This is a genomic window from Arthrobacter sp. KKT183 (assembly GCF_055657625.1).
In genome coordinates, this window is the sequence record NZ_CM145770.1 from 1,306,782 (window position 1) to 1,364,452 (window position 57,671).

Here is a 57,671-nt window from a genome sequence, read left to right on the forward strand (position 1 = left end):
CACGGCACACCGCCGGAAGCCTTCGCCCGGCTTACCGTGCTGGTCGATGACGTTCCGGGGCAGATCGCGCGGTTGCTCACCGACATCGGGGAAACCGGAATCAACCTTGAGGACCTCCGCCTGGAACATTCACCTGAGCGGCAGGTGGGCATGGCCGAGGTCTCCGTACTGCCCGGCAAGCGGCACGAGCTCACCGATTTCCTGACGAACCGCGGTTGGAAGGTGGTCCAGTGACTGTATCTCTCGCCCACTTCCGATTGGGCAAATCACTTGTCGTGGCCATCGACGGGCCGTCCGGTTCGGGCAAGTCCAGCGTCAGCCGGGAAACTGCCCGACGGCTTCACGCGGCCTACCTCGACACCGGCGCAATGTACCGTGCGGTGACACTTCACTGCCTCGAGAAGGGCGTCGATTTCTCCGACGCCGGCGCGGTGGAACGAGCCTCCCGTGAACTCGATCTGTCCATCAGTACCCGGCCGGATACCGAGTCAGTATTGATCAGCGGAATCGACGTCACGGACGCCATCCGCGAACCGCAGGTTTCGCAGGCCGTCAGCGCCGTCGCGACCACCCTCGGTGCGCGCAGCGAACTGATCCGCCGGCAGCGCCAGATCATTGCCGACTCCCACCACCGCATCGTGGCAGAAGGCAGGGACATCACCACCGTCGTCGCCCCTGACGCGGAAGTACGCATCCTGCTGACCGCCAGCGAGGAGGCGCGGCTTCGGCGACGCGGGGATCAGCTCGGCGGTACCCAGACAGTCGAGCAACTGAAGCAGCAGGTCCTTGCGCGTGACGCAAAGGACTCCTCAGTGGTGAATTTTCAGCAGGCCGCAAACGGTGTAGTTACCGTTGACTCATCGGACCTGGATTTTGAGCAGACAGTGGCGGCGGTGCTCGACGTCGTTCGCACTGTCGCCCACCAATAAAACGAAGGATCGCGAAATATGAGCGAGAACCAGACCGGACTTGAGGAAGAGTACGAGCCCACGGGCGAGGACTCCGTATCCGAACACATCCACGCCCTGGATGACGCAGAGGCTGAGCGCCGCGCTGAATCGCTGCGCGCCGGTCTGGAGGACTATGAGCTGGACGAGGAGGACGCAGCCCTCCTCGCGCAGGAGTTGGGCGATTACGACGACGACGCCCCGGTCCGGCTGGATCCGGTCCTTGCGATCGTCGGGCGTCCCAACGTCGGCAAGTCGACGCTCGTTAACCGCATCCTCGGACGCCGCGAGGCAGTCGTGGAGGACACTCCGGGTGTCACGCGTGACCGCGTGATGTACTCGGCCACCTGGAACGGCAACGACTTCACGCTGGTGGACACCGGCGGTTGGGAACATGATGCGCGCGGTATTCACGCTCGCGTCGCCGACCAGGCTGAGGCCGCCGTCGACCTCGCCGATGCCGTGCTGCTTGTTGTGGATGCAACGGTCGGGGCTACCGCCACCGACGAGGCGATCGTGCGGATGCTGCGGCGCAAGAAGAGGCCGGTCATCCTGGTCGCCAATAAGGTCGACGACATCCAGAATGAGGCCGATGCCGCAGCGCTCTGGTCGCTTGGCTTCGGCGAGCCGATGCCGGTGTCCGCGTTGCACGGCCGCGGTACGGCGGACATGCTGGACAGGGCTGTTGAGCTCATGCCGGAGTTTTCCGAGCACGGCGGACTGGAGCGTTCCGGCGGCCCGCGCCGGGTTGCGCTGATCGGGCGTCCGAACGTCGGCAAGTCCTCACTGCTGAACAAGTTGGCAGGTACCGAGCGGGTTGTCGTTGACCCGTTGGCCGGCACCACGCGCGATCCCGTGGACGAGATGATCGAGCTCGGTGGCCGTGTGTGGCGCTTCGTCGATACTGCGGGCATCCGCCGACGCCAGCATATGGCGCAGGGCGCCGATTTCTATGCGTCGCTGCGCACTCAGTCCGCGCTGGAGAAGGCGGAGGTCGCCGTCGTCCTCCTCGCGGTTGATGAGGTGCTCAGTGAGCAGGATGTGCGGATCCTCAATCTGACCATTGAATCCGGCCGTGCGCTGGTGCTCGCGTTCAACAAGTGGGACCTGCTCGACGACGAACGCCGCCGCTACCTGGAGCGCGAGATCGAGCAGGACCTGGCGCACGTGGAGTGGGCGCCACGCGTCAATCTTTCCGCGATGACCGGCTGGCACAAGGACCGTCTTGTACCTGCACTTGATCGGGCGCTCGAGTCCTGGGACAAGCGCATCCCCACCGGCAAACTGAACGCGTTCCTTGGTGAGCTCGTTGCAGCCCATCCGCACCCGGTGCGCGGTGGAAAGCAGCCGCGCATCCTGTTTGGGACGCAGGCCTCATCGCGTCCTCCGCGTTTTGTCCTCTTCACCACCGGATTCCTCGACCCGGGATACCGCCGGTTCATCACGCGCCGCCTGCGTGAGACGTTCGGTTTCGAGGGGACGCCGATCGAGGTTTCGATGCGCGTTCGGGAGAAGCGCGGACGCAAGAAGTAGATGCATCGTCGCCCTGCACCGGTTCGCTGGTCAGGGCAGCGATAGGATAGGATTCTTGAGGTGGTTCGGACCGTATGTCCGCGCCAATCGGGATGTGGCGCAGCTTGGTAGCGCACCTGACTGGGGGTCAGGGGGTCGCAGGTTCAAATCCTGTCATCCCGACAGCGAGGTCCCGGAAACTTACGGTTTCCGGGACCTTTTTCCTTCCCCGGGCGTCCTTCGGGGCGGAGTTTCCGCTCCCCGCTACCTGGACATGGCGCCGGTGATTTCCTGCGCTGAGAGCCTGCGTTCGCCTACATAATAGAGAACTGAGCCGGCAGGCAGCGGCGAGTCCCATCCGGGATTGATGACGGCTCCTTCGTGTTGAACTGCAAGCACCGTCGTAGTGAACTTTCGCCCCAATGCTTCCTGCACCTGGCCGAAGTTCATGGTCGACAGCGTGTTCGGCAGCGTTGTGCTGTAGGTATTCCTGCCCCCATGGGACATCAGGTCCGCGTAGACAATTGCAATACCCGGGTCTTGGAGTTCTTCGATAGCGAGACGCGGTGAGTGCCACTGGACGCAGCGGACGTCGTCGTCCACGTAGGAGAAGTTGCGGGCGCGGCTCATATCCCGCAACGTGACAACGATGTGCGCGTCGGGGTTTACGTGCGTGGCAGCCACAGTGATGGTCAGCGCTTCATTATCATCCCGAGCGTCGATGAGGATCCGCGTTGCGCGATGGACCCCGGCACGCTTCAGCACGCCTTCTTCGGCGAGGTCACCGCGGACAAAGCCGAGGTTGGCGTGGTCCGACGTGGGGTTTTCGGCGACGTCTTCCCAGGTGCATAGCGCCACTGGGTCAGCGCTGTCTGCCAGGATCTCCTGCACCAGCCGTTCGGTGCGGCCGGGCGTGTAGCCGACAATCACCAGGTGGTCCGACATATCGAGGTCTGACTGACCCTTCATGCGCCGTCCTTTCGCGTTTTCGATCGCGGTTGCGATGCGGGTGAATAGCGTGGTCAGGGTAACGATGCCGCCGATGATGACGTAGACGCCAACAAGGTGCCCGCCGACTGTAGTGGGAAAGAAATCGCCGTAACCGACAGTGGAAGCCGTAACCATGAACCACCACCAGTAGTTCTCTGGTGACGTGATGGTGTTGCTGGATGGCTCTGCCCATGCCATGAGCGGCCAACTGGTCAGGAACACTGTAAGGATAATGAGACCCGGCGCCACCCAGATGCGGGAGCGGCCAAGTCGGCGAATCAAGCGGGAGAGTACAAACGGCACCCGGCGTTCCTTCCTGGGGATGGGCGATCACTCTCTGACCCTATGCCCTTGGGCCCGGCACGCTTCGAGCCCGTGAAGATTCAGTGGAACGTGTCCGGGCGTGAGAAGTTGGATGTGTGAATAATGTCCCGAAGAAGGCAAAGCCGGCGCGGCCGCAGCTTATTTTTGATGTCGTGAGTGCTTCCTGGCTGACCCCTCACATGGTGCGGGTGACACTTGGTGGACCTGCATTCGACCAGTTTCAGCGCAAGGACGTCACTGACAGCTATGTGAAGCTCTTGTTCGCGAAGCCGGAACTCGGACTTGAGCCGCCCTACGATCTCGCTGCGCTTCGTGAACAGCTGCCGCCCGAGGACGTTCCGGTCACCCGTACCTACACGGTTCGGCAGGTCAATTCGATTGACCGGACCATCGACATCGATTTTGTCGTTCACGGTGATGAGGGCTTGGCCGGTCCCTGGGCGGCCCAAGCAAAGCAAGGAGACCGGATCGCATTGATGGGCCCGGGTGGAGCCTACGCTCCTGACGCGAATGCCGACTGGCACTTATTTGCCGGTGATGAGTCAGCGCTGCCTGCCATTGCCGCGGCCCTTGAGTACCTGCCGGAGGAGGCTGTGGGCGTTGCTTTCCTTGAGTGCGGCGGAAACGACGACGTCCTCGAGCTCTCGAAACCGTCCGGTGTAGAGATCGTTTGGGTTCACCGTGACGCGCGTGATGACAGGACGAAGTCGCTACTCGCCGCTGCGGTCACCGGATATCAGTGGCCGACTGGACGCGTACAAGTCTTCGCGCACGGCGAGCGGGAATCCATGAAGGCGCTGCGGGACGTCTTCCTCAAGGATCGCGGATTGTCCAAAGACCAGCTCTCATTGTCCGGATATTGGGCTGCTGGGCGTACCGAAGACAAGTTCCAGGCCGAGAAGCGCGAGCCGATTGGTGTGGTCCTCCCTACGTGACCCTTTCGACATGCTCGATCTGCGGCATGCTCGATCTGCGGCGTGCCGCGTCGGGTGCGTTCGTGGTCCTGCAGAGTATGTTGGACGCATGGCATCCGAGGCGACAGTCTTATCCGTTGATGGGCCGCACGGCACCCGCGAAGTACGCATCTCGAGTCCCAGCCGTGTCATGTGGCCGGCACTCGGACTGACGAAGCTTGATCTGGCGACGTACCTCATCGATGTAGGCGACGCCTTCATTGCGGCCAATGGAGACCGTCCGCTCGCGCTGCAGCGTTTTGGGGACAACATCGATGGTGACCAGTTCTTCTCGAAGAACCCGCCGAAGGGTGCACCGGACTATATCCGCTCCGTGAAGGTCGAGTATCCGAGTGCGCGGTCCCACCCGCAGCTGGTGATAGATGAGCCGGCGGCAGCGGTGTGGGCAGCCCAGATGAATACCGTCGTATTTCACCCGTGGCCATCCCGTGCCGAGAACTCGGACAACCCTGACCAGTTACGCATTGACCTCGATCCTCAACCCGGCACCGATTTCGACGACGCCGTGCCGGCTGCGATGGAGCTGCGGAAAGTGCTGCAGGAGGCCGGGCTCAACGCATTTTTGAAGACGTCGGGTAACAGGGGTATCCACGTGTACGCGCCGATTGAGCCCGTGCGGGAGTTCCTTGATGTACGGCATGCGGTGATTGCTGCTGCCCGTGAACTTGAGCGGCGTATGCCTGAGCAGGTGACCACCTCCTGGTGGAAGGAGGAGCGGGGCGAGCGGATCTTCGTCGACTTCAATCAAGCGAACCGGGACCGCACTATCGCAGGTGCATATAGCCCGCGGGCGCTCTCACACGCTCCGGTTTCCTGTCCCATCACGTGGGAAGAGCTTGAGAGGATTCACCCCAAAGACTTCACGATCCTGACGGTGCCGGATCGGCTGCGTACGGTCGGTGACCCGTGGGCCGACTTCCACGAGAAGCCAGGGACTATCGACACGCTGCTCGAATGGTGGCAACGCGACTTGGATTCCGGTCTCGGGGAGCTGCCGTTTCCGCCCGATTACCCCAAGATGCCGGGGGAGCCGCCCAGGGTTCAACCGAGCCGGGCGAAGAAAGACAAGTAGGTCCCGCTAGCATCCCCACGCTGACGGGTTCTCTGAGCAGGTACCGTCCACAAGCCGGTTATCGGAGCGCCAGATACTGATGAGGTGCGGCTCTGATTGGACCGCAGCTTGGCCCGCGATGGGAATCCAGGGTCCGCCATTGACCGAATAGTCCCCATTGAAGCGGGTAGTGAGGACCAGGTTGTAGTCCCCGGTCTCGCCGTAGACATGACTGGTGGGCGTTTCCACCAAGAGCCAGTCCGACTCGGGGACGGCGTTGCCCGCGGTTTGAGTAGTCCGGGTAGTGCCGTCGCCATAGTTCCAGTCGTAGGCCACCGGCCAGGCACGGATGCGCACCTCGTCACCGAGGGTCTCGAAGGCAAACTCTTGTTCTTCAACGTCCGCCCAGAAGTTGTTGTGTCCGCCCAGCAGTCCGAAGTTGTTCGGCTCCGAGATGACGGCAGCGGCGATAATCGGCTGACTCTGGAAGTCCTCCAGGGTGATCACAACTGCGGGTTCCGCAACCTCTCCGCCGTTCGGCGGCTCTGGCGCAGGCGAGCCTGGATAGAGGCAGGTTGTGTTCCCGGTTGGAGTCTCCGTCGGGGGAGTCGTGGAGCTGTCGATAGCGATCCACTCGACCATGGCGCCGTCGGGTTCGGAATCACAGGCAGCGTCTATGATCACGCAATCTGCAGGGCTAAGGAAACTTTCTACACCCTGCAGACACACACGCTCGTATGTATAAGTCACATAGGGGTCGGGCAGCGCTACTGGTGCTTCGCTTCTTGGCGCTTCTGCACTGCCAGTGTCATTGCCAGATGCATCTTCATTCCCTTGCGAGAAGTTTCCTATGCCGACGCCAGTATCAGGGAGGAAACCGACGTCGGGACCAGCGTCCAGAGTTGACCACGCATTCGGTGAAAATAGAAGACTCGAAGCGGTGAGTATAAGGACGCTCGAAACGGTAGCTGCGATTCGTCTCATCGCTATGCGCCCGGCGTGCCAAGATCGAGCATCAGCCAGGAACCCTCAGCGAACACTGCCACCGTTTGCCGTGCCGTTGGCTCGCTGTAAGGGTCTCCCTCCCGAATCACCTCACCTGAAGAGTCGTAGTAAGTGGCAGAGTCCTGTGTTACGAAGGCGAACGAGGAGATGGAACCTGAGGTGTTAGGCACGAATTCGGATTTGAAGGTCTCCAGATTGACGTCACCTCCTCGTAGCCAACCGCCGTCCACGTACACACTCGCAATGGACTCCTCGATGTTGTCGCAAGAAGTGCAACCTTCATCCGTCACCGCATTCAGCGGCTCGAGATCGTTCGTCGCGTATGCGTAGTTCAGCAGCTCAAACCACCACTCCGTGAACGCCTCCAGCCCCTCCACCGTATTCTCGTCCGCAAGGGCCGGCTTTTCCGGAACCGGAATGTTTACGGCGGGCCCTGCTGCGGAAGCGGGAGACGGCGTCGGCGTGGGCGTAGCTGAGGGTGCCTCAGACGCCGAAGGTACTGCTGACGCCGACGGAGATTCCGACGGCGTCTGAGCTGCGCCGGGATCACCACCTGAGCACCCGGCGAGAACAAGAACTGAAAGGGCGGCGCCGGCAAGGGCACACGCCAGGCGAGACTGATTCATGAATTCCCCGAACCTGTGATGAAGTAAGCTGCCAACCATCCTAACCAGAGTCGGTTGACACGCCAGCAGTTATCCACACGCAGGGGTAACAACGCCTAGGCGAGCACCTCGCTGAGGTCGTATGCCGCCGGAATTTCCAGCTGCTCGAACGTACAGGACCGCGCTTCCCTGTCCGGGCGCCACCGATCAAATTGCACCGTGTGCCGGAACCGGTCGCCCTCCATCTGGTCGTACCGCACCTCCATGACCCGTCGCGGATGCAAGCGGACATACGAAACATCCTTCGCGGAAGCGAACCGGCTCCGGTCCGTCTCACCGAGAACAATCTCGCCGTCCTCATCCCGGATGACATCGGGCTCAAGCTCGTCAATCAGTTCCAACCGTCGCTTGTCGGAGAATGCGGAGGCGCCGCCGACATTACGCAACCCACCGCCGTCGTCGTACAGACCCAGAAGAAGCGAACCAACACCCTGACCGCTCTTGTGTACGCGGTAGCCAAGTACAACGACGTCGGCAGTGCGCTTGTGCTTGACCTTGAGCATGCGGCGTTTATTCGGCTCGTAGGCAGCCGCCAGCGGCTTGGCGACCACACCGTCCAGCCCGGCACCCTCGAACTCGACCAGCCAACGCCGAGCGAGCTCGACGTCGTCGGTCACCTGTGAGAGGTGCACCGGTTCGGAAAACATTTCAGCAATTCCCTCCAACGCCTTTCGGCGATCTGAGAAAGGGACATCCAACAGATTGTGTTCGTCAAGACCGAGCAGATCAAAGGCAATGAACGACGCCGGTGTCTCCTTGGCGAGCAGGCGGACCCTGCTGTCGGCTGGGTGGATCCGCTGCGACAGAGCTTCCCAGTCGAGGCGCTCAGCTCCAGGTTCACCGCGGCGGACAACAATCTCTCCGTCGACCACGCACCGCTCAGGTAGGTTCTCAAGGAGTGCCTCTACGAGCTCGGGAAAGTACCGGGTGAGCGTCTTGGACCCGCGGCTGCCGATTTCACACTTCCCGTCCTCCACATGGATAACCGCGCGGAAGCCGTCCCACTTCGGTTCGTAGCTGAGTCCGCCGGGAACGCTGTCTGGCTCCGGGACAGCGTCCACGGCTTTAGCGAGCATCGGCTGAATCGGGAAGGGCAGGTCAGTCATGGATCGATCCTGTCTCATCGAGATCTGAATTTCCATGGACACGGCATATGTGCAGCGCGGTGACGCTGGAATTGAACGTTCCGAAAGAGGTGACGCACGGCATGGGCACTGTGCCTATACTCGTTCCTAAGGCCCCCGATCGGAAGAGAAGGGGCCGCCGCTTATTTACCGCATGCCAGGAATCATCCGTCCGGTGCCCACGAAAGGCCGACAATGAGCAACATTCCCGAAGACCTTTACTACACGGCTGAACACGAATGGGTCACAGCCCCCGACAACAATGGCGTTGTTCGTGTCGGCATCACCGACTTCGCCCAGGATGCGCTCGGCGACGTCGTTTATGTCCAGATGCCGGAGGCCGGCTCCAAAGTAGGTTCATCCGATGTCATCGGTGAAGTTGAATCCACCAAGAGTGTCAGCGACATTTACGCCCCGCTCACCGGCGAGGTCGTCAACCGTAACGAAGCGCTTGACGGCGAGCCTGCCCTGATCAACACCGATCCATACGGCGACGGTTGGCTGCTTGAAATCAAGGTGGAGGATAGCTCGGTGGTCAAGGAGCTTCTCAGTTCGTCGGAATACTCACAGCAGGTAGGCTAGGGTTACCGGCTCAGGCAAACAGATGGTGGCCAGCCGGGTAACCGGTTGGCCACGAGTTTTGGGGAAGGAAATTTTCAATGGTAGGCGAGAACAACGCAGCCGCACAGGACGCTTCGGGATCGCATGTGCCTTCACCTGAAACCACCACAATAGGACTGCCGCCGCAGACCTCCACGTCGGTGGAACCGCGGCTCACTCGCGAGGAACTCGCGGCCGTTGCCGCCCTCCCGGCCGGATCGGCACTGCTGATAGCACACACCGGACCGAATGCCGGTGCTCGTTTCCTTTTGGACGAAGATGTCACGACGGCCGGACGCCACCCGAACGCTGATATTTTCCTCGATGACGTCACGGTTTCTCGCAAGCATGCTGAATTTCGCCGTGAAGCAGAGGGCTTCCGGGTTGTTGACTCCCGCAGCCTCAACGGCACCTATGTCAACAATGATCGCGTAGACAGCGTGGTGCTGCGCAACGGTCACGAAGTGCAGATCGGCAAGTTCCGCCTCACTTTCTATGCTGCCGGGAGCGTGTCGCAGCCGCAGGGTCAGGTCTAGGGACTTTCATGCCCTCCTCCCAGCCGTCCCGGCGACCCGTGGGTGTAGCCCCGGAGCGTGTCAGCGGGAACGTACTGAATATCGGGGAGGTCCTCACTGAGCTGGCCGGGGACTTCCCGCACATCAGTGCCTCCAAGATTCGGTTCCTGGAGGAAAAAGGCCTAATCACTCCTCAGCGCACCCGTGCGGGCTATCGGAAATATACGCCTGTCGACGTCGAGCGGTTGCGTTTTGTCCTGGCCCTCCAACGCGATCAGTACCTGCCGCTTAAAGTCATCAAGGACTACCTCGACGCGGTGGACCGGGGAGAGCGCCCCGAGAACCTGCCCGGCGGTCTCACTCTCGCGCCGCGGATGGTCTCGGAGCAGCTAGGCCGCGAGCTCGGATCGCACGCTCGCCGGCTCACGCGGGAAACCCTGGCCGCGGAGGCAGGTGCACGCCCGGAACTGGTTCGGGACCTCATGGCGTTCGGTCTCATCGCCGAGGTGGAGGGCCGTTTCGATGAACACGCGCTGAAGATCACTCGTGCGTGCGTCCAGTTGGAGTCCCACGGAATCGAGCCGCGGCACCTTCGTCCTTTCCGTGCTGCAGCGGACCGTGAACTCGGTCTTGTTGAGAGCGTCGTCGCCCCGGTCGCCTCCCGCCGGGACGTTGCATCCAAGGCCCGGGCTGCAGAAACCGCTCGCGAAATCAGTGAGCTGTGTCTGAACCTCCACAGCGCCCTCGTCCAGGGCCAGATTGCGCGGATGGAAAATTAGGAGGCAGACATGATCGAGATGGATGTTGTGGGCGTTCGCATCGAGCTGCCGTCCAATCAGCCCCTCGTGCTGCTCAAGGAATCCGCAGGCACGCGCCACATCCCCATCTGGATCGGTGCGCCTGAGGCCAGTGCAATCGCCTTCGTCCAGCAGGGCATTGTTCCGCCGCGGCCCATGACTCATGATCTCCTGGTCAGCATGGTGGCAGCACTGAACCACACCGTAACTGAGGTCCGGATCGTTCGGGTTGAGGATACGGTGTTCCACGCTGAGGTGGTGTTTGAGGACGGAACCACTGTCAGTTCCCGTGCGTCAGATGCCATAGCAATCGCACTGCGTGTGCCATGCCCGATCTACTGTGCCCCACAGGTCATGGAGGACACCGGGGTGGAGATCGCAGAAGCTGACGACGACGACGGCGAGGCGGCTTCCCCCGAAGGCCAGGCTAACGCTGAGCGTGAATTGAAACAGTTCCGCGAGTTCCTGGCCGACGTCGAACCCGAAGACTTTGAGAAGTAAGCAAAAACGACACGGTTGGATTGTTATGTACGGCATCTTTGACCTCGGGCAGCCGGAGATCTAACGTCGAAGCATACAGTTCCCATTGCACTAGCTGTAAACTCAGGGCAACACTCAATAAACCCCTGTGGACCTCGGCTTGCGCCACTTCCCCCCGGGAACCAGAACGAGGAGGCAACACGTGAGTCCGAAAGGCGACGCCGGTACGGGTGCCAACGCGGCCGCTACGGGTACTGCGATACCTGCCAGCGCACAGGGCCTGCTCTTCACCGAAGACCTCCCTGTGTTGGATGAAGACGCGGGTTACCGCGGCCCCACAGCCTGCAAAGCCGCAGGCATCACTTATCGCCAGCTCGATTACTGGGCGCGCACCGGCCTGGTTGAACCGGCGGTCCGGGGCGCCAAGGGATCTGGATCCCAGCGGCTCTACGGTTTCCGGGACATCCTGGTGCTCAAGGTTGTTAAACGTCTGTTGGACACCGGAGTTTCACTTCAGCAAATTCGCAGCGCCGTTGAGCACCTGCGGGAGCGCGGCGTCGAGGATCTTGCGCAGATCACATTGATGAGTGACGGCGCGAGCGTATATGAGTGCACGTCTGCAGACGAAGTGATTGATCTTGTCCAGGGCGGGCAGGGAGTCTTCGGCATCGCCGTCGGGCGTGTATGGCGGGAAGTTGAAGGCAGTCTCGCAGCGCTACCCAGCGAGCACGCAGCCGACCAGAACTTCCCGGATGACGAGTTGAGCAAGCGACGGGAAGCCCGCAAAATCAGCTGACCGGAAGTGTGCATTGTGCCCCGCCCCGAGCGGGGCATTTTTGTGTCCTGCGTCAGGATTGAATAGATCGCAGGCCGTGCTTTAGCGGCGCGCCACGCGATTGCGCATACGGCCGGAATCGAGCAGCGCACGGAGCAAATCATCGAAGTACCCGGCGGCCTGCTTGGCCGATTCACCCGGCCAGTGGTGCACCGCGTGCGCCGCGCCCTGGATCTGCTGCCAGTTGGCCTGTTCTGCGATGGTTGGGCTGAGCAGGAGGTCGCCGAACATCTGCTTCATCTCGTTCAACCGGAAGGTGTGCTCATTGGAACCGGTGCGCACCCGGTTGGCCACTATCCCTGCGGGTGTGAGGTTCGGTGCAAACTCGTTCTTGAAAAGTTCAATGGCCCGCATGGTCCGTTCAGTGCCGGCAACGGAGAACAGTCCGGGCTCGGCAACAAGCAGAACCCTGTTGCTCGCAGTCCAGGCCATGCGCGTGAGGCCGTTCAGCGAAGGTGGGCAGTCAATCAGGACAAGGCGGTAATCCTCGACCCGTTCCAGCAGCATCGACAGGCGGCGTAAGTCGCGCTTTCCCAAATCGGGGCGGTCGTAAATGCCAGAGTACGCAGAGCCGATCGCGACATCGAGGACGGGAGCCGTGCCGTTCGAGCCGCGCTTGACGGCGTTACTCACCCAACCGCTTGGCGCCACATTGGCTGCAAGATCTCCCCGACGTGCATTCTTCAGCAGGCGGCCGATGTCAGTCTGGTCGCCGGCTTGAACACCCAGTCCGGTGGTGGCGTCCGCGTGGGGATCGAGATCAACAACAAGTGTGGGGATTCCAGCGGAGATCGCCGCCGATGCGAGTCCAAGGGTGACCGAGGTCTTGCCGACCCCACCTTTGAGGCTGCTGATGCTCACTACTTGCACTTGTTGAACCAATACCTAACGTTGAGATGCCCGGATCGCAGGATCTATGGTGCCCGCACACCTATTCATCATAGGTGGACCGATAGTTCCGACGAACTCGGCTCTACGGTGGGGCGCGACAAGAAGTTACCGGCTCGTGAACGCAGATTACTGTGACCAGAAAGACCAAATGTAGGCTGGGGACGCTAAGTTGTCGTTCCATCGAACCCGCAAGAGCACAGGAGAGCAATGTTCTCGAAGATTCTGGTAGCCAACCGAGGCGAAATCGCCATTCGTGCGTTCCGGGCGGGTTTTGAAACCGGCGCCAAGACGGTAGCGGTTTTCCCGCAGGAGGACCGCAACTCGATCCACCGGCAGAAGGCCGATGAGGCGTACCTGATCGGTGAGGAAGGCCATCCGGTCCGCGCGTATCTGGACGTCGATGAGATCGTTCGGGTAGCCAAGGAGGCGGGCTGCGACGCAATCTATCCTGGCTATGGTTTCCTTTCGGAGAACCCGAACCTTGCACGCGCAGCGGCCGACGCCGGGATCACCTTCGTGGGCCCGCCGGCTGATGTGCTGGAGCTGGCCGGCAACAAGGTCCGTGCGCTGGAAGCAGCCCGTCAGGCTGGTATCCCGGTTTTGAAGTCTTCACAGCCGAGTGCCGATCTTGAGGAGCTGGTATCGGCGGCGGATGAGATTGGTTTCCCGATTTTCGCAAAGGCGGTCGCCGGTGGCGGCGGCCGCGGTATGCGCCGGGTGGACAAACGGGAGGACCTGCGTGAAGCCCTTGAGGCGGCGATGCGCGAGGCAGACTCCGCGTTCGGTGACCCGACCATGTTCCTTGAGCAGGCGGTCCTGCGCCCGCGGCATATTGAGGTTCAGATCCTCGCCGACGCCGAGGGCAACGTGATGCACCTGTTTGAGCGGGATTGTTCCCTGCAGCGCCGTCACCAGAAGGTGATTGAGATCGCTCCGGCACCGAACCTTGATGAGAACATCCGTCAGGCGCTGTACCGTGACGCGGTCGCGTTCGCGAAGGCTTTGAATTACGTGAACGCGGGAACGGTGGAGTTCCTCGTGGACACGGTCGGTGAGCGCGCCGGGCAGCACGTCTTCATTGAGATGAACCCGCGTATCCAGGTGGAGCACACGGTGACGGAGGAAGTCACCGACGTCGACCTCGTCCAGTCACAGCTACGCATAGCAGCGGGGGAGACGCTGGCGGATCTTGGCCTGTCGCAGGATTCAGTGCGGCTTCGGGGTGCTGCCCTGCAGTCCCGGATCACCACGGAGGACCCGGCGAACGGGTTCCGCCCGGATGTCGGGAAGATCACCGCGTACCGGTCGGCCGGCGGCGCGGGTGTGCGCCTGGACGGTGGCACGGTCTATGCGGGCGCTGAGATCAGCCCGCACTTCGACTCGATGTTGGTGAAGCTCACCTGCCGCGGCCGGGACTATGAATCCGCGGTCCGCAGGGCACGCCGCGCGCTGGCGGAGTTCAGGGTGCGTGGGGTGTCGACGAACATCTCATTCCTTCAGGCGGTACTGGAGGATCCGGACTTCATCGCCGGTAACGTCGCCACCTCGTTCATCGATGAGCGCCCCGAACTGCTCACGGCCCGGGTCTCCGCTGACCGTGGCACGAAACTGCTGAACTGGCTCGCTGATGTCACCGTGAATAAGCCCAACGGGGAACTCACGGTTGAGCTTGACCCAGCCGAGAAGCTACCGGAAATCACCGAGCCGGAGCAGGACACGGCGAAGCGTCCGGGAAGCCGGCAGCGGCTGCAGGAATTGGGTCCGGAGGGTTTCGCTGCGGAGTTGCGCGCGCAGACGGCGTTGGCGGTCACTGACACCACGTTCCGGGATGCTCACCAATCGCTGTTGGCGACCCGGGTCCGTACCCGTGACCTTGCCGCGGCAGGTGCGGCGGTCTCGGCGAAGATGCCGGAACTGCTCTCTGTCGAGGCGTGGGGCGGGGCTACCTATGATGTCGCGCTGCGCTTCCTGGGCGAGGACCCGTGGGAGCGGCTCGCTGTGCTGCGCGCCGAGATGCCCAACGTGTGTCTGCAGATGCTGTTGCGTGGCCGCAACACGGTCGGCTATACCCCGTACCCGGAAGCGGTCACCGAAGCGTTCGTGCAGGAAGCCGCAGCGACGGGTATCGATATCTTCCGGATCTTCGATGCCCTGAACGATGTTTCGCAGATGGAACCGGCGATCCGCGCCGTCCGGGACACCGGAACCGCCGTCGCCGAAGTGGCCCTGTGCTACACCTCGGACATGCTCGATCCGGAGGAAAAGCTCTATACCCTGGATTACTACCTCGAGCTTGCGCAGCGCATCGTCGACGCCGGTGCGCACATCCTTGCAATCAAGGACATGGCGGGGCTGCTGCGCCCGGCGGCGGCGGCGAAGCTTGTCACCGCGCTGCGTGAGCGGTTCGACCTGCCGGTCCACCTGCACACCCATGACACCGCGGGTGGTCAGTTGGCCACCCTGCTGGCGGCTTCCAACGCCGGGGTCGACGCCGTCGATGTCGCCAGCGCTTCATTGGCCGGAACCACCAGCCAGCCCTCTGCCTCCGCTCTGGTCGCAGCCCTCGCGCACACCGAACGTGACACCGGCATGTCGCTGGAGGCTGTGAGCTCCCTGGAGCCGTACTGGGAAGCAGTGCGGCGGGTGTACGCCCCGTTCGAGTCCGGGCTGCCCGGGCCGACGGGCCGTGTCTACCGGCACGAGATTCCTGGCGGTCAGCTCTCCAACCTCCGCCAGCAGGCCATTGCCCTGGGTCTGGGTGAGCGGTTCGAAGCCGTCGAGGACATGTACACGGCGGCGGACCGGATGCTCGGCCGGCTGGTGAAGGTCACCCCGTCCTCCAAGGTCGTCGGGGACCTCGCCCTGCAGCTCGTGGGCTCGAACGTGGACCCTGCCGCGTTCGAGGAGAACCCGCAAAGCTACGACATCCCGGATTCCGTGATCGGGTTCCTCAGCGGTGAACTCGGCGACCCGCCCGGAGGCTGGCCTGAACCGTTCCGCACCAAGGCCCTGCAGGGACGCACCATCAAGGTCCGCGACGCGGACCTGGCCGCCGAAGACCAGCAGGCACTGGCGGGCGACTCGGCGACCCGCCGCGCCACGTTGAACCGGTTGTTGTTCGCAGGGCCCACGAAGGACTTCCAGACCACTCGGGATACCTTTGGAGACGTGTCCGTCCTGGACACCCGCGATTACCTCTTTGGGTTGCAGCAGGGCAGCGAGCACGTCATCGAACTCGAGAAGGGTGTCCGCCTCATCGCCACCCTCGAGGCAGTCTCTGAACCGGACGAGAAGGGCATGCGGACCGTGATGTGCACCCTCAACGGGCAGATGCGCCCCGTCGTCGTACGCGACCGCAGTGTCCACAGTGACGTCAAGGCCGCCGAGAAAGCCGACCCTGCCCAGCCCGGTCACGTCGCCGCACCGTTCGCGGGCGCCGTCACAGTCAGCGTGGCTGAAGGTGACACCGTCCAGGCAGGTGACACTGTCGCAACCATTGAAGCAATGAAGATGGAAGCAGGCATCACCACCACCGTCGGCGGAACCGTCAAACGGCTCGCTATCGGCGCCATCGAACAGGTACAAGGCGGCGACCTCCTCCTGGTCATCGATCCCTCCTGAAAGGTGCCTGCGCTAAGGTGATGCAGAATCCACCTGCGGTGTCCCGCTGCGGGTGTTATGCGAGCGTGAGGAATTATGGCGAACGAGAAGAAGCCGGCAGAGCGGTCCAAGGACGGGGTCGGCGTGCCGCAGGAGTCGGATGAGGCCGTAATGACTGGAGACCAGTCCGCTGGCGAGACGGCCCCTGGCGGCGCCGGCACGGCACAGTCAGACGAGCAGGCGGGCTCGGATGAGGCGCAACACCCAGCACCGGAAGCGGCCGGGGAGTACACGCTGAGCTCTGAGGACGACGCCGCTTCACCGGATGGCGCTGATCTGGGCGGTCCTGCGGTGGTCCAGGCGCCGCTGCCGGACCGGCTGCCGCACATCGGGATCACCCCCGCCACGGATGGGCAGCGCCCGGGACAACATCCGACCGATTCTTCCGAGCTCACCCTGGCCGACAGCGACATCCGGCTCTCCGAGGATGAGGAGTTGACCGGTTGGCAGCCGTCAGGCGGACGTGGCAGCGAACTACCTGCTGTCCCTCAGGCTGTTACCCCCGCATCCCCTGACCGCAGCGCGCGGCGGAACAGGGAAGAGGGTCCGGAGCCGGCGTCGTCGCTCACGGCAGACAGACTGTTGGCGTCACAGCAGCGTGCTCCCATCAGCGGATGGCGGTACTGGCTGTACAAGGCGACCTTCGGCTACCTGAACCTCGGCGATTCGGACGCCGTGCGCATCCGCCGTGCGCTTGAGCACCGGGTGAGCGTCCGATTGGGAGAGCGGACCCGGTACGTCCCGGTGCTTTCCCGCAAGGGCGGCGTCGGGAAGACAACGGTGACTACCCTGCTCGGAATGGCTCTGGCAGACATCCGCGAGGACCGGATCATTGCCATGGACGCCAACCCGGACCGCGGCACGCTCTCCGACCGGTCGCCGGGCAAAGCCGACTTCACCGCGCGCCAACTGGTGCAGAACCGGTTCATGGTCGATTCCTTCGCACAGCTGTCCAGTTATGTTGCACGGGACGGCTCGCGCCTTCACGTGCTCGCCTCCGACACCGATCCCGCTGTTGCCCAGGCGTTCGATGACGCTGATTACCGCGCGGTGACGGACATCCTCGGACGGTACTACTCGATCGTCCTCACTGACTCCGGCACCGGTATGGTGCACTCGGTTATGAAGGGGACCCTCGAGAAAGCCGACGCCGTCGTCCTCGTTTCAGGCGGCAGCGTCGACGAGGCGCGCCTTGCGTCCGAAACGCTGTCCTGGCTTGAAGCGCACGGCCGGCATGATTTGGTGGCCAAGGCAATCGTGGTGGTCAACATGTCCTCCGGGAACCGCACGGAGGTCAACGTCAACGAGATCGAGGAACACTTCCGTTCCCGTGTCGGCACTGTTGTGCGCATCCCGTATGACCGCCATCTCGCCGAGGGCTCCCGCGTGGAGCTTTCCAAACTGCAGACCCGCACCAGGGATGCAGTGGTTGAGCTCGCCGCGCTTGTTGTAGATCAGCTGCACTGACCCGTGACCCACTACGACCTCGCGATTATCGGGTCCGGCTCCGGCAACACCATCATCACGCCTGAGTGGGATGACAAAAGAATCGCGATCATCGAAGGCGGGACTTTCGGCGGAACCTGCCTGAACGTGGGCTGCATCCCGACCAAGATGTTCGTCTACCCGGCGGAGCTGGCCCGTGCAGCTGACGAGGCCGGCCGCCTCGGAGTGGACCTGCAGCACGCCGGAACACGCTGGACAGACCTGCGGGACCGGATTTTCACCCGCATCGACAGCATCTCCGACGCAGGGCGTGTCTACCGGGCCGATGAACTGCAGCATGTTGACCTGTACGAGGAAGACGTACGTTTCACCGGCGACCACTCTCTGAGAACGAACGCCGGCACCGAGATCACTGCTGATCAGGTGGTCGTCGCGGCAGGCTCGCGGGCAGTGATTCCGGACATTCCAGGACTGGACCTGCCACAGGTCCACACCTCGGACACCGTCATGCGGCTGGAGGAACAGCCACGAAGGATGCTGATTATCGGTGGCGGGTACATTGCAGCCGAGTTCGCGCACATCTTCTCTGCCCTCGGTACTGATGTCACCCTCGCGGTGCGGTCGGGACACATGCTGCGCTCCCTCGACGACACCATTTCCGAACGTTTCACGGAGAAGGCACTGGCGCAGTGGAAGGTTCTTACCCGACACCAGGTCAACAGAGTGGACGCCAACGCCGACGGATCGGTCACCGCTAACGTCACTGGACCTGACGGAACCGCTCTGTCTGTGGAAGCCGACGTCGTGCTTGTCGCGACCGGACGCACGCCGAACAGCGACCGGGTGGGTGCAGCGGCGGTCGGTTTCGACGAAACCGAAGACGGCCGGATTGCGGTTGACCCGTTCCAGCGAGTGCTGAGGGACGGCAAGCCCGTACCCGGAGTCTGGGCACTCGGGGACATCTCAAGCCCCTTCCAGCTCAAGCACGTCGCTAACCATGAGGCGCGGGTGGTATCCCACAACCTGCTTCATCCGGAGGCCCTGCATACCAGCGATCACCGTTATGTGCCCGCAGCCGTCTTCACCAGGCCACAGATCGCGACCGTGGGTCTTACCGAAGAGCAGGCACTGGAACGCGCGGAGCGAACTGGTTCACGCGTTGCGGTGGCCGTCCAGCAGTACGGGTCAACCGCCTACGGGTGGGCGATGGAAGACACCACGGGCATCGTGAAGGTGCTCGCGGAGGAAGACAGCGGCATCATCCTCGGCGCACACATCATGGGACATGAAGCCTCGAACCTGATCCAGCCGATCATTCAGGCAATGCACTTCGGCCTGGACGCGTTCACCATGGCCCGCGGCCAGTACTGGATTCACCCTGCGCTGACCGAGGTGGTGGAGAACGCCCTGCTTTCGCTGAAGGCGCCCTCCACCTGAGAACCTACGCCTGCTGCATGCGCTGCTGCGCGTAGATTTCCTCAACCACCGTGGAGTAGTCCTTGAGCACCTGCGCGCGCTTGATCTTCATCGACGGCGTGAGATGACCGCTTGCCTCTGTGAAGTCCTGCTCAACGATGCGGAATACCTTGATCGCCTCCGCCTGGCTGACCGACTCATTGGCGGAATCCACGAGCGCCTGGATTTCTGCGCGGACCGCGGGATGATTCGCCGCTTCAGCCATCGTGGTTCCGGCAGGAAGGTCGTGACGCTCAAGCCATCCGGGCAAAGCTTCCTCATCGAGGGTTATCAAAGCGGAGATGAACGGCCTCTGATCTCCCACAACAACACACTGGGACACGAGCGCGTTGGCGCGGATGGTGTCCTCCAGCTGTGCCGGGACGACGTTCTTGCCGCTGGCCGTCACAATAATTTCCTTCTTGCGCCCCGTGATGCTCAGGAAACCGTCCTCGTCGAGTTGCCCAATGTCGCCGGTGTGGAACCAGCCGTCGGTGAAGGCTTCCTCCGTGAGATCGGGACGCTTGAAATAGCCTTTCAGGACGCAGACGCCCTTGGTGAGGATTTCACCGTCGTCCGCGATCCTGACTGCGTTGCCCGGCAGCGGCGCACCCACCGTGCCGATCTTGATCTTCTGCGGCGTGCTGACTGAGATGGGCGCCGTGGTTTCAGTCAGCCCGTACCCCTCGAGCACCATCAGCCCGATGCCATGGAAGAAGTGGCCGAGCCGGTCGCCCAGCGGCGCGCCGCCTGACACAGCATGCTGGACCCTGCCGCCCATAGCGGTCCGGATTTTGCCATAGAGCAGCTTGTCGAAGATGGCGTGCTTGACCTTCAGGCCGAGGCCCACCTTGCCCGCCTGGTCGGCTTTCGACCAGGCGATCGCGACATCGACGCCGGCATGGAAAATCTTGCCCTTGCCGTTGTCCTCGGCCTTCAGCATGGAGTTGTTGTAGACCTTCTCGAACACGCGCGGTACAGCCAGAATGAAGGTCGGCTTGTAGCTTTGCAGGTCCGGAAGCAGGTTCTTGATGTCCGGTGTGTGCGCAACGGTGGCGCCGGCGGCAACGCAGAGCACCGAGATGAACCGGGCGAAGACGTGCGCGAGGGGCAGAAACATGATGGTCTGCGCGCCCTCGTGTGCAACTTCGGGCAGTGCCGCCGCCGCGTTCTCCGACAACTCAACGAAGTTGCCGTGCGTCAGTTCGCACCCCTTGGGCTTTCCGGTTGTCCCGGACGTGTAGATGATGGTCGCTACATCGTCGAGACCCGCGATCAGGCGCCGCTCCTCAAGCGCTGCATCATCAATGGCCGCCCCGGCTTCCCTGAGGGTATCGAGCCCGCCGCCGTCAAACTGCCACACATCGCGGAACCCCTCCAGGTTCTCCGAGGCAACTGCCTGACGCACCACGTTCTCGTGGCGGCCAGACTCCACGAAAGCAGCGACTGCACCGGAATCACCAAGGATCCAAGCGACCTGCGACGGCGACGACGTTTCATACACAGGCACGGAGACAGCCCCCGCGAACCAGACGGCAAAATCAACCAGAGCCCACTCATACCGGGTACGCGCCATGATCGCGACGCGGTCGCCCGCTTCCACACCTGACGCCATCAGGCCCTTGGCGATCCTGCGAACATCGGAAAGGAAGTCCGTTGCGCGGATATCGGACCATTGCCCTGAGGCGTCCTTCGTGGCAAAAAGGGCAGGATTGCTCTGTTTCTCCGCCTGCTTCACCACGAGGTGCGTAGTGTTGTTGTCCCGAGGGACCTTCACCTTGACCGGAACGCTGAATTCGCGCACGGGAATCTCCTTTGATCTTCATCACATCCTGTGAGTGGCCCTAGCCTATAGCTTTTCCCGGGAGCTCTTACTCTCCAGTAATGTACAAAACGGTAACGGTGAACCGCAGTCAGCAACGCGGTGCAGTCCCAGAACGACGGCGGGAGGCCGGTACCCATGCAGACGGAACGAGAAGAGCGTCCCACGGCAGGCGGAAACCGTTTCGGCGGCGGAAGCCGCCAACCCCTTGGATCGCCGCTGGCCGCCGGCTCCCGTTACGCGGCGCGCCCGTTGCGTGCACGGGGTCTTGCCATCGGCATCGACATCGGCGGGACCAAGGTTGCAGCCGGGGTCGTGGATCCGGACGGCACCATCGTGGCCTCTGCCCGCAGGGAAACTCCCGGCCAGGATCCGCGTGCAGTGGAAAGAGTCATCGCTGACCTGGTGCGGGAGCTTGGAAGCGGTCGCCGCATCCGGTCAGTCGGGATCGGCGCCGCCGGGTGGATGGACCTCGACAACGGGACGGTCCTGTTCAGCCCGCACCTTGCCTGGCGCAACGAACCATTGAGAGCCAACCTGGAGAAGGCGCTGCGGCGGCGCGTCACCGTGCTCAATGATGCCGACGCCGCCGCCTGGGCCGAATGGCGTTTCGGTGCAGGGCGTGGGGAACCGCGGCTCGTCCTCATCACGCTGGGCACCGGAATAGGCGGCGCAATGATCATGGGCGGTGTGCTTGAGCGCGGACGCCACGGCGTGGCGGGGGAGTTCGGCCACCAAATCATCGTGCCGAACGGGCATCGCTGCGAGTGTGGAAACCGTGGTTGCTGGGAGCAGTACGCCTCGGGCAACGCCCTGGGCAGGGAAGCCCGCGAGCTGGCGTCCGCCAATTCACCGGTGGCGCAAACGCTGCTGCGGGAGGTGAATGGCAACATCGACGCCATCACCGGAGCAGTGGTCACACGCCTGGCGCTTCGTGGCGACCCGGTGTGCCGGGAGTTGATTGACGACGTCGGTCAGTGGCTTGGCCTTGGCCTCGCGAATCTCGGTGCCGCCCTGGACCCGGGGACCTTTGTCATCGGTGGCGGACTCGGCGCCGCCGGGCAGCTCCTCATTGACCCGGCGCGGCGAATCTTCGAACGTAATCTGACCGGACGCGGCTTCCGTCCCGCCGCCATGATCATCTCAGCAGCGCTGGGTCCGGATGCCGGCCTCGTCGGCGCCGCGGACCTCTCACGGATCAGATACCGCCCATTGTTGGGCAGGGCTTACGGAAATGCGCCGTCGGGACGTTTCCGTGAGCGGCGCTAAGCCGCCGGCGGCAAGTTAGACCTCCGCGCCGTCGTCGTCGTAATCACGGGTTTTCGGAAGGCGGAAAATCAGGAACGTCACGCTCGCAATGAAGATCCCGACGATTCCCAGCATCACGGTGGTGGAGACTGACCGCCAGAACATTGCAATCAGCATGAGCGCTACTGGGCCGCCCACCGCGCACAGCCAGGCCAGCACCACGAGGGGATCTCCCACGCCGAGGGCCGGAGGTTCGGGCGGCTGGTAGGTGCCGTCATCCTCATGTTCGGATGCCGAGTAATCCCGGGGGCCGGGCGGCGCCGGTGCAGGCTGGTTGTCGAAGATCGCCCGAACGCGCTCCTCGGCGGTGGGTGCAGGTCCTGATGCCTGACGTTCGGGAAAGTCACTGCTGGGGCTTTCTTCCAACCGCGCGACGAGGTCCTGCCAGACGGCGTCGTCAGTGGATTCGTTAGGGTCCTGTGCTCGGGGACTCATGCGGTGGTACCTGCTGTCACGTGCTCGATGAATGCTGCGGAGCGCTCGAAGATGAGCTCCTGGTCGTGGTCCATGGTGGCCACGTGGTAGCTGTTCTCCAACCGTATTACTTCCAAGTGTGCGCTCCCAATGCGCCTTTGTAGAACTTCCAGGCTGCTTTCCGGCACAATCCTGTCCACATTGGACCGGAAGACCAGCGTGGGTGCGGTGACCTGGGGGAGCCGGTCGGTGGTGTCGCGAAAAAGCTGCGCAAGCTGGTGGACTGCAGCGACCGGCGTACGGGGATACGCCCGCTCGTCCATGCCCTCCTTCCGGATGTCATTGCCGATCGAGGGGACCGACCGGAGCAGGTACTTCAGTACGCCGGCGTAACGGGCGCGCGGATCGCCCATGGTGAGGCCGGGATTTACGACGACGACGCCGGCCACCGGTTCCAGCGCCGCCAACCGCAGAGCGAGGGCACCACCCATCGACAGTCCTGCCACGACCACCGCGTCAGTATTTCGAGCCAGATCCTGATACGCCGTGTCGATCCCCTCGTACCAGCGCTCCCAGGGTGTCCTTGCGAGCTCCTGCCAGGTGGTGCCGTGCCCGGCCAGCAACGGGAGCCGCACGGCAAAGCCGTAATCAGCCAGGTACCGGGCCCAGCCAGCCACGCTCGCCGGCGAGCCGGTGAAGCCATGGCTCAGAAGAACCCCAATACGTGCGTTATTTCCTGAACCGTTCGAGGAGAACGCTGCGAGAGTGGGGTCGGCCGTCATGATTCCAATGGTGTCATCGCGTTCCGCGGACTGCCAGTGACGTCCCGCACACTGTCCGCCCGTAGAGTAGTGTTCCAAGAACCCGTTTGCGGAAGGCATGGTTTTGCCTGTTCCCAGGTAATCGGAACATCCACGCAGGAAGGCTGGCAGAGTGTTCTACTGGATCATGAAGAGGATCTTTATTGGTCCACTTGTGAATCTCTTGTTCAGGCCATGGGTCAAGGGACTGGATAACATTCCGGCAACCGGTGCAGCTGTCATCGTGAGCAACCACCTATCTTTCTCGGATTCGATCTTCCTTCCACTTGCAGTGCCGCGTCCTGTGGTGTTTCTGGCTAAATCCGAGTACTTCACAGGCAAGGGCCTGAAAGGAAAGCTGACCGCTGCGTTTTTTCGGCTGACAAACCAGCTGCCGATGGATCGTTCCGGGGGCGCCGCGTCCGCCACGTCGCTGTCGGCAGGAGAAGAAATCCTGAAGTCCGGTGCGTTGCTGGGTATCTATCCCGAGGGAACGCGTAGCCCGGACGGCAGGCTTTACCGCGGAAAGACCGGCGTTGCCAAGCTGATCCTCGCAACCGGGGTACCGGTCATTCCGGTTGCCATGATCGGTACGGACAAGGTGCAGCCCATCGGAAGACGGATCCCGAATATTCGCCGTGTGGGCATCATCGTCGGGGAGCCGATGGACTTCCGGCGCTATGCAGGGATGGGCGAGGACCGCTTCATTCAACGTTCCGTGACCGATGAAATCATGTATGCGCTCATGCGGCTCTCCGGTCAGGAGTATGTCGACGTCTACGCCAGCAGCGTCAAGGAGCGTCTCGCCAGCGCGAAGACGGCAGGCAGGAAGACCAGCAAGAAGGCGGAGCGGATCGCGGATCCGTCCCGTCAGGCCGCCGTCCGGCTGGAAGGCTCTGCTCCGGCAGACGTATTTCAGCCGTCGTCGGACACCTCCTTGCCGCCAAGTACCGAAGGTCCGTTGCCCGGTGAAGTACGAACCATCGGACATGACCCTGGCGAGGCCTCTGATGAGACGCCGGACCCTCCTGCCGCACCCCGGCGAACACGGAAAAGGCACGAGGGCGATTCCAGCAGCCGGGCTATGTGACGGGACGGGCGCTGCCGCATGACAGGGGAGTCCGCCGGCATCGGGTATAGCCATTAGGCTTAAGTAGTGACCGAAACAACCGTTACCTCCGCTTCCCGTTCAGCAGCACCCGATCATGGGCTGGATATCTGGCGGGAGCTGGCAATCTCCCAGCAGCCCAGCTGGCAGGACTCCACGGTTCACCGGTCTTCTCTCGACGAGCTCTCCACGCTGCCGCCGCTTGTTTTCGCAGGTGAGGTGGATGTGTTGCGTGAGCGGCTCGCCGCCGCTGCCCAGGGTAAGGCGTTCCTCCTGCAGGGGGGCGATTGCGCGGAGACTTTCGAGGGCGCCACCGCAGACAGAATCAGCGCTCGTGTAAAGACCATCCTCCAGATGGCCGTAGTCCTCACGTACGGTGCCTCGCTTCCTGTCATCAAGATGGGACGCATGGCCGGCCAGTTCGCGAAGCCGCGTTCATCGAACGATGAAACCCGCGAAGGCGTGACCCTACCGGCATACCGCGGGGACATGGTGAACGGGTATGACTTCACGCCGGAGAGCCGTGGTCATGACGCCTCCCGGATGGTGCGGGCGTACCACACCTCCGCATCGACGCTCAATCTGATTCGCGCCTTCACCCAGGGCGGATTTGCAGACCTCCGTCTCGTCCACCACTGGAATAAGGGCTTCACTGCCAATCCGGCCCACTCGCGGTACGAATCGCTGGCGCGCGAAATTGACCGCGCCGTCCGCTTCATGGAAGCCTGCGGCGCCGATTTTGATGCCTTGACCCGCGTCGAGTTCTTCGCCAGCCATGAGGCCCTGCTGCTTGAGTATGAGCGCGCATTGACCCGCACCGACTCACGCACAGGCCTGCCTTATGACACGTCGGCACACTTCCTGTGGATCGGCGAGCGAACGAGGGATATCGACGGCGCTCACATTGATTTCCTGTCACGCGTACGCAACCCGATTGGGGTGAAGCTTGGCCCCGGTACGTCGCCGGATGATGCGTTGGCACTCATTGACAAGCTGGACCCCAACAGGGAGCCGGGCCGCCTCACGTTTATCACCCGGATGGGCGCCAAGAATATCCGCGAGAAGCTGCCCAACCTCGTGTCAAAGGTGACTGATTCCGGCGCCAAGGTCCTCTGGGTAACTGATCCAATGCACGGCAACACGGTCACTTCCCCCAACGGGTACAAGACCCGCAATTTCGACGATGTCATGGATGAGGTGCGCGGTTTCTTTGAGGTACACAACGAACTCGGCACCTTCCCGGGCGGCCTTCACGTTGAGATGACCGGTGATGACGTCGCGGAGTGCCTCGGCGGAGCGGACCCGATCGATCAGGAAGCGTTCCTCGACCGCTATGAGTCCGTGTGTGATCCACGCCTGAATCACATGCAGTCCCTCGAGATGGCTTTCCTTGTGGCCGGGGCGCTGTCCCGACGCTAACCGGCGCAGCTACCTTCGCCGGTGCTTCGATCTCACGTCACGGTAATGGTGACCGTTGATCCTTCGGGATGCTCGCCCGTGAGGTCCTGGCCGGCAACGAGGCCCAGCACCGGGCGGCCGAAGGCGTAGTTCACCTTGACCGTGAACCCGGCCTCCTCCAGTGCGGCGATGGCTTCCGCCTCACGTTCGGAGAATACGTCGGGAACAGCAATGATGCGCGGGCCGTCGGAGAGAGTCAGCGTCACTGACCCGCCCGGAGGCAGCTGCCCCTCTGCCGGTGTCTGTACCAGGACGGATCCGGCCGGTACTTTGATGTCATTGACCGGCGCGGGCTCGATTAGCGGGGTCAGCCCGGCGCCCGCCAGGATGCTGACCGCTTCTTCCTCCGGCAGGCCCACAACGGAAGGAACCGAGACCGGCTCCGGTCCCCGTGAAACCGTCAGGCTCACGGGGGTGCCCGCGGGAACCTGTTCACCTGCTGCTGGAGTAGTCGCGATCACCGCGCCGTCGGCAACGGTGTCACTGAACTGCGGCGTCACTTCTCCTACTTCGAAACCGGCGGCGACCAGTGTGGCCGCCGCTGTTGCCTCAGCGAGACCGACGACCTCCGGAATCGCGAAAAGTTCCGGTCCCAGCGACACCAGGAGCTGAATCTCCTCCCAGGGCCTCACCGTAGCGGTTGCCTCCGGCTCGCTGGCGATCACAAGGCCCTCCGCGACGGAATCAGAATAGGACGGCTCCGCGCTCGAGGATAGGCCGGCCTGGGCCAGCAATGCCTGCGCTGCGCTTACTGAGCGGCTGGAAACATCGGGAACGGCCACCAGCGCGCCCGGACCCACACCGAAGAACCAGCCGGCTATTGCCGCCAGCGCTGCGAGCAGTGCGAGCAAGAGAATGAGAAAGGCATTCCTGCGCCGTGCATTGCCTGGCCGCAGGGTCTTTTCCGGGCGCTGTACGGCCCGTGCCTGCTCTTTGCGGTAGGTCTTGAAGTCCCTCGCAGCGAGCTTCTCTCGTGCGGCTGAATCCAGCTGCCGCTGCGGCATGGATCCTGCAACCGGCGTGGAGCCCAGGACTGTGGTGTGGTGGGAACTGTTTCCCAGCACAGTTGTCGGAGAGCCCGGGGCGCCGATGACCTCCGTTGGATATGGATGCGATCCCGCTACGTCTGTGGACGAGTGCGCTGCGCCGATGATCTCCGTACGTTCGGCGCCGTCGGAGGCCGCTGCTTCTTCGCCGCCTGGTGCCGAACCGGCGCGGTGGTCGCTGCCGTGGTCGAGCTCGTCATCGCTCAGGGTGGTTCGAATGTGCCGCAACTCGCCGAGGAGGGCATTGCCGTCGATAGGGCGTTCTTCGGGATCAACCGCGGTGCACCAAAGCACCAGTTCGTCGAGGTCCTCTGCCAGTCCCGGAACGATCGTGGAGGGCGCGGGAACCCGCGAGTTCACGTGCTGGAACGCAACCTGGATGGGCGCTTCACCGGAGTATGGCTGCCTGCCCGTGAGGAGCTCGAACAGGACGATGCCAGCCGAATAGATGTCGCTGCGCGCGTCCGCGGCTCCGCCTGTCACCAGCTCCGGTGGGAAGTAGGCCGCCGTGCCCACCAGCGTTCCGGTATGGGTTGCGGCCGAGACCGCACGGGCAAGACCAAAATCGGCAATCTTGATTCCACCGCGTTCGGACAGCAGGACGTTCTCCGGCTTGACATCCCTGTGAATGAGCCCGGCATCATGTGCCGCTCCCAGTCCCTCAACCACTGGATCAAGAATCGCGAGAGCTTGGCGGGGCGTCAGCCGTCCCCGTTCGGTGAGGAGGTCCCGGAGGGTCTTGCCCGGTACATACTCCATTACGAGGTAGGCGACGCTTTGCCCTGGTCCGTCTTCCACGCCCTGGTCCAGTACCCCGACCACGTGCGGGTGCGAAAGCCTGGCCGCTGACTTCGCTTCGCGCTCGAAACGCTCGAGGAAGCGCTCGTCTTCTGCGAGGTGCGGATAGAGAACCTTCAGCGCGACGTCGCGTTCCAGCCGTTCGTCGGTGGCAAGGTAGACGGTCGACATGCCGCCGCTCGCCAGCCGTGAACGAACGTGGTAGCGCCCGTCTACAACGGTGTCTACCAGTGAGTCCTTCGGCCGCTCCCGCACTCTTCGATACTAAGTGAAGCAGCGGCCGGCGCCCGCACCAACACAGGTCGGTCGGGCGCCGGCCGCTGAACCCGCAGGGGGCGGTGGTCGCCTACCGGAAGTTTTTCTGGTGCGCCTTGATCGCTGCCACATAATTCTTGGTGTCTGCGAACATGCCGTGGGTTTTCACCGAATACTGGCCCTGGTAGTAGGACGCGATCGCTGTATCCAGGTTGGGGCTGGTCCGGATCAGCGCCTTGATGATCGCCACACCGGCGGTTGCATTGTCATAGGGATCCAGCAGATTCAGCTTCCGGCCAACGAGATCGGAAGCCCATTCGCCGGACATCGGGATGACCTGCATGGCACCGATGGCGTTCGCCGGTGAGACAGCCCGCTGATTGAACCCCGACTCCTGGTAGGAGAAGGCGAGCGCAAGGCTTGGGTCTACGCCCATTTTGCGGGCAGTGTCAGCGACAATCGCTTTCATCTGGGCCTGCGAGGGAACCGGAAGGCCGTTCAGCGTGTGCTTGTTCTTATTGGCTTCCGCAACCACTGCATCCGGGTAGGTGTAGTGGAGGAAGGTCGATGGAACGAGGTCCGCCGGCTTCTGTTCCGGGGCAGCCTTGGACCCACCGGGGATCGTGAGCTTCTTTCCGGGGTAGATGATGGTGGTGGCGCTCAACTTGTTGGCGGAGAGCAGCGCGCTGAGGCTGACTCCATGCCTGCCGGCGATGCCGCCGAGCGTATCGCCGGCCTTGATCGTGTACGAGCCGCCGGCCGTTGGGGCGGACGGCTTCGGTGCTGCGGGCTTCGGACTTGTCTGAACAGCAACGCTCGACCCGCCGGTCAGCTTGATTTTCTGGCCAGGATGAATGATCGAGCTCATGGAGAGCCCGTTCGCCGAAAGGATGGATCCCAGACTCACATTGTGGCGGGCAGCGATCGCACCCAGCGTGTCACCTGGTTTCACCACATAAGTTGCGCCGGATGCCGATGCGGCGGGCTTTGGAGCTGACGGCTTGGGGGTTGTCGCCTTGGGCGCCGGCGCCGGCGCCGGCGCCGGCGTTGCGGATGAACCCGAGAGCTTGATCTTCTGGCCCGGGTGGATGATGGACGTCATCGACAGCCCATTTGCCGTCAGAACCGACGAGAGGCTGACACCGTGGCGGGCAGCGATTGCTCCCAGAGTATCGCCGGACTTCACTGTGTACGTTGCGGAGGACTGCTGCTTGGGCGGAGCAGTCTGCTTCACCGGAGCCTCAGATGCCGACGAACCCGCCAGCTTGATCTTCTGGCCGGGGTGGATGATGGAGTTGACCTTCAACCCGTTCGCTTTCAGGACCGCGTGCATGCTCAGCCCGTGACGGACTGCGATGCCGCTGATGGTGTCTCCCGCACGGACCACGTACGTTGTGGCGCTGCTCTGCATGGGAACAATCCGCGGTACCTGCGTTGCCACCAGGGCCGCGGGAATCATGGCGCCGGTCGCACTGGCAGCGGCCGGCATGGTCTTCAATGGCTGGTACGCGCTATGGCCTGCGGCCGACGCGGCGGCTGCCGGTGCTGCAAGTGCAAGCGACGAAAGAACGACGGCGGGTATCGCTGCGGAAGACACTGCGATACCGATTCCACGGTTTCGGAAAGGCGTGGTGCAGGCGGCTGGCACGTTCAGCGGCGATGACGGGCGCTGGGCGGTCATGGTCTGTCCTCATCTGTAATGGCGGGCTGGGCCGCATGGCAGGGCAGGGAGCAACAGTCGATGCCGCCGTAATCCCCGAACCCCATGGTGCAGTTGATACACAAGTTGTTACTGTTACCTGTGTGACTTATGTGAATCTACACCATGGGTCGTTTACCACAACAGCTCAAAAAGTCTCAGTATTTGCGCAGTTTCGGCGCGTCGGTGATTCCATCCTGACTGCAGCTGCTGAGTGGAGTTAGGGCAGCAAGGCATGGCACGCTTAAGGGCGTGAATACACTGGAGAACCTCGTGGGCAGCTGGCTCACCCTTCCCGATGTCGCGGAAGCGCTTGATCTGTCCATCACCAAGGTTCATGGACTCATCAATGAGCGGGCGTTGGTGTCGGTTCGCGTTACTGATCGTGGAATCCGCTCAGTGCCTGCGGAATTTATCGATGACGGGCACGTCCTGGAAAGCCTCAAGGGGACGGTCGTTGTACTCGGCGACTCAGGGTTCTCGGATGAAGAGATCATTCGCTGGCTCTTCACGGAAGACGAGTCTCTGCCGGGCCGGCCGGTCGATGCGCTGAAAGCGGGGCGCAAAACCGAGATCCGTCGCCGTGCGCAATCCTCGGCGTGGTAGCCGCCCTGTTCAGGCCACTCGCGTAACGGCAGCTTCCGCAAGAACGGAGAGCGCGTCTCTGCAGGGCGGATCGAGGGGGAGTGCCTCCAGCGATTTGTAGCTGGCGCGGGCACGTTCGGCTATCAACGCCTCCACCTCGTCGCGGGCACCTGTTGCGTCAATGATGCGCTGCAGTTCCAGCACTTCGTCCTGGCTCAGGCCTTCTCGGCCAAGGCCGGCATTGAGGGTCCTGGCCTGGTCTGCGCTGCAAGCCTGCAGCGCCTTGGCAATCAGCACCGTTCGCTTTCCCTCCCGCAGGTCATCGCCGGCGGGCTTGCCGGTGAGCGCCGGGTTGCCATACACGCCCAGGAGATCGTCCCGCAGTTGGAAAGCTTCCCCGAGGGGGAGTGCAAAGCCGGAGTAGCCGGCGAGCAACGACGGCGATGCTCCCGCGAGAGCGCCCCCAATGCACAGCGGATGCTCCGTGGAGTATTTGGCGGATTTGAAGCGCACGATGCTCAGTGCCTGCTGAACTGCAACATCCGGGTGCCGATCAGGCCCGACTGCCTCTTCCAGGAGATCCAGATACTGGCCGGCCATGACTTCCGTGCGCATCCTGTTGAATATTGCGCGGGCTTCAGCGGTTCGCTTAGGTGCGGCGGTGATCGAAGCGAATGCTTCTTCGCTGAGAGACAGGCACAGGTCACCCGCGAGGATCGCAGCGCCGGTTCCGAAATGTCCGGCATCCAGATGCCAGCCGCCGTCGTCATGAAGGGTCTCGAACTGTTTGTGCACACTGGGGGCTCCGCGCCTGAGATCCGAGCGGTCAATGATGTCGTCATGAATGAGCGCAGCTGCCTGAAACAGTTCCAGGGACATGCCCGCCAGAACGACGCCGTCGTCATCCGCTGCGCCTCCGGCGCCTCGCCAGCCCCAGTAGCACAGCAGCGGACGCATCTTCTTGCCACCGGAGGCCAACCGTTCTATCGCATCGACAAGCACTGCACTGTCGGACGACACCGTTTCGAGGATGGACCGCTGCGCTGAGAGGAAGCGGGAGGTAGCTTCGGTAAGCGACTTCCTGAAGCGATCCTGCTCATCCTGCACGGGAGTGGAAAGAGCAGCGATACCGTCAGTCATAGGCTCAGTCTAGGTGCTGCCCTCCCAGGCGAAGCTGCTTCAGGTGCATCCCGCCCACCGATTCCGTGGGCGCGCAGCAGTAGGATGGTTCGCATGCCCGTCCGTTCCGACCTCGCGGGAATCGAGGACGCGGATTGCACAATCCTCCATGTGGACATGGACGCCTTCTATGTCTCAGTGGAGTTGCTTTCCCGCCCAGACCTGCAGGGCAAGGCTGTTATCGCCGGCTCGCCGTCAGGTCGGTCGGTGGTGCTGTCGGCCTCCTACGAAGCACGGCGGTTCGGGGTGCGCTCCGCGATGCCCATGGTCAACGCCCTGCGGCTCTGCCCCCATGCCGTCGTCCTCGAACCGCACCACCACCTTTATGCCGAGGTGTCGGCGTCCGTCATGGAAATCTTCGGCTCAGTCACGCCTATGGTGGAACAGCTGAGCGTCGACGAGGCTTTCCTCGACGTCGCCGGGTCGATCCGGCGACTGGGTTCACCCAGGACAATCGGCGAGTTGATCCGAACAATGATCCACCGGGAACTTGGAATAACGGCGAGCGTGGGTATTGCCTCCACAAAGTTTGTCGCGAAAATTGCTTCCACCCGCGCGAAGCCGGACGGGCTGCTGCTGATTCCAGCGGCGCGAACCGTGGAATATCTCCACACCCTTCCGGTGTCGGCGCTCTGGGGTGTCGGCGCCAAAACCCAGGAGGTTCTTGCACGGTTGGGGATCAGGACCGTGGAGGACGTCGCGCGCACTCCCGTGTCGGTCCTCCAGCGGACTCTCGGCGCCACCGGTGCCCATGTCCACCGGCTTGCCTGGGGGCAGGACCCCCGTCCGGTAACCGTCAGCAGGCAGGAGAAAAGTATCGGTGCCGAGGAAACGTTTGCATCCGATGTCGATGACGATGATCTCCTTCGGGCAGAACTGCTTCGCCTGTCGCACCGCACAGCCACGCGCCTTCGTTCCGCAGGGCTGCAGACAGGAGGGGTGTCACTGAAGGTTCGCTACGCTGACTTCTCCACCCTGACCCGGTCACGGCGCCTCCCCGAACCTGCCGACAGCGCGCATGCCTTATATGCGGCAGCGTGTCAGCTCCTGGAATCGCTGGGTGAGCGCCCGCTGAGCGTTCGGCTCATCGGAATCCGGGCGGAGCGGCTCGAAGGCGCTGCGGGCACTTCACATCAGCTGACGATCGACCGCCAGGATGACAATTGGCGCCTCGCAGAGCAGGTACTCGACAAGGTGAACGGCAAATTCGGTGCGTCGATGGTCTTGCCTGCGCGGCTGCTCAAACCGCCGTCCGGCGCGAGGGGCGGGCACCCTGCCGACGGGCAGCCAAAACGCCGGGATACCGGCGGGCAGGGGCCGGCCGGCGGGTGACTGTGGCTTTCCCTTCGGGTGATTGCAAACTATCCTTAGCAGTAGGGATCAATTAGGCGTTGACCCACTCAGATCAGCATGCTGAAGCGCATCGCGGCGGCAGCAGCCGGGAACCAGTTCACGGCTGAACTCGTTGTTGGGTTTGAGGGATTCGGTATTAGTAGCAAGGAGGCAGTGATGGCACTCTCGGAACACGAGCAGCGGCTGCTTGACCAGTTGGAACAACAGCTTCATGCCGACGATCCCAAGTTCGCCCACTCCATGGCATCAAACACCGGTCGCTCGATGTCCACGCGCCGCATCGTGCTCGGATCGCTTGTGACCGTCGCTGGCTTGGCGGTCCTGCTTTTGGGCATCTGGAATCAGTTCATCCCGGTAGGAGTGGCGGGTTTCCTCATCATGGGTGCCGGCGTGTACTACGCCACCACAAGGTCGAAGGTGGACGGCGCGGCCCCTGGTGCCGGTAAAGTCGCAAAGGCCTCCAGTTCTCCGCGTGGCAGTTTCCTCAGCAGTCTCGAAGAAAAGTGGGACGAGCGTAAACGGGACCAACCCTAAACCACCCACTTCCTCCACTTTCCCCCACAGGGCCGGCCGAAAGGCTGGTCCTGCGGCATTTAATGCGGTTCGACCCGGAACTGATCAATCGCTGACCCTGTTGCCCCCCAACTACCCTCCACTCTCCACCACACGCCAGATACCGCACAGCTACGCGGATTTCCCGGGCGAACGAATCGAGAAACGCTCGGAGGGACATTGACTGTGGAGGATTGTGGAGTAAAGTGGAGGCTATAAGAGCGTAGTGGCAGCGCTTGGCTCTCATGACGGACGGGCGGTGGCGAATGTTCCTCGGAACACACTCGCCGCGGTTGGACGAGAAGGGACGGTTGATCCTTCCGGCCAAGTTCCGCGACGAGCTGAGCGAGGGTTTGGTTCTGACCCGGGGGCAGGAGCGCTGCATCTACGTTTTTAGCCAGCGGGAGTTCGTCAAGGTCCATGAGCAGATGCGTGAGGCGCCAATCTCATCGCGTCAGTCCAGGGACTACATTCGGGTATTTCTGTCGGGTGCCTCGGATGAGGTTCCGGACAAGCAGGGCAGGGTAACCATCCCCCCAATGCTGCGGACCTACGCAGGGCTGGACCGGGAGCTCGCAGTGATCGGAGCGGGAAGCCGCGCGGAGATCTGGGATGCGACCGCCTGGAATGACTACCTCGAAGAGAAGGAAACCGCCTTCTCTGAAACAGACGAAGATGCACTGCCGGGAATTATCTGACAGCTGCGAACAAGCGAGACACAGAGCAGTACAGCAAGACCGAGTTGACCGAGGATCTTCGATGAGACCTCCAGCCGCCCAGCCGGCCGACTACCTGGATCACCTTCCCCGGAGCCAGGCAGGCGGAAGCCCGGAGCGGATGGGGATCTGATTGAAGTACCACGGCAACGGATTCACGCAGGCTCAGCCTGAACAGGACAGCAGGAAGGAGCGGGTGAATGGGGGAGGAGCGTCCCACTCAGGAGCGGCATACTCCCGTTCTGCTGGATCGGTGCATCAATCTCCTCGCTCCCGCGATCGAGGCCGCCGGTGAGGGGGCCGTCGTCGTCGATGCGACCCTCGGCATGGGTGGTCACTCCGAGGCACTGCTTCAGCGGTTCAGTGAACTTCACCTCGTGGGTATCGACCGCGACCGGCAGGCCTTGCGGCTTGCCGGAGAGCGGTTGGCACCGTATCGGAACCGCACCGACCTCGTCCATGCGGTGTACGACGAAATCCCTTCGGTCCTTGAAGACCTCGGCATCGCACGGGTCCACGGTGTGCTCTTCGATCTCGGTGTCTCGTCCCTTCAACTGGACGAGCGTGACCGCGGATTCGCCTACTCCTATGACGCCCCCCTCGACATGAGGATGGACACGAGCACCGGGCAGAGCGCCGCGGATGTCGTCAACACCTACTCCGAGGAAGAGCTGCGACGCATCATCCGTACCTGGGGCGAGGAGAAGTTCGCAGGACGGATTGCGTCCGGAATCGTCTCGGCCCGGGAGGCAAAGCCGTTCACCACGACGGGCGAGCTGGTCGAGGCAATCCGCTCCGTGGTTCCCGCGGGAGCGGCAAGGACCGGAGGTCATCCGGCGAAGCGGACCTTCCAGGCTCTGCGTATCGAGGTCAACGAAGAGCTCACCGTGCTGACGCGTGCTATTCCTGCCGCACTCGAATCGACGGACGTGTTGGGAAGAGTGGTTGTGATGTCCTACCACTCCCTTGAGGACAAGATCGTGAAAGCCGCGTTCTCAGCGGGAACGCGATCGTCCGCACCCGTCGGATTCCCGGTGGAGCTCGAGGAACACAAGCCTTACCTCAAGACATTGACCAAGGGCACGGAGGCTCCTACCGACCAGGAGATCGCTGACAACCCGCGCGCCGCATCGGCAAAGCTCAGGGCAGTGGAACGCACCAGATCCAACACAACAGACAGGAACGCGAGATGAGCCAATCAGTGCAGCAAAGGCCGTCTGTGCGTCACAGCGCTCATGCAGCGGCCGGCGCAGTAGCCGGAAACACCGCCCGCGCGCTGCAGCACCCGGCAGTGTCCAGTCCCGCGGTGCAGCCGGGACGGGAACGACGCCGGACCCCACTCTCGGTGGTCCCGGCCGCACCCACGCGTGGCCGGGTCCCATTCGCTGTGTTCTCCATGGCCGCGCTGATCGCAGCCCTGGTGGTGGTGCTCATGCTGAACATCTCCGTCTCGAGCAGCCAGTACAAACTGGTCTCGCTGCGCGGTGAAGAGGTTGCACTTGCCGAGCGGAACCAGGCGCTGACGCAGCAGCTGGAGAACCTCCGCGCACCGCAGAACCTCGCATCAGCGGCGCACGAACTCGACATGGTGGCCTCCCCGACTTTTGGGACCATTGATGTAAATTCGTTGGCAGTCACCGGAAGCCCGGAGCCAGCCAAGGAGTCGGATGCACCGCCAGTTCTCGTGCCGGCACCTGCCGTGAACGTGCCGAGCCAGGCCGCCGCGCCGACGCCTGCGAATGAGCCGGCGGAACCGTCCGCACCAGCGGAACCCGCCGTACCGGACGCGGCCGCCGCACCGGAAGCGACCGTCGACGACGGGACAATCCCCGCACCGGCGCAGACTAAGCCCGGACAGTAAGAGACCGCAGTACACCAACGCAGCGAGGAATCACGGTGGCACCAGCCGACAACCCCCAACATGAAACATTACGGGTCGCGCTCGGAGCCGCTAGGCTCAGGGTCGGACTGGCCTTTGTCCTGATTCTGCTGCTGGTCCTTGGGGTTCGCCTTTTCCAGGTCCAGGGCCTCGACCCCGACGGAATGGCGCAGGTCGGCCTGAACAAGCGACTGGTTACCCAGCAGGTGCCGGCACTGCGTGGCAGCATCCTTGATGACGAGGGCAACGAGCTGGCGCACACGGTGCAGCGCTTCGATATTGTGGTTGACCAGACGCTCAGCGGCGGTGAAACCTTCGACCGGTACAACCGGGAGACCGGTAAGCGGGTTGAGGACATCCCCATGGAGCAGGGGTTCGAGGAGCTCTCAACAATCCTTGGAGAGGACGTCGCCACGCTCAAGTCCTCCATCCTCGGAGACGCCAAGTTTGCCTTCGTTGCGCGTTCGGTGACGCCCGACATCAGGAACCAGGTGCTTGCTGTCGGGATGCCGGGAGTCTACGCCGACCCCACGACACTGCGCACGTACCCATCGGGAGCAGTAGCGGGCTCGATTCTCGGGTTCATGAGCGGTGACGGACGCGCCCTGAGTGGAATCGAACTCACCCAGGAGGAACAGCTGACGGGGACACCGGGCAGCCGCACCTTCGAGATCGGCGGCGACGGTATACGCATTCCATACGCGACCAACGAGGACGTGCCCGCACAGGATGGCCAATCGGTGCGGCTGACCATCGATCAGGACCTCCAGTACTTCGCACAGCAGACCATTGCCGCGCAGGTCGAGGACTACAACGCCGAATGGGGCAATATTGTTGTTGTGGAGGCCAAAACCGGTGCCATCAAAGCGATGGCAGAGTCAACCACGCCCGACCCCAACGACTATGCGGCGACTGCTCCTGAGTTTTGGAAGCCGCTGTCAGTCACCGCCTCCTTTGAGCCGGGTTCCACCACCAAGCTGATCACCATGGCTGCCGCGCTGGAGGAGGGGATCATCGAACCGACCAGCAGGTTCGAAACACCGCCCACCTATACCGTGGACGGGCAGACCTTCAAGGACGCGTTCGAGCACGGGACGGAAAAGCGCACAGCGGCCGGTATTTTCGCCAAGTCCATGAACACCGGAACGGTCATGATCGGTGAGCAGCTGAGCAAGCAGCAGCGCTATGACTGGCTGCGAAAGTTCGGCATCGGCGAACCGCTCAATGTGGGGCTCAACGGCGAGACGGCAGGGATTCTCCCGACGCCGGACTCGTGGGATGAACGCCAGCAGTACACCGTCCTCTTCGGTCAGGGACTCGCGCAGACCGCATTGCACACCGCCATGGTGTACCAGGCCGTCGCCAACGACGGCGTCCGACTGCAGCCCCGCCTCATCGACGCCTACATCGATGCAGACGGCACCGAGCACGTCGTTCCGCAGGCAGAGGGTACAAGGGTGGTGTCCCAAGAGACGGCGGATCAGCTTCACACCATGCTGGAAACCGTCACGGTGGAAGGGTCCGGAGCTTCTGGAGCACTCGAGCAGTACCGGGTGGGATCCAAGACGGGTACCGCTGAAGCGCCCAGTCCACAGGGCGGCTATGACGGCTACACTCTCTCCTACGCCGGAATGGCCCCGATGGAGGACCCGCAGTACATTGTCGTCGTCACCCTTCAGCGGCCTCAGGGTGACCTGTACTATCTGGTTCCGGGGGAGTCCTTCCAAAAGGTCATGAAGTATGTTCTGAACTCGAACAACATCCCACCCTCGACCGGTAAGCCCGAGACTTACCCGGTCAAGTACTGAACCGCGTAAGCAGGCCCCAACGTGTCCACAAATGAAGAGTCCGCTGCGCTCATGCGTCCGGACGCCGTCGTCCCCCGCACCATGGATGAGGTGCTTGCCGAGCTCCCGTCGGAGCTCGCCCGCGTGCAGCTCGTAACCGGACCCCACGACGGCGGTGCGCCCGCTTCGATCACGGGCGTCACCATTGATTCCCGGGAAGTTCGTGCCGGCGACCTCTACATTGCACTGCCGGGCACGGGTCGCCATGGGGCTGACTTCACCGGTCAAGCCGTTGCGGCCGGAGCCACGGCAGTGCTCACGGATGACCAGGGAGTGGCTGTCGCCGAGCCGGCGCTGAGCGGCTCGAGGATTCCGCTGTACCGGGCAGCACCGGTGCGGGATTACGTCGGACCACTTGCCGCCGTCGTTTTCAATAGCCAGCCGGCCGGCAGCCGTCCCGTGCTCTATGGGGTGACCGGCACCAATGGGAAGACCACCACGACCTACTTCCTGACTGCACTGGAGTCGGCGCTCGGCAGGAGTACCGGACTGATCGGAACCATCGAGATCCGGGTAGGGGAAACGGTTATCCCGTCCATCCTCACTACGCCCGAATCTCCGCAGGTGCACGGCATCCTGGCGCTGATGAGGGAGCGGGGTATCGAAGCTGCTGCCATGGAGGTTTCCTCGCATGCCATTGAGTACCGTCGTGTCGACGGAGTGCACTTTGACGTTGCGGGCTTCACCAATCTGACCCAGGACCATCTGGATCTCCACGGAAGCATGGAAGAGTACTTCGCCGCGAAGGCTGCCCTGTTCCGGCCGAACCGGACCCGCCGCGCCGTCGTCCTGATCGACGATTCCTGGGGGCGCCGCATCGCGGACCAAGCCGGCGTCGAGACGCTTACGGTGTCAGTGACCGGTGCGTCGGAGGCGGATTGGAACGTCTCGGAGATACAGCGCACCGGCCTCGGACATACCTTCACACTCATTGGTCCGCAGAGACAGCAGTTGCGGCTTCGCTGCGGCCTCCCCGGCACCTTCAACGTAGCCAACGCCGCTCTGGCTGCGGTGATGGTTCTGGCTTCGGGCGTTGAGGCGGATACGCTCCAGCGGGCTGCGGACGCGCACGATCCGTTCACCACCCAGGTACCCGGCCGCATGCAGCTGATTGCTGAGCGTCCGGCTGCCATTGTTGACTTCGCACACAATCCCGACGCGTTGGAGCTTACGCTCGACTCGGTGCGCGTGCCGGACGCCGGCTCCCGTGTGATCGTGGTTTTCGGCGCTACCGGGCAGAGGGACGTCTCGAAGCGCCCGATCATGGGCGCCACGGCAGCCAGGCGGGCCGACGTCGTGATCATCACGGATGACGATCCCCATGATGAGGACGCGGCCGGCATCCGTGCGGACGTGCTTGAGGGTGCTCGCGTTGCACGGGACGGCGAGAACCTGTCGTGCGAAATCATTGAGGTGTTCCCGCGTGCTGCGGCTATTGATCGAGCGGTGGCTCTTGCCCGGCAAGGCGATGTGGTCCTTGTCGCCGGGCGTGGCCATGAGGTGTGGCAGGAGGTCAAGGGCGTGAATCTTCCACTCGATGACCGGGTTGAGCTGGCGGCCGCATTGACACGGCACGGATTCTCTGCGCTTTCCGGCAACAGGATAGAGTCCTAGATCGTCATGATTGAATTCAGCGCAGCCGACATCGCGGCAGTCACAGGCGGAACGCTCTCCCTGTCGGCTCAAGGGGCTCCTTCTTTGGTTGTCCATTCAGCCACCACCGACTCTCGGGAAAGCCGCCCGGGTGGTCTCTTCATCGCAAAGCCGGGTGAGTCCACAGACGGCCATCACTTCGTCTCCAGTGCCTTCGCGAACGGTGCGGTCCTGGCCCTTGTCGAGCGGCCGGTAATGGACGACGCCGGCACTGACTTCCCCGCTGTGGTGGTGCCCGATGCCGTGGAGGCAATGGGCCGGCTCGCCGGAGAGGTGGTGCGCCGCCTCCGTGCGCACTCACCACTGACGGTCATCGGCATCACGGGTTCAGCGGGCAAAACCACCACGAAGGACGTACTTGCGCAGCTTCTCCGCCAGGAGGGGCCCACCGTTTCCCCCATCGGCTCGTACAACGGTGAGATTGGGGTTCCGCTGACGGTTTTCTCCGCCGAGTACGGCACCCGCTACCTGGTCATTGAGATGGGCGCCACGGGCGTCGGGCACATCGAGTACCTTGCCTCCATGGTGCAGCCGGACATCGGAATAGTCCTGTGCGTCGGATCCGCGCACGCGGGTGAGTTCGGCGGCGTCGACATGATTGCCAAGGCCAAGGGGGAGCTGCCGCGGTCCCTTGGTTCAAACGGTGTGGCCATCCTTAATGGTGATGACCGGCGGGTACTGGCGATGGCTGATCAGACCCAGGCACAGACCGTCCTCTTTACCGAGGACTCCACCTTTGACGAGCCGGGCAGCAGTGTCGTCCGTGCTGCGGATGTAACGCTCTCCGTCGAAGGTAATCCGTGTTTCACCCTGCACCTCCCGGACGGTGGTCGTCACGAGGTTCGGCCGCTGCTGATCGGACGGCATCATGTCGCCAACCTCCTCGCGGCCGCTTCCGCTGCCCACCTCCTCGGGATTCCGGGGGATCGAATCGCTGCCGGACTGTGCACCGCCCGGGCGGTCAGCCGCTGGCGGATGGAGCGTACCGACAGGCCGGACGGCGTGACGGTGATCAATGACGCCTACAACGCCAACCCGGAGTCGATGCGTGCGGCGCTTGCGACGCTCGCCGAGCTGGGGCGCGGCCGTCGCACCTGGGCAGTACTCGGTGAGATGCTCGAGCTGGGCGAGGACTCCATCACTGCCCACGATGCACTTGGCAGGGTGGTTGTCCGGCTCAATATCTCCAAGCTGCTGGTTGTCGGGTCCGGGGCCAAAGCACTCCACACCGGAGCAGTGCTGGAAGGATCATGGGGAGACGAAGCGGTCTTCGTTCAAGATGTCTCCCAGGCCGAGGAAATCCTCGATCGGGAACTGCAGCCGGGTGACCTTGTCCTCGTGAAATCCTCGAATGGTGCCGGTCTCCGCCATCTGGGTGATCGGCTAGCATTGGCGTCAGACAACTCGTCGGCGGTGCCAGAAGCAGCCCCGGGATCACAGGCTGAATTGAATGGACCCGGTCCAATGAACCAAGGGGGGCCCTCGCTGTGATTGCGCTGTTGATTGCCTCCGCCTCCGCATTGCTTCTTGCACTTGTCGGCACACCACTTTTCATCAGGCTCCTCGTCCGAAAGAGCTACGGCCAGTTCATTCGCGACGACGGCCCAACGGCCCACCATACAAAGCGCGGGACGCCCACCATGGGCGGTGCCGTCATCGTCGGATCGGTTGTTCTCGCTTACTTCGCCACACACCTGATCATGATGGCGGCGGGTGGCTCCGACGGGCCGACCGTGTCCGGTCTCCTGCTGCTGATGGTCACCGTAGGCATGGGAGTCGTCGGCTTCTTCGACGACTACATCAAGATTTCAAAGCAGCGAAGCCTGGGACTCAGCGCACCGGCGAAGATCATAGGGCAAACCCTGGTGGGTGTTTTGTTTGCCGTGCTGGCCCTGAACTTCCCGGATGAGAATGGACGTACGCCGGCGTCGACTGCTATCTCCTTTGTCAGGGATACAGCAGTCGACCTGGCATTCGCCGGTTCGATTATCGGCGCCATCCTCTTCGTTCTGTGGTCCATTCTCATCATTACCGCCGCAACGAACGGCGTGAACCTGGCGGACGGCCTGGACGGACTGGCCACCGGTGCATCAGTCTTTGTCTTCGGCGCTTACATGCTGATGGGCATCTGGCAGTTCAACCAGAGGTGCGCATCGCCGGAGGTTCCAACCAACATCTGTTACGAGGTCCGCGACCCCTTGGACCTGGCGCTGATCGCCGGTGCGATGTGCGGAGCTCTGGTGGGATTCCTCTGGTGGAACACCTCACCGGCCAAAATTTTCATGGGAGACACCGGATCGCTCGCGATCGGCGGAGCAATTGCGGGATTCGCTATTCTCTCCCGCACCCAGCTTCTCCTGGTCATCATGGCGGGGCTGTTCGTCATGATCACGCTGTCCGTGATCATCCAGGTAGGCTTCTTCAAACTGTCCGGAGGCAAGCGGGTCTTCAAAATGGCGCCGCTCCAGCATCACTTCGAGCTCAAGGGGTGGCAGGAAGTCACGGTGGTTGTGCGGTTCTGGATCCTTGCCGGACTGTTCGTCGCTGTCGCGCTCGGTATCTTCTACGCTGAATGGGTTGTACTTCTGTGAGTGGTACAGGTGCCCAGGAGAGCTCTGACCGCCTTGAAAGCCTGACGTCGTGGGACGCTGACTGGGCAGGGCTACGCGTCGTGGTAACGGGGATCGGCCTGTCCGGTTTCTCTGCCGCTGACACGCTGATCGAACTCGGTGCACGGGTTGTGGTGTGCGACTCCTCGGATTCCGAAGAGAACAGGGCGAAGGCGGACACCCTTCGCATCGTCGGGGCAGTGGACGTCCTGCTCGGGGCCGAGGCCGCTGCTACGCTCCCACAGGTGGACGGCGAAGCGCCCGAACTGGTGGTGACCTCTCCCGGTTGGCGTCCTGATCAGCCCCTGCTCGCTGCGGCCGCCGCTGCCGGAATCCCGGTATGGGGTGATGTCGAACTCGCATGGCGCGTACGAGTGCGCCGGGGCAGGTCCACCGCTGAGTGGTTGACCATCACCGGAACCAATGGCAAGACAACCACTGTCACCTTGGCGGAATCGATGCTCCGCGCCGGAGGCCTTCGCGCCATCGCCGCGGGGAACGTCGGCACGCCGCTGCTCGACGCCATCCGGGACCCGCAGGGCTACGATGTGATCGCCGTCGAACTCTCAAGTTTCCAGCTGCACTGGAGTTCGAGCCTCGCGCCGCTCGCCAGTGTCTGCCTGAATCTGGCCGAAGATCACGTGGACTGGCACGGAGGATTCGAAGCCTACCGGGCGGCCAAGGCAATGATCTACGAGAACACCCGCGTGGCCTGTGTGTACAACGCCGAAGACGAAGCCACCGAGCGGATGGTGGAGGATGCTGATGTCCAGGAAGGCTGCCGGGCGATCGGCTTCACCACCAATACCCCTGCCATCAGCATGCTCGGGGTTGTAGACGGTCTGCTGGTGGATCGTGCGTATATCGAACAGCGGAAGGATTCAGCGGCGGAACTGGCCTCGGTGACGGACCTCGGGGAAGTGGTTCCCCGCCACCTCGTTGCCAACGCCCTGGCAGCGGCGGCCCTGGTGCGGGCAGCGGGCGTCCCGGCGGCCGCTGTGCGTGAAGGCATCCGTAACTACCAGCCGTCCGGGCATCGAATCGAGCTTGTTGCGGCACGGGACGGCGTGCTCTGGATCAACGATTCCAAGGCAACCAATCCGCACGCGGCACACGCAGCCCTGTCCTCCTTCTCCAGTGTCGTCTGGATTGCGGGTGGGCTTTCCAAGGGCGTCGACTACAACAGCCTGGTCAGGGATAACGCAGCCCGCTTCAAGGCGGCTGTCCTTATCGGCCGCGACAGTTCTGACCTAGCCGCTGCTCTCAGCCGACACGCGCCCGATGTTCCCGTGATAGTTCCAGCCGCGGGTCACACTGGTAGAGACGAGCTGCCGTCCCAGCACTCGAGTTCAGACGGCGTTCAGGCAATGCGCGCCGCTGTCACCGAAGCGCTGCGTATCGCCGTTGACGGCGACACTGTTCTCATGGCGCCGGCAGCAGCGTCGATGGACCAGTTCCCTTCCTACGCTCACCGTGGCACCGCATTCATCGAGGCGGTTCGCGGGATTGTGGAGGGGCAGGGATTCACCGCTAAGGAGTTGTAATGGTCAGCACGCCCACCCGGCATCCGCGCCGGAGGCCGGCGGCGCGGCAACACTCCGGCAGCAGGGGCTCGTCCCGGGTCAACGCTTCTGGCAATCCTGCGGCGGATGCCATTGCGGCGCGCCCGGAGCGCAAGGGCGTTCTTGGTGCCTTCGGACGCATGTGGCGCTTTCTCGAGGGTTCGGACCGGCAGACCAGCGGCTCCAGCTATTACATGATTCTCGGCGCCACGCTGGCGCTGACGGCCATCGGGCTCATGATGGTGCTCTCGGCGTCGTCTGTTGAATCGATTGCCAATGCAGCATCCACGGTCGAGCCAACTGATGAGGGCGCGATCGTCTTTGACTTCTTCTTCAAACAGAGCATGTATGCGGTGCTCGGCGTGGTGCTGATGCTCGTCCTGTCCAGATTGGGGCCGCGGGTTTTCAAGTTCCTTGCGTGGCCGGGGCTCGGCGTCGCTATTGTCCTGCTGGTACTGGTGCTGCTCATTGGCGAGAACATCAACGGAAACCAGAACTGGATCCGGATCGGCAACCAGTCTCTTCAGCCTTCAGAACCCGCAAAGCTCGCACTCGCGTTGTGGTGCGCCACGGTCCTGGAACGCAAGCGCGGCCTGATCCGTGACTGGAAGCACGCGCTCATACCTGTAGCACCGCTCGGAGGAGTCATCCTCCTGCTCGTGATGCTGGGCGGTGACCTCGGTACAGCGATCATCCTCGGAATGATCATGGCAGCAGCGCTGTTTTTTGCCGGCGCACCAATGAAGCTGTTTACGCTGGTCGGCCTCCTCGGAATTGCCGGCGCTTTCGGCGCCATCCTCCTCAACAGCACACGAAGTACCCGCATCCAGGCCTGGCTCAGACTGAACTGCGAAAGCGCGACGGATCCCTGTTTTCAAACGAACCAGGGGCTTTTCGCACTGGCGTCCGGGGGCTGGTGGGGAGTGGGAATCGGCCAGAGCCGGCAGAAGTGGAACTGGATCCCGGAAGCGCACAATGACTTCATCTTCGCCATCATCGGTGAAGAATTCGGGTTGATCGGTACCCTCGTAGTGATCGCGCTTTTCGGAATCCTCGCGGTGGCAACCCTCCGGGTGGCACGGCGTTACACCGACCCCTTCGTGCGCATCCTCATGGGCTCCATCCTCGTGTGGCTGATCGGCCAGGCCTTTGTGAACATCGGCATGGTCACGGGCGTTCTTCCCGTCATCGGTGTGCCGCTGCCGTTCATCTCCTACGGCGGTTCTGCCCTCACCTTCACGCTTGCCGCCGTCGGTGTGCTCCTTGCCTTTGCGCGGCGGATGCCGCCCGCCGTGCCTGGCACTGCCGGACCGGCCGTCAGCTCCAACCAGACTTCTGCAAGCGACAAGTGAAAGATCAAGAGAACCCATTGACTGAATCTGCTGCCCTGTCGGTCGTGCTCGCCGGCGGGGGAACTGCCGGGCACATCAGCCCATTGCTAGCCATTGCACGAGCTCTGGTCGAGGCCCGCCCGGACGCCCGGGTGCTTGCCGTCGGAACGGCCGCCGGAATGGAGACCCGCCTTGTTCCTGCGGCCGGTTTCCGGCTGGAAACCATTGAACGGGTGCCCATGCCCCGCCGTCCGTCCGTCGATCTGTTGAAACTGCCGGTCCGTCTGGTCCGAGCCGTGCGGCAGGCGCTGAAGATTATCGACGCGGCGCAGGCTGACGTCGTCGTCGGGGTTGGCGGGTATGTGTCCACGCCGCTCTATCTTGCGGCCTGGATCCGCCGCGTTCCCGTGGCCATCCATGAAGCTAATGCCCGCCCCGGCCTGGCCAACCGGCTTGGCGCGCGTATTGCCCGGAGCGTTGCGGTGGCATTCCGCGGCACCGGACTGCCGGACGAGCAATGGGTGGGCATGCCCATGCGGCGGGAGATTTCCACCCTGGACCGGGCGGCCGCCCGTCGGAAAGCGCGGGTAAGCCTTGGGCTGGACCCGGATCGTGCAACGCTCATCGTGACCGGCGGTTCCTCCGGCGCTGCGAGCATCAACCGGGCGGTCGCCGCAGCGGCGCCAAAAATGGTCGATGACGCAGCGCAGGTACAGGTGCTTCATATCACCGGACGCGGCAAGCAGGTTCCCGGCCCCGACGGCGCGCTCCTTGCTGCCGAGGGGTACCGGCAGGTCGAATATGTGGACGGTATGGAGAATGTCTACTCGGCGGCAGACCTGCTGTTGGCGCGTGCAGGCGCAGCAACCGTCTGTGAAGTTGCGGCAGTCGGGTTGCCCACTGTGTTCGTGCCCTTGCCGCACGGAAACGGTGAGCAGCGGCGAAACGCTTCGGGGCTGGTGGACGCAGGCGCCGCCCTCATGATCGAGGATGCGCAGCTTACTGGTGACTGGCTGCTTACCGAAGCCCTGCCGCTGGTGCAGGACCCTGTGCGTCTCGAGAACATGTCCCGCGCCGCGGCGCCGCTCGGTGTGCGCGACGCGGACGTCCGCATGGCGGAGCTCATCATCGACGCCGCGGGAGGCCGCTCATGAGTGCAGTTATCCAGGATCTCGGCCGGGTCCATTTCATTGGGCTCGGCGGAGCGGGCATGTCCGCTGTGGCGCGGGTCCTCCTCGGCCGCTCAGTAGCGGTGTCAGGGTCCGATGCCGCTGACTCGCGCGGCCTGCAGGCTCTCGCCGCGCTGGGCGCAACGGTGCACGTCGGCCACGAGGGAGCGAACGTCGGTGCCGCAGATACCGTGGTGGTTTCCAGCGCAATCCGGGAGACCAACCCCGAGCTCGTTGAAGCAAAAACGCGCGGCCTGCGCGTCCTGCATCGTTCGGAAGCGCTTGCTGCCGCGATGGACGGGCGGAAAGTGGTTGCTGTTGCCGGCACGCACGGCAAAACCACGACGACGGCGATGATCACCGTCATGCTGCAGGCCGCCGGAACCCGTCCATCGTTTGCGATCGGTGGGGACGTCGCGGCGCTTGGAGTCAACGCTGAATGGGCGGAGGGGGAAGTCTTCGTGGCGGAGGCAGATGAGTCGGACGGCTCTTTCCTCAACTACCGTCCTCACGTTGGCGTTGTCACCAACGTCGAGGCGGATCACCTGGACCACTATGGGTCCGCTGCTGCAGTGTACGAATCGTTCGATCGGTTCGCTGCGCTGCTGCCGGCCGACGCCGGCGTGTTGGTAGCATGCCGTGACGACGACGGCGCTGCCGCCCTGGCGGCGCGAATCGCCGGTTCCCGCCGGGTGCGGACCTACGGCTACTGTGCCGGCGCAGACGTTCGAATCAGCAACACCCGCGCGCTCGGCAGCACGTCGAACAGCGTCCTTTCCTTCTCTATCGATGGACTCGACAGCCAGCAGGAACTCCAGCTGGGGGTGCCTGGGCGGCACAATGTCCTGAATGCGGCAGCGGCGTTCAGCGTCGGGTTGGAGTTGGGCGTGGATCCGGCTGCTGCTGCCGCGGGCCTCGCATCCTTTTCCGGTGCTGCCAGACGGTTCGAGGCTAAGGGTGAAGCAGGCGGTGTGCGCGTCTTCGATGACTACGCCCATCACCCCACGGAGGTGGCGGCCGCGCTGGGCGCTGCCCGGACCGTCGCGGGAGACCACCGCGTGCACGTCCTGTTTCAACCGCACCTTTTCTCCCGCACTCAGGAGTTTGCCAAGGAGTTCGCCGGCGCTCTGTCACTGGCTGATACGGTGCGCGTGCTTGACATCTATGCCGCAAGGGAAGACCCGGTGGAGGGAGTGACGAGCCGGCTCATCAGCGACCGGCTCACGGTTCCGGGCGGGTACGCGCCCGATGCAGACGAGGCACTGCGGGAGATGGTCATTACGGCGCAGAGCGGTGACATCATTCTGACGGTCGGAGCAGGCGACGTTACCCGCTTCGGTCCGCTGCTGGTTGACCTCCTTGCAGGAAAGGGGCATCCACAGTGACAGCACGTCCTCCGCGCAAGCCGGGCAGGGCATCGACGCCGGCCAACACAGCGTCGGGAAATGAAACCATCACCGCCGAGAAGCAGGTGCATCCTCCTCAGTCCAGCAGAATGCGGGGAAGCAGAATATCCGCATCGAAAGAAGCACCTGTTGCCCTGTTGGACCGCGAGGACGACGACGGCACGGTCATTGCTTTTCCGGAACCTCCCGGCCGCCGGCGCAGGAGGTGGTGGCTGACGGGCATCATCTCAACGGTGCTGATCGTCGCGGGCGTAATCGCCTATCTGGTGTTCTCACCGGCGCTTGCAGTACGTTCCCTCGAGGTGCAGGGGAACCAATTGGTACCGGAGGACCAGATTACGGCGGCACTGGAGCCGCTGATGGGAAGGTCTCTGACCCAGATCGGGGACGACGACGTCCGCACACTGCTAGAAGGGTTCGCTCCGATCGAGAATATCTCCGTGGCCGCGGCACCACCGTCCACCCTGAGCGTGACTGTCACGGAGCGCACCCCTGTTGCAATCCTTGAGAGCGGCGGTAAGTACATCCTCATAGACGCAGAAGGCCGGCAGCTCACCACGGTCACTGACAGGAAGTCCGTTGCCTTGCCCCTCATCGACGGAGGTACGAATGCCGTCAACAGTGCGGTCTTCTCGTCAATTACCGATGTCCTTGCCGCCCTGCCCGCAGCTATCCGGGAGCGCCTGGTTCACGCATCGGCAAAGTCAATCGACTCCGTTGAGCTGAAGCTGACGGACGGGAAAACAATTTTCTGGGGGAGTGCCGAGGAGAACGAGGCAAAGGCCCGTGTCATCGCCGCGCTGCTTACTCTTCCGCAGCAGGATGCGCCGGTTAGCGTCTACGACGTAAGCACACCATCGAGGCCGGTAACCCGATGAGTTTTCCGACACGCGGGAGTGGTCATTGCATGCCGGTGGCCGGGCACCTAGCGTCTCAATAAGAAACTACTTGACATAACATTAACTTTCAACCTGAAGGTGAATGTTAGCAAGTTGAAGGTTGGAACCTCCAGCCCATAACCCAACCAGCGCACAGATCGAACAAGGGACACAGGACGTGGCAGCACCGCAGAATTACTTGGCCGTCATCAAGGTCGTCGGCATCGGCGGCGGTGGCGTGAACGCCGTCAACCGAATGATCGAGGTTGGCCTGCGCGGCGTGGAGTTCATCGCCATCAACACTGACGCGCAGGCACTACTCATGAGTGACGCCGATGTGAAGCTCGACGTCGGACGCGAACTCACCCGTGGACTGGGCGCCGGAGCTGATCCGGAAGTGGGCCGGAAGGCGGCCGAAGATCACGCCGAGGAGATTGAGGAAGTCATCCGCGGCGCGGACATGGTGTTCGTGACCGCAGGAGAAGGCGGCGGCACCGGTACCGGAGGCGCACCCGTTGTCGCGCGGATTGCGCGTTCTCTTGGTGCGTTGACCATCGGCGTAGTGACCCGGCCGTTTACGTTCGAAGGTCGCCGGCGCTCCAACCAGGCAGAAACCGGTATCGACACACTTCGAGATGAAGTCGACACCCTGATTGTCATTCCGAATGACCGTCTTCTGTCCATCAGCGACCGCAACGTTTCCATGCTTGACGCGTTCCGCTCAGCGGACCAGGTGCTGCTCTCGGGTGTCCAGGGCATCACGGACCTCATCACCACGCCGGGCCTGATCAACCTCGACTTCGCAGACGTGAAGTCGGTCATGCAGGGCGCAGGTTCGGCTCTCATGGGCATTGGCTCCGCCCGCGGTGAGGATCGTGCAGTCAAGGCAGCGGAACTGGCGATCGCCTCGCCGCTCCTCGAAGCTTCCATCGACGGCGCCCACGGCGTTCTGCTGTCCATTCAGGGCGGATCGGATCTCGGGCTGTTCGAAATCAACGAGGCAGCGCGCCTCGTGCAGGAAGTTGCGCACCCGGAGGCAAACATCATCTTCGGTGCGGTGATCGACGACGCACTGGGAGACGAGGCGCGGGTCACGGTTATCGCAGCAGGTTTCGATCAGGTGGATGCCACGTCGCAACCAGCAGCGCCCGCGGCAAAGCCGGCCTCAGCTCCCGCCATCGGGCGCGAGTCCGCACCGGCTCCGCAGACCGTCGCGGCAGGAGCAGGCTACGGTTCGTGGTCGCAGCACTCGTCCAACGGACGAGGCAACGATGTTCCGGGTGACGCCGGGTTCGATGTGGACCTGCCGGCCGTCGTCGAGCCTGACTACTCGACCGGACGTTCCGATGACCTGGACGTTCCCGATTTCCTGAAGTAGCCGTTGTTCTTCTGGACATCGCTCGTAGCGCCCGGTATCCGGGTTGCCTTCACTGATCGTGGCGCGGGAAACCTCGCTCCGCGCATCGGGGGCAACCCGGATGCCGCCGTTCGTTCCAGGCAGGCGCTGGAGCTTGAACTCGGAACTGGCCCTGGTTCACTCCGTTTCATGAACCAGACCCACTCGACCGTCGTAGCAGAGGCAGGATCCCAGGACGTGCCCGAGGCTGATGCCCTGGTGAGCCCGACCGGCACGGACCCACTCGCCGTCCTCGTTGCTGACTGCGTTCCGGTGGTGCTCGTCGGGTCCGCTGCCCGTCATGAACCCGTGACGGCGGTCATCCACGCCGGACGAAGAGGGGTTGAAGGAAACATAGCCGGACGCACAGTTGCTGAACTGCAGCGCCACGGGGCGGAATCCATTTCAGCGTGGATCGGGCCGTCCGTGTGCGGCCGGTGCTACGAGGTGCCGGCGGACATGCGCGAGGAGGTTGCCCAGGCCGTGCCACTGACTCACTGCAGCACACATTGGGGGACACCTTCGCTCAACCTTCCCGCCGGTGTTCGCGGTCAACTCGAGGCACTCGGAGTTTCCGTGCAAGATCTCGGCGGGGGCGGCAATCCGTGCACGCTTGAGAACGAAAGTCTGTTCTCCCACCGTGCCGTCCGGCAGGGTAGGCCGGCGGGCCGTCTGGCAGGGTTGGTGTGGCGGGATGGCTGACACCTCGGGAAGGCGCGCTGAACTGGAGGCCAACCTTCAGCGGGTCAACAAACGGATTGATGACGCGATGGCGGCATGCGGAGGCAGGAACAGACCTACGCTCATTGTCGTGACCAAGTTCTTCCCGCCGCAGGACCTTCTACTGCTCCATGAGCTCGGGGTTCGGGACGTCGGTGAGAACCGCGACCAGGAGGCTGCTGTCAAAGCCCGGGAGGTTCCGGATCCGGAACTGCGCTGGCACTTCATCGGCCAACTGCAGACCAACAAGGCCCGGTCGGTTGTGGGCTACGCCCACTCCGTGCACTCCGTCGACCGCAGCTCCCTGGTGAGCGCTCTGGAAAAGGCGATGGCAGGTCGCGCCGAAAACCCTGGTTCCCTTGCGGGAGGAACTGCGCGCGGCCTTCCTGCCCTGCTGGACTGCTTCGTTCAGGTCAACCTGTCAGCCGAGGGCGCCGGTCGCGGGGGAGCCCATCCTTCCGATGCCCTCGAAGTCGCCGCGAGGATTCATGACGCCGAACATCTGCGCCTGGCGGGAGTGATGACCGTTGCGCCCCTTGGCGGGGACCCCCGCGAAGCCTTCAGCCGGCTCGCTGACCTCTCCGCCGACCTCGTCTCCCGCTACCCGGCGGCAAGCGGCATCTCGGCAGGGATGAGCGGTGACCTTGAGTACGCTGTCGCGGCCGGTGCGACACACCTTCGCATCGGTTCAGATGTCCTCGGTGCCCGCCCACCCGTGGGGTAGCGTCAACGCTGTAACCGCGGGGAATCCCAGGAGGTGCCTGGGCGGTGTTGAATCACACCTTGCTTTACATTCTGCATGACGGATGCAGGACGAAGGACTGACAGGAGCAACCATGGCTGGCGCACTGCGCAAGACAATGATTTACCTTGGGCTCGCCGACGGTGACGAGCACTACGAGCCCGAGCCAAAGACATCCCACAGCAGGAATGAGGAATACTCCGTGGACTACGACCGCGACGAGCGCCATGTCGAAGCCGCGCCGGCAGCAAAGGCGGCCCCGGAGGAGTACCGCGCCCCGGTCACGCCCATCAAGCGGGCGCAGTCTGCACGCGAGGACGCCTCATCGCTGCGCCAGATCACCACGGTGCATCCGCGCTCCTACAATGACGCGAAAATTATCGGAGAAAGCTTTCGCGACGGCATTCCTGTCATCATGAACGTCACCGACATGGGCGAGGGTGACGCCAAGCGGCTGGTGGACTTTTCGGCCGGGCTCGTCTTCGGGCTTCATGGGTCCATCGAGCGTGTCACCAACAAGGTATTCCTGCTGTCGCCCTCCTATATCGAGGTCCTCGGGGAAGATCAGAAGACCAGCGACGGGCAAGCGAGTTTCTTCAATCAAAGCTGACACTGTTTACTGGTACTCGTAACTATTCCGTTCATGCCAGAGGACTGTGACTGACACGTGAGCTTGGTCTTCGCCCTGATCTACCTGGTGCTGATGCTGTTCCAGCTCGCGCTGATCATTCGTATTGTTTATGACGCCGTTCAGATGTTTGCCCGTAATTGGCGCCCCAGGCGGCTGGCGCTGGTTCTTGCATCCATGGTGTACGCAGTGACGGATCCGCCTATCCGGTTGTTTCGCCGGCTCATCCCGCCGCTCCGGTTGGGTGGCGTTTCGCTTGACCTGGCGTTCATCGTGGTGTTCCTGGGGGCCACTATCCTCAAGGCCATTGCAGGTTCACTGGCTATGGCTTGATCCGGTTAGTTTTCGAGACCTAAAAGATATACGCTGAATCACATATTGGTGTGAAGCAGGAGGTTTTACCTCCACAAGCATGTCCACAATTCGGTAACGTTGTCAGGTCTGCTCGACAGGCGGCTTCGACTAAATCCATATGAGGTGACCAGATGGCCCTGACGCCAGAAGATGTTGTCAACAAGCGGTTTCAGCCGACCAAGTTCCGGGAAGGCTATGACCAGGACGAGGTGGACGACTTCCTCGACGAGATCGTCGTGGAATTGCGCCGCCTGAACCAGGAAAACGACGACCTTCGCCGCCAGCTTTCGGAAGTCCCCACGGGCACCGCGCAGAATGCTGCCGTCCCTGCTCCGGTGGCCGCCAGCAGCACCGCTACCGAAGAGGTTCGCGAGGAAGAGAAGCCCGAGGAGCCCAAGGTGGAAGCACCGAAGGCCGAGGAGCGCCCGGCACCCCAGCCAGCCGCCGCAGCTGCACCTGTCCAGCAGGGCGGCACCGCGGAATCCGCGGCCGGCGTCCTCGCCATGGCTCAGAAGCTTCACGACGAGTACGTCAACGCCGGCGTTGAGCAGCGCGACAAAATCATCGCCGAAGCGCAGATCGAAGCAAGCGGCCTCGTCAATGACGCACAGGAGAAGAGCCGCAAGGTTCTCGGCGCACTGGAGCAGCAGAAGGCAGTCCTCGAGCGCAAGGTCGAGCAGCTCCGTAGCTTCGAGCGTGACTACCGCTCCCGCCTCAAGGCATACATCGAAGGTCAGCTTCGCGACCTCGATTCCCGCGGTTCTGTTGCATCGGAAACTGCAGACGCCTAGGCAGAACCCAGGCTCACGAGGCCAGTCGCCGGTTTATCCGGCGGCTGGCCTCTGCCGTACTCTGGATGGAGAGCCAAGCGTCCACTGCCGCCTCTTCGGCGCTCACAACTGAAAGCACCATGACCGAGCATCCTTCCGCCTCAGGCCCCGATTCCGGCCGGTCGCACCGCAAGCACGGCAAACGCATCGGAGCCCGTTACGCGCTGCTTCTGGTCGCGTTCGCACTGGTCGCCTACATCATCGATCAGCTCACCAAAGTCTGGGTCGTCTCCACTATGGTGGAGGGCCAGATCACCGAGGTGCTGCCGCCCCTGCTGAGCTGGCATTTCATTCGCAACTCCGGGGCCGCTTTTTCCATCGGAACAGAGATCACCTGGGTCTTCACCATCATCCAGGCCCTCGTATCCATAGCGATCATCACGCAGATCGGCAAGGTCGCATCAAAAGGCTGGGCTGTCGCACTGGGACTGGTTCTGGGCGGCGCCGTCGGGAACCTCACCGACCGGTTATTTCGAGAGCCCTCGTTTGGCCAGGGCCATGTCGTCGACTTCATCGCCCTGCCGAATTTTGCGATTTTCAACATCGCAGACATCGCCGTGGTCAGTGGAGTCATTCTTATTTGCCTGCTGACGCTGCGCGGCATCGGTATGGATGGGCTGCGCAGCAATGAAGAGCGGGAGGATGCGGACGCTGCCGAGGTGGCTGACGATGAACGCCCGTAGTACTACCTTCGACATTCCTGCGGCGGCTGCAGGCCAACGCATCGATGCGGTGCTCGCAGACTTGTCCGGGGTATCCCGTTCGGTCGCTGCCGGATGGTGCAGCGGCGGGAACGTCACCATGGACGGTGCACCCGTCCAGAAGTCAACCCGTGCCGTCGCGGGCGGATCACTCACCGTCGTTGTACCGGAGAAAATCGATCCCTTGCGGATCGTGGCCGAGCCGGTTGACGGAATGGGCATCCTTTTTGACGACGATGACCTGGTGGTCATCGATAAGCCGGTGGGAGTTGCGGCTCACCCGTCCCCTGGATGGGTGGGACCCACTGTCGTGGGAGCGCTGGCGGCTGCCGGGTACCGGATTTCCACGACCGGTGCACCCGAGCGGGTAGGTATAGTCCACAGACTCGACGTTGGGACCTCCGGAGCGATGGTGGTTGCCAAGAGTGAGCATGCCTATACCGTGCTCAAGCAGGCTTTCCGGGATCGGACCGTAGACAAGCAGTATCACGCGCTGGTCCAGGGGCTACCGGATCCGCTCCAGGGAACTATCGAGGCGCCCATCGGCCGCCACCCGGCGCACGACTGGAAGTTCGCCGTCATGGAGGACGGCCGTCCATCGGTGACCCACTACGCAGTGGAGGAAGCGTTCGGGAAGGCAAGTCTCGTCAAGGTCCGCCTGGAGACCGGGCGTACGCATCAGATCCGCGTGCATTTCTCCGCTCTGCGCCACCCATGCGCCGGTGACCTGACGTATGGGGCGGACCCCCGGCTGGCGGCGGAGCTCGGACTCACCCGGCAATGGCTGCACGCCAGCATGCTTTCGTTTGACCATCCGCGCAGCGGCGAACGGGTAGCCGTCGAAAGCGGGTTCCCCATGGACCTGCAGTATGCACTCGATGCGCTGACCGGCGGAACGGTCTGAGACCGACACCCGCTTGCAGGCGCGCGGGAAGCGTCCCCGGCGCTCGCTAGAATGAGTTGGTGGTTTCCTCAGCTCCGTCCTCATCCCCAGTGGCCCCGGCTTCGTCGCGGGACTCCTTCGTCCACCTTCACAACCACACCGAGTACTCGATGCTCGATGGCGCTGCCCGCCTGAGTGATCTCTTCAGCCATACGGCGGAGCTCGGCATGAACGCGTTGGCCACGACCGACCACGGGTTCGTGTTTGGGGCCTTCGACTTCTGGAACAAGGCCCGTGATGCGGGAGTGAAGCCGATTGTCGGAGTCGAGGCCTACCTGACGCCCGGCACCGCCCGTGCGGACAAGACCCGTGTCAAGTGGGGAGGAGGCGGACGCGATGACGTATCGGGTGCGGGCGCGTACACCCACATGACCCTGTGGTCGGAAACCACCGAGGGCATGCACAATCTCTTCCGGATGTCCTCGCTGGCTTCGCTGGAGGGCTATCTGTACAAGCCGCGCATGGACCGCGACCTGCTGCAGACCTACGGCAAAGGGCTGATTGCAACCACCGGTTGCCCCTCGGGAGAAGTCCAGACAAAGCTGCGACTCGGCCTGTACCGGGAGGCAGTTCAGGCGGCATCCGACTTCCGCGACATCTTCGGTCGCGAAAATTTCTTCTGTGAACTCATGGACCATGGGTTGGATATTGAGCGGAACGTCCAGGCGGACCTCATCAAGCTCGCCCGTGAACTGGGCCTTCCCCTCGTGGCCACCAATGACCTCCACTACACCCATGCAGAGGATGCCAAGGCGCACGCGGCGCTGCTGTGCGTGCAGTCCGGTTCCACCATGGCGGACCCCAAGCGCTTCAAGTTCGACGCCGATGAGTTCTACCTCAAGTCGCCGGCCGAGATGCGGGCAATTTTCCGTGACTTCCCTGAGGCTTGCGACAACACGCTGCTTATTGCCGAGCGGTGTGACGTCGAGTTCAACACCAAGGCGAACTACATGCCGCGCTTTCCGGTTCCCGAGGGTGAGAACGAGCAGTCCTGGTTCGTCAAGGAAGTCGAGACGGGCCTGCAGTACCGCTACCCGGCCGGCGTACCCGATGACGTCCGCAAGCAGGCGGAGTTTGAGGTCGGCGTCATCACGCAGATGGGCTTCCCGGGCTACTTCCTGGTTGTGGCCGACTTCATCAACTGGGCCAAGAACAACGGCATCCGGGTGGGTCCCGGGCGCGGATCCGGTGCCGGTTCCATGGTGGCGTACGCCATGCGCATCACGGACCTGGACCCCCTGAAGCACGGCCTCATCTTCGAGCGGTTCCTCAACCCCGAGCGCGTCTCCATGCCGGACTTCGACGTGGACTTTGACGATCGCCGCCGCTCCGAGGTCATCCGGTACGTAACTGAAAAGTATGGCGACGAGCGCGTCGCCATGATCGTCACTTACGGCACCATCAAGGCCAAGCAGGCACTCAAGGACTCCTCGCGTGTGATGGGCTATCCGTTCTCCACGGGGGAGCGCCTCACCAAGGCCATGCCGCCGGACGTCATGGGCAAGGGGCTCGCATTGGCGGACGTGCACAACAAGGACGCCAAGCGGTTCTCGGAGGCGGAGGAACTGCGGGAACTCCTGAAGACCGATGCCGAGTCTGCGAAGGTATTCGAGACAGCCCTGGGACTGGAGGGGCTGAAACGCCAGTGGGGTGTGCACGCGGCCGGGGTCATCATGTCCTCCGACCCGCTGATCGACATCATTCCGATCATGCGTCGTGATCAGGACGGCCAGATCATCACGCAGTTCGATTACCCCACGTGCGAGGGTCTCGGCCTGATCAAAATGGATTTCCTCGGTCTGAGGAACCTGACGATCATCACCGACGCCGTTGAGAACATCAAGGCCAACCAGGGCGAGGACCTCGTTCTGGAAGACCTCGAACTCGACGACCGGGAGTCTTATGAGCTGCTGGCGCGTGGCGACACCCTTGGCGTCTTCCAGCTCGACGGCGGGCCCATGCGCTCGCTTCTGAAGCTCATGCGCCCCGACAACTTCGAAGACATTTCAGCGGTCCTCGCTCTCTACCGCCCTGGTCCCATGGGCGTGAATTCACATACGAACTATGCCCTGCGCAAAAACGGAATGCAGGAGATCGAGCCGATCCACCCAGAACTCGAGGGACCACTGGAGGAGATTCTCGGCGGCACCTACGGCCTGATCGTGTACCAGGAGCAAGTTATGTCGGCCGCACAGAAGCTGGCGAACTTCACATTGGGCCAGGCGGATATGCTGCGCCGCGCCATGGGCAAGAAGAAGAAGTCCGAGCTGGACAAGCAGCAAGCGGACTTCTTCGCCGGAATGAAGGCCAACGGTTATTCACAGTCGGCTATGGACAAGCTCTGGATCGTGCTTGAGTCATTCTCCGACTACGCCTTCAACAAGGCTCATACCGCGGCGTACGGACTGGTGTCCTACTGGACCGCGTTCCTCAAGGCGCACTACCCTGCCGAATACATGGCGGCACTGCTGACCAGTGTCGGCGATGACAAGGACAAGCTGGCCATCTACCTCAACGAGTGCCGACGGATGGGCATTACAGTGCTGCCCCCGGACGTCAACGAGTCGAGCGTCAACTTCACTCCGGTCGGGACTGATATCCGCTTCGGGATGGGCGCAATTCGCAACGTCGGCGCAAACGTGGTCGGCGGGATGGTGGC

General features: G+C 62.9%; 51 protein-coding genes and 1 tRNA gene (2 of these 52 cut by a window edge). 41 read left to right on the forward strand and 11 right to left on the reverse strand.

The features are described from left to right. From ACZ2GY_RS06210 to ACZ2GY_RS06225, 4 genes are all read left to right on the forward strand, one after another. Positions 1-234: the 3' portion of a prephenate dehydrogenase gene (locus ACZ2GY_RS06210; RefSeq protein ID WP_471673296.1), read on the forward strand. Its footprint begins 879 nt before the window's first position; only the last 234 of its 1,113 coding nucleotides appear in the window; the start codon falls outside the window, past its left edge; it ends in the stop codon at positions 232-234. After that, the gene (cmk, locus tag ACZ2GY_RS06215; RefSeq protein ID WP_346028392.1) at positions 231-929 is read left to right on the forward strand and encodes a (d)CMP kinase; all 699 of its coding nucleotides are present in this window, start codon (positions 231-233) and stop codon (positions 927-929) included. Before ACZ2GY_RS06210 ends, cmk begins: the two co-directional genes overlap by 4 nt. A gap of 18 nt (positions 930-947) precedes the next feature. Continuing rightward, positions 948-2,480, forward strand: a complete 1,533-nt coding sequence (gene der / locus ACZ2GY_RS06220) for a ribosome biogenesis GTPase Der (RefSeq protein ID WP_346028391.1) — start codon at positions 948-950, stop codon at positions 2,478-2,480. Between the two features lie 88 nt (positions 2,481-2,568). Beyond that, a tRNA-Pro gene (locus ACZ2GY_RS06225) sits at positions 2,569-2,642 on the forward strand. An 81-nt stretch (positions 2,643-2,723) separates the two neighbouring features. Here ACZ2GY_RS06225 and ACZ2GY_RS06230 read toward each other — a convergent pair. Beyond that, positions 2,724-3,752 (reverse strand): ion channel, encoded by a 1,029-nt coding sequence (locus ACZ2GY_RS06230; RefSeq protein WP_471673297.1) that lies wholly within the window; start codon positions 3,750-3,752, stop codon positions 2,724-2,726. A gap of 116 nt (positions 3,753-3,868) precedes the next feature. Between ACZ2GY_RS06230 and ACZ2GY_RS06235 the strand changes: the two genes are divergently transcribed. Beyond that, positions 3,869-4,708 (forward strand): siderophore-interacting protein, encoded by an 840-nt coding sequence (locus ACZ2GY_RS06235; protein ID WP_471673298.1) that lies wholly within the window; start codon positions 3,869-3,871, stop codon positions 4,706-4,708. Positions 4,709-4,796: 88 nt separating this feature from the next. After that, a complete protein-coding gene (gene ligD / locus ACZ2GY_RS06240) occupies positions 4,797-5,819 on the forward strand; it encodes a non-homologous end-joining DNA ligase (RefSeq protein ID WP_471673299.1) in 1,023 nt (340 codons plus the stop codon). Positions 5,820-5,825: 6 nt separating this feature from the next. Here the strand turns inward: ligD and ACZ2GY_RS06245 are convergent, their stop codons facing one another. The 3 genes from ACZ2GY_RS06245 to ACZ2GY_RS06255 form a co-directional block, all read right to left on the reverse strand. Further along, complete coding sequence (locus tag ACZ2GY_RS06245) at positions 5,826-6,482, reverse strand: hypothetical protein (RefSeq protein WP_471673300.1); 657 nt, start codon at positions 6,480-6,482, stop codon at positions 5,826-5,828. Positions 6,483-6,784: 302 nt separating this feature from the next. Next, entirely contained in the window at positions 6,785-7,429 is a 645-nt protein-coding gene (locus tag ACZ2GY_RS06250) for a DUF6318 family protein (RefSeq protein WP_471673301.1), read from the reverse strand. A gap of 95 nt (positions 7,430-7,524) precedes the next feature. Beyond that, positions 7,525-8,574: an ATP-dependent DNA ligase gene (locus ACZ2GY_RS06255; RefSeq protein ID WP_471673302.1), complete on the reverse strand. Its 1,050-nt coding sequence runs from the start codon at positions 8,572-8,574 to the stop codon at positions 7,525-7,527. 213 nt (positions 8,575-8,787) lie between these two features. Here ACZ2GY_RS06255 and gcvH point away from each other — a divergent pair, with 213 nt between their 5' ends. The 5 genes from gcvH (at position 8,788) to ACZ2GY_RS06280 (ending at position 11,780) form a co-directional block, all read left to right on the forward strand. Beyond that, a complete protein-coding gene (gene gcvH / locus ACZ2GY_RS06260; RefSeq protein ID WP_277357842.1) occupies positions 8,788-9,174 on the forward strand; it encodes a glycine cleavage system protein GcvH in 387 nt (128 codons plus the stop codon). A 77-nt stretch (positions 9,175-9,251) separates the two neighbouring features. Beyond that, positions 9,252-9,728 (forward strand): FHA domain-containing protein, encoded by a 477-nt coding sequence (locus ACZ2GY_RS06265; protein WP_056547075.1) that lies wholly within the window; start codon positions 9,252-9,254, stop codon positions 9,726-9,728. An 8-nt stretch (positions 9,729-9,736) separates the two neighbouring features. Continuing rightward, complete coding sequence (ftsR, locus tag ACZ2GY_RS06270) at positions 9,737-10,486, forward strand: transcriptional regulator FtsR (protein ID WP_471673303.1); 750 nt, start codon at positions 9,737-9,739, stop codon at positions 10,484-10,486. A 9-nt stretch (positions 10,487-10,495) separates the two neighbouring features. Further along, positions 10,496-11,005: a bifunctional nuclease family protein gene (locus ACZ2GY_RS06275; protein WP_277357841.1), complete on the forward strand. Its 510-nt coding sequence runs from the start codon at positions 10,496-10,498 to the stop codon at positions 11,003-11,005. A gap of 181 nt (positions 11,006-11,186) precedes the next feature. Beyond that, a complete protein-coding gene (locus ACZ2GY_RS06280; protein WP_056547084.1) occupies positions 11,187-11,780 on the forward strand; it encodes a MerR family transcriptional regulator in 594 nt (197 codons plus the stop codon). A gap of 81 nt (positions 11,781-11,861) precedes the next feature. Here ACZ2GY_RS06280 and ACZ2GY_RS06285 read toward each other — a convergent pair whose 3' ends face one another. Next, positions 11,862-12,689, reverse strand: coding sequence for a ParA family protein (locus ACZ2GY_RS06285; RefSeq protein ID WP_471673304.1), 828 nt, complete (start codon positions 12,687-12,689; stop codon positions 11,862-11,864). Between the two features lie 228 nt (positions 12,690-12,917). Between ACZ2GY_RS06285 and ACZ2GY_RS06290 the strand changes: the two genes are divergently transcribed. The 3 genes from ACZ2GY_RS06290 to ACZ2GY_RS06300 all read left to right on the forward strand — a co-directional run bounded on the left by ACZ2GY_RS06290 (position 12,918) and on the right by ACZ2GY_RS06300 (position 19,253). Next, positions 12,918-16,331 (forward strand): pyruvate carboxylase, encoded by a 3,414-nt coding sequence (locus ACZ2GY_RS06290; protein ID WP_471673305.1) that lies wholly within the window; start codon positions 12,918-12,920, stop codon positions 16,329-16,331. Between the two features lie 75 nt (positions 16,332-16,406). After that, positions 16,407-17,837, forward strand: coding sequence for a nucleotide-binding protein (locus ACZ2GY_RS06295; protein WP_471673306.1), 1,431 nt, complete (start codon positions 16,407-16,409; stop codon positions 17,835-17,837). A gap of 3 nt (positions 17,838-17,840) precedes the next feature. Beyond that, positions 17,841-19,253 (forward strand): mycothione reductase, encoded by a 1,413-nt coding sequence (locus ACZ2GY_RS06300; protein WP_471673307.1) that lies wholly within the window; start codon positions 17,841-17,843, stop codon positions 19,251-19,253. Between the two features lie 4 nt (positions 19,254-19,257). On the opposite strand, the gene ACZ2GY_RS06305 is transcribed toward ACZ2GY_RS06300, so the two are convergent. Then, entirely contained in the window at positions 19,258-21,075 is a 1,818-nt protein-coding gene (locus ACZ2GY_RS06305) for an AMP-dependent synthetase/ligase (RefSeq protein ID WP_471673308.1), read from the reverse strand. Positions 21,076-21,231: 156 nt separating this feature from the next. Between ACZ2GY_RS06305 and ACZ2GY_RS06310 the strand changes: the two genes are divergently transcribed. Further along, positions 21,232-22,362, forward strand: coding sequence for an ROK family glucokinase (locus tag ACZ2GY_RS06310; protein ID WP_471673309.1), 1,131 nt, complete (start codon positions 21,232-21,234; stop codon positions 22,360-22,362). 15 nt (positions 22,363-22,377) lie between these two features. On the opposite strand, the gene ACZ2GY_RS06315 is transcribed toward ACZ2GY_RS06310, so the two are convergent. Next, positions 22,378-22,836, reverse strand: coding sequence for a hypothetical protein (locus ACZ2GY_RS06315; protein WP_471673310.1), 459 nt, complete (start codon positions 22,834-22,836; stop codon positions 22,378-22,380). Next, positions 22,833-23,696, reverse strand: coding sequence for an alpha/beta hydrolase (locus tag ACZ2GY_RS06320; RefSeq protein ID WP_471673311.1), 864 nt, complete (start codon positions 23,694-23,696; stop codon positions 22,833-22,835). Before ACZ2GY_RS06320 ends, ACZ2GY_RS06315 begins: the two co-directional genes overlap by 4 nt. 52 nt (positions 23,697-23,748) lie before the next feature. Between ACZ2GY_RS06320 and ACZ2GY_RS06325 the strand changes: the two genes are divergently transcribed. Further along, complete coding sequence (locus tag ACZ2GY_RS06325) at positions 23,749-24,705, forward strand: lysophospholipid acyltransferase family protein (protein ID WP_277357832.1); 957 nt, start codon at positions 23,749-23,751, stop codon at positions 24,703-24,705. 66 nt (positions 24,706-24,771) lie between these two features. After that, on the forward strand, positions 24,772-26,142 hold the full coding sequence (locus ACZ2GY_RS06330) for a class II 3-deoxy-7-phosphoheptulonate synthase (protein ID WP_056547105.1): 1,371 nt from the start codon (positions 24,772-24,774) through the stop codon (positions 26,140-26,142). A 32-nt stretch (positions 26,143-26,174) separates the two neighbouring features. Here ACZ2GY_RS06330 and pknB read toward each other — a convergent pair whose 3' ends face one another. Together pknB and ACZ2GY_RS06340 are read right to left on the reverse strand one after the other, a co-directional pair. Next, positions 26,175-28,280 carry a Stk1 family PASTA domain-containing Ser/Thr kinase gene (gene pknB / locus ACZ2GY_RS06335; RefSeq protein ID WP_277357831.1) on the reverse strand — a complete coding sequence of 702 codons (2,106 nt, stop codon included), beginning with the start codon at positions 28,278-28,280 and terminating at the stop codon, positions 26,175-26,177. A gap of 91 nt (positions 28,281-28,371) precedes the next feature. Then, positions 28,372-29,961 carry a LysM peptidoglycan-binding domain-containing protein gene (locus tag ACZ2GY_RS06340; RefSeq protein WP_471673312.1) on the reverse strand — a complete coding sequence of 530 codons (1,590 nt, stop codon included), beginning with the start codon at positions 29,959-29,961 and terminating at the stop codon, positions 28,372-28,374. 270 nt (positions 29,962-30,231) lie between these two features. Here ACZ2GY_RS06340 and ACZ2GY_RS06345 point away from each other — a divergent pair, with 270 nt between their 5' ends. Further along, positions 30,232-30,585 carry an Rv2175c family DNA-binding protein gene (locus tag ACZ2GY_RS06345; RefSeq protein ID WP_056547110.1) on the forward strand — a complete coding sequence of 118 codons (354 nt, stop codon included), beginning with the start codon at positions 30,232-30,234 and terminating at the stop codon, positions 30,583-30,585. 9 nt (positions 30,586-30,594) lie between these two features. Here the strand turns inward: ACZ2GY_RS06345 and ACZ2GY_RS06350 are convergent, their stop codons facing one another. Continuing rightward, positions 30,595-31,704 (reverse strand): polyprenyl synthetase family protein, encoded by a 1,110-nt coding sequence (locus ACZ2GY_RS06350; RefSeq protein WP_346028375.1) that lies wholly within the window; start codon positions 31,702-31,704, stop codon positions 30,595-30,597. Positions 31,705-31,797: 93 nt separating this feature from the next. Between ACZ2GY_RS06350 and dinB the strand changes: the two genes are divergently transcribed. The 23 genes from dinB to dnaE all read left to right on the forward strand — a co-directional run. Further along, positions 31,798-33,075 carry a DNA polymerase IV gene (gene dinB, locus ACZ2GY_RS06355; RefSeq protein WP_471673313.1) on the forward strand — a complete coding sequence of 426 codons (1,278 nt, stop codon included), beginning with the start codon at positions 31,798-31,800 and terminating at the stop codon, positions 33,073-33,075. 177 nt (positions 33,076-33,252) lie between these two features. Further along, positions 33,253-33,630 (forward strand): DUF3040 domain-containing protein, encoded by a 378-nt coding sequence (locus ACZ2GY_RS06360; RefSeq protein ID WP_277357858.1) that lies wholly within the window; start codon positions 33,253-33,255, stop codon positions 33,628-33,630. 284 nt (positions 33,631-33,914) lie between these two features. Next, positions 33,915-34,346: a division/cell wall cluster transcriptional repressor MraZ gene (gene mraZ / locus ACZ2GY_RS06365; RefSeq protein ID WP_056547768.1), complete on the forward strand. Its 432-nt coding sequence runs from the start codon at positions 33,915-33,917 to the stop codon at positions 34,344-34,346. Positions 34,347-34,564: 218 nt separating this feature from the next. Beyond that, positions 34,565-35,557 carry a 16S rRNA (cytosine(1402)-N(4))-methyltransferase RsmH gene (gene rsmH, locus ACZ2GY_RS06370; protein WP_346028373.1) on the forward strand — a complete coding sequence of 331 codons (993 nt, stop codon included), beginning with the start codon at positions 34,565-34,567 and terminating at the stop codon, positions 35,555-35,557. Next, positions 35,554-36,225: a cell division protein FtsL gene (gene ftsL / locus ACZ2GY_RS06375; RefSeq protein WP_277357826.1), complete on the forward strand. Its 672-nt coding sequence runs from the start codon at positions 35,554-35,556 to the stop codon at positions 36,223-36,225. The genes rsmH and ftsL overlap by 4 nt, the downstream gene beginning before the upstream one ends. Before the next feature lie 35 nt (positions 36,226-36,260). Further along, positions 36,261-38,051, forward strand: coding sequence for a peptidoglycan D,D-transpeptidase FtsI family protein (locus ACZ2GY_RS06380; RefSeq protein WP_277357825.1), 1,791 nt, complete (start codon positions 36,261-36,263; stop codon positions 38,049-38,051). Positions 38,052-38,102: 51 nt separating this feature from the next. After that, a complete protein-coding gene (locus ACZ2GY_RS06385) occupies positions 38,103-39,704 on the forward strand; it encodes a UDP-N-acetylmuramoyl-L-alanyl-D-glutamate--2,6-diaminopimelate ligase (protein WP_471673558.1) in 1,602 nt (533 codons plus the stop codon). A gap of 6 nt (positions 39,705-39,710) precedes the next feature. Next, on the forward strand, positions 39,711-41,234 hold the full coding sequence (locus ACZ2GY_RS06390; protein WP_277357824.1) for a UDP-N-acetylmuramoyl-tripeptide--D-alanyl-D-alanine ligase: 1,524 nt from the start codon (positions 39,711-39,713) through the stop codon (positions 41,232-41,234). Continuing rightward, positions 41,231-42,334: a phospho-N-acetylmuramoyl-pentapeptide-transferase gene (mraY, locus tag ACZ2GY_RS06395; RefSeq protein ID WP_056547130.1), complete on the forward strand. Its 1,104-nt coding sequence runs from the start codon at positions 41,231-41,233 to the stop codon at positions 42,332-42,334. Before ACZ2GY_RS06390 ends, mraY begins: the two co-directional genes overlap by 4 nt. Then, on the forward strand, positions 42,316-43,896 hold the full coding sequence (gene murD / locus ACZ2GY_RS06400; RefSeq protein ID WP_277357823.1) for a UDP-N-acetylmuramoyl-L-alanine--D-glutamate ligase: 1,581 nt from the start codon (positions 42,316-42,318) through the stop codon (positions 43,894-43,896). The genes mraY and murD overlap by 19 nt, the downstream gene beginning before the upstream one ends. After that, positions 43,896-45,266, forward strand: a complete 1,371-nt coding sequence (gene ftsW, locus ACZ2GY_RS06405) for a putative lipid II flippase FtsW (protein WP_277357822.1) — start codon at positions 43,896-43,898, stop codon at positions 45,264-45,266. The genes murD and ftsW overlap by 1 nt, the downstream gene beginning before the upstream one ends. A 17-nt stretch (positions 45,267-45,283) precedes the next feature. Then, on the forward strand, positions 45,284-46,399 hold the full coding sequence (gene murG / locus ACZ2GY_RS06410; protein ID WP_277357821.1) for an undecaprenyldiphospho-muramoylpentapeptide beta-N-acetylglucosaminyltransferase: 1,116 nt from the start codon (positions 45,284-45,286) through the stop codon (positions 46,397-46,399). Continuing rightward, the gene (murC, locus tag ACZ2GY_RS06415) at positions 46,396-47,799 is read left to right on the forward strand and encodes a UDP-N-acetylmuramate--L-alanine ligase (RefSeq protein WP_277357820.1); all 1,404 of its coding nucleotides are present in this window, start codon (positions 46,396-46,398) and stop codon (positions 47,797-47,799) included. The genes murG and murC overlap by 4 nt, the downstream gene beginning before the upstream one ends. After that, the gene (locus tag ACZ2GY_RS06420) at positions 47,796-48,698 is read left to right on the forward strand and encodes a cell division protein FtsQ/DivIB (protein WP_277357819.1); all 903 of its coding nucleotides are present in this window, start codon (positions 47,796-47,798) and stop codon (positions 48,696-48,698) included. Before murC ends, ACZ2GY_RS06420 begins: the two co-directional genes overlap by 4 nt. 178 nt (positions 48,699-48,876) lie before the next feature. After that, positions 48,877-50,076 (forward strand): cell division protein FtsZ, encoded by a 1,200-nt coding sequence (ftsZ, locus tag ACZ2GY_RS06425; protein WP_056547145.1) that lies wholly within the window; start codon positions 48,877-48,879, stop codon positions 50,074-50,076. Positions 50,077-50,079: 3 nt separating this feature from the next. Further along, complete coding sequence (locus ACZ2GY_RS06430) at positions 50,080-50,796, forward strand: purine nucleoside phosphorylase YfiH/LACC1 family protein (protein ID WP_277357818.1); 717 nt, start codon at positions 50,080-50,082, stop codon at positions 50,794-50,796. After that, positions 50,789-51,538 carry a YggS family pyridoxal phosphate-dependent enzyme gene (locus tag ACZ2GY_RS06435; RefSeq protein ID WP_471673314.1) on the forward strand — a complete coding sequence of 250 codons (750 nt, stop codon included), beginning with the start codon at positions 50,789-50,791 and terminating at the stop codon, positions 51,536-51,538. Before ACZ2GY_RS06430 ends, ACZ2GY_RS06435 begins: the two co-directional genes overlap by 8 nt. Before the next feature lie 112 nt (positions 51,539-51,650). Beyond that, positions 51,651-52,166, forward strand: coding sequence for a cell division protein SepF (locus tag ACZ2GY_RS06440; protein WP_471673315.1), 516 nt, complete (start codon positions 51,651-51,653; stop codon positions 52,164-52,166). 57 nt (positions 52,167-52,223) lie between these two features. After that, positions 52,224-52,517, forward strand: a complete 294-nt coding sequence (locus ACZ2GY_RS06445; RefSeq protein WP_471673316.1) for a YggT family protein — start codon at positions 52,224-52,226, stop codon at positions 52,515-52,517. A gap of 152 nt (positions 52,518-52,669) precedes the next feature. Further along, positions 52,670-53,329: a DivIVA domain-containing protein gene (locus ACZ2GY_RS06450; protein ID WP_471673317.1), complete on the forward strand. Its 660-nt coding sequence runs from the start codon at positions 52,670-52,672 to the stop codon at positions 53,327-53,329. Between the two features lie 119 nt (positions 53,330-53,448). After that, a complete protein-coding gene (lspA, locus tag ACZ2GY_RS06455) occupies positions 53,449-54,051 on the forward strand; it encodes a signal peptidase II (RefSeq protein ID WP_471673318.1) in 603 nt (200 codons plus the stop codon). Continuing rightward, positions 54,038-54,973: an RluA family pseudouridine synthase gene (locus tag ACZ2GY_RS06460; RefSeq protein ID WP_471673319.1), complete on the forward strand. Its 936-nt coding sequence runs from the start codon at positions 54,038-54,040 to the stop codon at positions 54,971-54,973. Before lspA ends, ACZ2GY_RS06460 begins: the two co-directional genes overlap by 14 nt. A gap of 149 nt (positions 54,974-55,122) precedes the next feature. Beyond that, positions 55,123-57,671, forward strand: partial view of a DNA polymerase III subunit alpha gene (gene dnaE, locus ACZ2GY_RS06465; RefSeq protein WP_471673559.1) — the 5' portion only. It continues 928 nt past the right edge of the window; the window shows 2,549 of its 3,477 coding nt (coding positions 1-2,549); it begins with the start codon at positions 55,123-55,125; its stop codon lies off the right edge, out of view.

Coding starts and splice junctions, on each gene's coding strand:
- ACZ2GY_RS06250 (WP_471673301.1), bottom strand. CDS start 7,429: ATGAATCAGTCTCGCCTGGCGTGTGCCCTTGCCGGCGCCGCCCTTTCA.
- der (WP_346028391.1), top strand. CDS start 948: ATGAGCGAGAACCAGACCGGACTTGAGGAAGAGTACGAGCCCACGGGC.
- lspA (WP_471673318.1), top strand. CDS start 53,449: ATGACCGAGCATCCTTCCGCCTCAGGCCCCGATTCCGGCCGGTCGCAC.
- ACZ2GY_RS06315 (WP_471673310.1), bottom strand. CDS start 22,836: ATGAGTCCCCGAGCACAGGACCCTAACGAATCCACTGACGACGCCGTC.
- ACZ2GY_RS06390 (WP_277357824.1), top strand. CDS start 39,711: ATGATTGAATTCAGCGCAGCCGACATCGCGGCAGTCACAGGCGGAACG.
- ACZ2GY_RS06350 (WP_346028375.1), bottom strand. CDS start 31,704: ATGACTGACGGTATCGCTGCTCTTTCCACTCCCGTGCAGGATGAGCAG.
- ACZ2GY_RS06340 (WP_471673312.1), bottom strand. CDS start 29,961: ATGACCGCCCAGCGCCCGTCATCGCCGCTGAACGTGCCAGCCGCCTGC.
- murC (WP_277357820.1), top strand. CDS start 46,396: ATGAGTGCAGTTATCCAGGATCTCGGCCGGGTCCATTTCATTGGGCTC.
- ACZ2GY_RS06385 (WP_471673558.1), top strand. CDS start 38,103: ATGCGTCCGGACGCCGTCGTCCCCCGCACCATGGATGAGGTGCTTGCC.
- ACZ2GY_RS06435 (WP_471673314.1), top strand. CDS start 50,789: ATGGCTGACACCTCGGGAAGGCGCGCTGAACTGGAGGCCAACCTTCAG.
- ACZ2GY_RS06295 (WP_471673306.1), top strand. CDS start 16,407: ATGGCGAACGAGAAGAAGCCGGCAGAGCGGTCCAAGGACGGGGTCGGC.
- dinB (WP_471673313.1), top strand. CDS start 31,798: ATGCCCGTCCGTTCCGACCTCGCGGGAATCGAGGACGCGGATTGCACA.
- gcvH (WP_277357842.1), top strand. CDS start 8,788: ATGAGCAACATTCCCGAAGACCTTTACTACACGGCTGAACACGAATGG.
- ACZ2GY_RS06320 (WP_471673311.1), bottom strand. CDS start 23,696: ATGCCTTCCGCAAACGGGTTCTTGGAACACTACTCTACGGGCGGACAG.
- ACZ2GY_RS06460 (WP_471673319.1), top strand. CDS start 54,038: ATGAACGCCCGTAGTACTACCTTCGACATTCCTGCGGCGGCTGCAGGC.
- ACZ2GY_RS06360 (WP_277357858.1), top strand. CDS start 33,253: ATGGCACTCTCGGAACACGAGCAGCGGCTGCTTGACCAGTTGGAACAA.
- ACZ2GY_RS06440 (WP_471673315.1), top strand. CDS start 51,651: ATGGCTGGCGCACTGCGCAAGACAATGATTTACCTTGGGCTCGCCGAC.
- ACZ2GY_RS06290 (WP_471673305.1), top strand. CDS start 12,918: ATGTTCTCGAAGATTCTGGTAGCCAACCGAGGCGAAATCGCCATTCGT.
- mraZ (WP_056547768.1), top strand. CDS start 33,915: ATGTTCCTCGGAACACACTCGCCGCGGTTGGACGAGAAGGGACGGTTG.
- rsmH (WP_346028373.1), top strand. CDS start 34,565: ATGGGGGAGGAGCGTCCCACTCAGGAGCGGCATACTCCCGTTCTGCTG.
- ftsL (WP_277357826.1), top strand. CDS start 35,554: ATGAGCCAATCAGTGCAGCAAAGGCCGTCTGTGCGTCACAGCGCTCAT.
- ftsW (WP_277357822.1), top strand. CDS start 43,896: ATGGTCAGCACGCCCACCCGGCATCCGCGCCGGAGGCCGGCGGCGCGG.
- ACZ2GY_RS06265 (WP_056547075.1), top strand. CDS start 9,252: ATGGTAGGCGAGAACAACGCAGCCGCACAGGACGCTTCGGGATCGCAT.
- murD (WP_277357823.1), top strand. CDS start 42,316: ATGGGTTGTACTTCTGTGAGTGGTACAGGTGCCCAGGAGAGCTCTGAC.
- ftsR (WP_471673303.1), top strand. CDS start 9,737: ATGCCCTCCTCCCAGCCGTCCCGGCGACCCGTGGGTGTAGCCCCGGAG.
- ACZ2GY_RS06310 (WP_471673309.1), top strand. CDS start 21,232: ATGCAGACGGAACGAGAAGAGCGTCCCACGGCAGGCGGAAACCGTTTC.
- ACZ2GY_RS06450 (WP_471673317.1), top strand. CDS start 52,670: ATGGCCCTGACGCCAGAAGATGTTGTCAACAAGCGGTTTCAGCCGACC.
- ACZ2GY_RS06275 (WP_277357841.1), top strand. CDS start 10,496: ATGATCGAGATGGATGTTGTGGGCGTTCGCATCGAGCTGCCGTCCAAT.
- ACZ2GY_RS06255 (WP_471673302.1), bottom strand. CDS start 8,574: ATGACTGACCTGCCCTTCCCGATTCAGCCGATGCTCGCTAAAGCCGTG.
- ligD (WP_471673299.1), top strand. CDS start 4,797: ATGGCATCCGAGGCGACAGTCTTATCCGTTGATGGGCCGCACGGCACC.